Source organism: Cylindrospermopsis raciborskii Cr2010, assembly GCF_003367075.2.
In the GTDB taxonomy this organism is placed as follows: Bacteria; Cyanobacteriota; Cyanobacteriia; order Cyanobacteriales; family Nostocaceae; genus Raphidiopsis; species Raphidiopsis raciborskii.
In genome coordinates this window covers 3343543-3401213 of record NZ_CP065936.1, presented here as the reverse complement: position 1 = coordinate 3401213, position 57671 = coordinate 3343543, and the positions used below count along the sequence as shown (strand labels likewise).

The 57671-nt window shown below is 39.2% G+C and carries 43 protein-coding genes and 2 pseudogenes (1 of these 45 running past the window's edge); 23 read left to right on the top strand and 22 right to left on the bottom strand.

Translation table 11 applies throughout. From position 1 onward, the window contains the following. Positions 1–56: 56 nt before the first annotated feature. From C6N34_RS15355 to nagA, 6 genes are all read right to left on the bottom strand, one after another. Complete coding sequence (locus C6N34_RS15355; protein WP_236107216.1) at positions 57–422, bottom strand: hypothetical protein; 366 nt, start codon at positions 420–422, stop codon at positions 57–59. Between the two features lie 447 nt (positions 423–869). Then, the gene (locus C6N34_RS17160) at positions 870–1904 is read right to left on the bottom strand and encodes a Uma2 family endonuclease (RefSeq protein WP_329606417.1); all 1035 of its coding nucleotides are present in this window, start codon (positions 1902–1904) and stop codon (positions 870–872) included. A gap of 482 nt (positions 1905–2386) precedes the next feature. Next, positions 2387–3358 carry a Uma2 family endonuclease gene (locus C6N34_RS15345; protein WP_141303764.1) on the bottom strand — a complete coding sequence of 324 codons (972 nt, stop codon included), beginning with the start codon at positions 3356–3358 and terminating at the stop codon, positions 2387–2389. 622 nt (positions 3359–3980) lie between these two features. Continuing rightward, a complete protein-coding gene (locus C6N34_RS15340) occupies positions 3981–5210 on the bottom strand; it encodes a bifunctional sterol desaturase/short chain dehydrogenase (RefSeq protein WP_057176909.1) in 1230 nt (409 codons plus the stop codon). A 44-nt stretch (positions 5211–5254) separates the two neighbouring features. Then, the gene (locus C6N34_RS15335) at positions 5255–6808 is read right to left on the bottom strand and encodes an FAD-binding oxidoreductase (RefSeq protein WP_115538160.1); all 1554 of its coding nucleotides are present in this window, start codon (positions 6806–6808) and stop codon (positions 5255–5257) included. Further along, complete coding sequence (gene nagA, locus C6N34_RS15330; RefSeq protein WP_115538159.1) at positions 6805–7983, bottom strand: N-acetylglucosamine-6-phosphate deacetylase; 1179 nt, start codon at positions 7981–7983, stop codon at positions 6805–6807. The genes C6N34_RS15335 and nagA overlap by 4 nt, the downstream gene beginning before the upstream one ends. A 109-nt stretch (positions 7984–8092) precedes the next feature. Here nagA and purE point away from each other — a divergent pair, with 109 nt between their 5' ends. Then, positions 8093–8578, top strand: coding sequence for a 5-(carboxyamino)imidazole ribonucleotide mutase (gene purE / locus C6N34_RS15325; protein ID WP_096545158.1), 486 nt, complete (start codon positions 8093–8095; stop codon positions 8576–8578). Between the two features lie 158 nt (positions 8579–8736). On the opposite strand, the gene C6N34_RS15320 is transcribed toward purE, so the two are convergent. Both C6N34_RS15320 and hemB read right to left on the bottom strand, forming a co-directional pair. Next, positions 8737–9759, bottom strand: a complete 1023-nt coding sequence (locus tag C6N34_RS15320) for a CobW family GTP-binding protein (protein ID WP_115538158.1) — start codon at positions 9757–9759, stop codon at positions 8737–8739. Between the two features lie 75 nt (positions 9760–9834). Beyond that, complete coding sequence (hemB, locus tag C6N34_RS15315) at positions 9835–10779, bottom strand: porphobilinogen synthase (RefSeq protein ID WP_231922760.1); 945 nt, start codon at positions 10777–10779, stop codon at positions 9835–9837. A 192-nt stretch (positions 10780–10971) separates the two neighbouring features. Between hemB and hemC the strand changes: the two genes are divergently transcribed. The 3 genes from hemC to C6N34_RS15300 all read left to right on the top strand — a co-directional run bounded on the left by hemC (position 10972) and on the right by C6N34_RS15300 (position 15105). Further along, positions 10972–11940 carry a hydroxymethylbilane synthase gene (hemC, locus tag C6N34_RS15310; RefSeq protein ID WP_115538157.1) on the top strand — a complete coding sequence of 323 codons (969 nt, stop codon included), beginning with the start codon at positions 10972–10974 and terminating at the stop codon, positions 11938–11940. A 148-nt stretch (positions 11941–12088) separates the two neighbouring features. Further along, positions 12089–13492 (top strand): glycogen synthase GlgA, encoded by a 1404-nt coding sequence (gene glgA, locus C6N34_RS15305; protein ID WP_006278267.1) that lies wholly within the window; start codon positions 12089–12091, stop codon positions 13490–13492. Between the two features lie 128 nt (positions 13493–13620). Beyond that, positions 13621–15105, top strand: coding sequence for a site-2 protease family protein (locus tag C6N34_RS15300; RefSeq protein WP_115538156.1), 1485 nt, complete (start codon positions 13621–13623; stop codon positions 15103–15105). 7 nt (positions 15106–15112) lie between these two features. Here the strand turns inward: C6N34_RS15300 and C6N34_RS15295 are convergent, their stop codons facing one another. Continuing rightward, positions 15113–16288, bottom strand: a complete 1176-nt coding sequence (locus tag C6N34_RS15295) for a glycoside hydrolase family 10 protein (protein WP_236107214.1) — start codon at positions 16286–16288, stop codon at positions 15113–15115. 164 nt (positions 16289–16452) lie between these two features. Here C6N34_RS15295 and C6N34_RS15290 point away from each other — a divergent pair, with 164 nt between their 5' ends. The 5 genes from C6N34_RS15290 (at position 16453) to minE (ending at position 20807) form a co-directional block, all read left to right on the top strand. After that, positions 16453–16833, top strand: coding sequence for a hypothetical protein (locus tag C6N34_RS15290; RefSeq protein WP_006278270.1), 381 nt, complete (start codon positions 16453–16455; stop codon positions 16831–16833). A 391-nt stretch (positions 16834–17224) separates the two neighbouring features. Next, complete coding sequence (locus tag C6N34_RS15285) at positions 17225–18559, top strand: four-carbon acid sugar kinase family protein (protein ID WP_057179022.1); 1335 nt, start codon at positions 17225–17227, stop codon at positions 18557–18559. Positions 18560–18614: 55 nt separating this feature from the next. Further along, positions 18615–19496, top strand: a complete 882-nt coding sequence (minC, locus tag C6N34_RS15280) for a septum site-determining protein MinC (protein ID WP_057179021.1) — start codon at positions 18615–18617, stop codon at positions 19494–19496. Between the two features lie 71 nt (positions 19497–19567). Continuing rightward, positions 19568–20365 carry a septum site-determining protein MinD gene (minD, locus tag C6N34_RS15275; RefSeq protein ID WP_006278275.1) on the top strand — a complete coding sequence of 266 codons (798 nt, stop codon included), beginning with the start codon at positions 19568–19570 and terminating at the stop codon, positions 20363–20365. 142 nt (positions 20366–20507) lie between these two features. Next, positions 20508–20807, top strand: a complete 300-nt coding sequence (gene minE / locus C6N34_RS15270) for a cell division topological specificity factor MinE (protein WP_006278276.1) — start codon at positions 20508–20510, stop codon at positions 20805–20807. Positions 20808–20837: 30 nt separating this feature from the next. Here minE and C6N34_RS15265 read toward each other — a convergent pair whose 3' ends face one another. Continuing rightward, the gene (locus C6N34_RS15265) at positions 20838–21554 is read right to left on the bottom strand and encodes a biliverdin-producing heme oxygenase (RefSeq protein ID WP_057179019.1); all 717 of its coding nucleotides are present in this window, start codon (positions 21552–21554) and stop codon (positions 20838–20840) included. Between the two features lie 248 nt (positions 21555–21802). Here C6N34_RS15265 and glmM point away from each other — a divergent pair, with 248 nt between their 5' ends. The 3 genes from glmM to C6N34_RS15250 all read left to right on the top strand — a co-directional run bounded on the left by glmM (position 21803) and on the right by C6N34_RS15250 (position 24769). Further along, positions 21803–23248: a phosphoglucosamine mutase gene (gene glmM / locus C6N34_RS15260; protein ID WP_057179018.1), complete on the top strand. Its 1446-nt coding sequence runs from the start codon at positions 21803–21805 to the stop codon at positions 23246–23248. A 146-nt stretch (positions 23249–23394) separates the two neighbouring features. After that, entirely contained in the window at positions 23395–23892 is a 498-nt protein-coding gene (locus C6N34_RS15255; RefSeq protein ID WP_115538154.1) for a Spy/CpxP family protein refolding chaperone, read from the top strand. An 85-nt stretch (positions 23893–23977) separates the two neighbouring features. Further along, positions 23978–24769, top strand: a complete 792-nt coding sequence (locus C6N34_RS15250; protein WP_057179016.1) for an ion transporter — start codon at positions 23978–23980, stop codon at positions 24767–24769. A gap of 6 nt (positions 24770–24775) precedes the next feature. Here the strand turns inward: C6N34_RS15250 and C6N34_RS15245 are convergent, their stop codons facing one another. Beyond that, positions 24776–25666 (bottom strand): CoB--CoM heterodisulfide reductase iron-sulfur subunit B family protein, encoded by an 891-nt coding sequence (locus C6N34_RS15245; RefSeq protein ID WP_006278280.1) that lies wholly within the window; start codon positions 25664–25666, stop codon positions 24776–24778. Between the two features lie 180 nt (positions 25667–25846). On the opposite strand from C6N34_RS15245, the gene acpP reads away from it, so the two are divergent. The 6 genes and pseudogenes from acpP (at position 25847) to C6N34_RS15220 (ending at position 31593) form a co-directional block, all read left to right on the top strand. Continuing rightward, positions 25847–26113 (top strand): acyl carrier protein, encoded by a 267-nt coding sequence (gene acpP / locus C6N34_RS15240; protein ID WP_071242400.1) that lies wholly within the window; start codon positions 25847–25849, stop codon positions 26111–26113. 17 nt (positions 26114–26130) lie between these two features. Next, positions 26131–27378, top strand: coding sequence for a beta-ketoacyl-ACP synthase II (fabF, locus tag C6N34_RS15235; RefSeq protein WP_006278282.1), 1248 nt, complete (start codon positions 26131–26133; stop codon positions 27376–27378). 169 nt (positions 27379–27547) lie between these two features. Continuing rightward, positions 27548–29560: a transketolase gene (tkt, locus tag C6N34_RS15230; protein ID WP_115538153.1), complete on the top strand. Its 2013-nt coding sequence runs from the start codon at positions 27548–27550 to the stop codon at positions 29558–29560. 144 nt (positions 29561–29704) lie between these two features. Further along, positions 29705–30505: pseudogene (locus C6N34_RS17275) on the top strand (6-pyruvoyl trahydropterin synthase family protein); the annotation flags it as partial. Positions 30506–30547: 42 nt separating this feature from the next. Then, positions 30548–30967, top strand: coding sequence for a 6-pyruvoyl trahydropterin synthase family protein (locus tag C6N34_RS17270; RefSeq protein WP_407928748.1), 420 nt, complete (start codon positions 30548–30550; stop codon positions 30965–30967). A 113-nt stretch (positions 30968–31080) separates the two neighbouring features. Beyond that, complete coding sequence (locus C6N34_RS15220; RefSeq protein ID WP_057179012.1) at positions 31081–31593, top strand: L,D-transpeptidase; 513 nt, start codon at positions 31081–31083, stop codon at positions 31591–31593. Between the two features lie 85 nt (positions 31594–31678). On the opposite strand, the gene C6N34_RS15215 is transcribed toward C6N34_RS15220, so the two are convergent. The 6 genes from C6N34_RS15215 to C6N34_RS15190 all read right to left on the bottom strand — a co-directional run bounded on the left by C6N34_RS15215 (position 31679) and on the right by C6N34_RS15190 (position 46949). Further along, complete coding sequence (locus tag C6N34_RS15215; RefSeq protein WP_006278286.1) at positions 31679–33556, bottom strand: TubC N-terminal docking domain-related protein; 1878 nt, start codon at positions 33554–33556, stop codon at positions 31679–31681. Between the two features lie 134 nt (positions 33557–33690). After that, complete coding sequence (locus tag C6N34_RS15210) at positions 33691–33978, bottom strand: phosphopantetheine-binding protein (RefSeq protein ID WP_006278287.1); 288 nt, start codon at positions 33976–33978, stop codon at positions 33691–33693. A 39-nt stretch (positions 33979–34017) separates the two neighbouring features. Further along, positions 34018–35391: a phthiocerol/phthiodiolone dimycocerosyl transferase family protein gene (locus tag C6N34_RS15205; RefSeq protein ID WP_115538151.1), complete on the bottom strand. Its 1374-nt coding sequence runs from the start codon at positions 35389–35391 to the stop codon at positions 34018–34020. Then, on the bottom strand, positions 35357–37021 hold the full coding sequence (locus C6N34_RS15200) for a PfaD family polyunsaturated fatty acid/polyketide biosynthesis protein (protein WP_115538150.1): 1665 nt from the start codon (positions 37019–37021) through the stop codon (positions 35357–35359). The genes C6N34_RS15205 and C6N34_RS15200 overlap by 35 nt, the downstream gene beginning before the upstream one ends. A 109-nt stretch (positions 37022–37130) precedes the next feature. After that, on the bottom strand, positions 37131–39938 hold the full coding sequence (locus C6N34_RS15195; protein WP_115538149.1) for a PfaB family protein: 2808 nt from the start codon (positions 39936–39938) through the stop codon (positions 37131–37133). Between the two features lie 168 nt (positions 39939–40106). Further along, positions 40107–46949 carry a type I polyketide synthase gene (locus tag C6N34_RS15190; RefSeq protein WP_115538148.1) on the bottom strand — a complete coding sequence of 2281 codons (6843 nt, stop codon included), beginning with the start codon at positions 46947–46949 and terminating at the stop codon, positions 40107–40109. Positions 46950–47713: 764 nt separating this feature from the next. On the opposite strand from C6N34_RS15190, the gene C6N34_RS15185 reads away from it, so the two are divergent. The 4 genes from C6N34_RS15185 (at position 47714) to C6N34_RS15170 (ending at position 51456) form a co-directional block, all read left to right on the top strand. Beyond that, positions 47714–48037, top strand: a complete 324-nt coding sequence (locus tag C6N34_RS15185) for a hypothetical protein (protein WP_006278292.1) — start codon at positions 47714–47716, stop codon at positions 48035–48037. A gap of 244 nt (positions 48038–48281) precedes the next feature. Continuing rightward, complete coding sequence (locus C6N34_RS15180) at positions 48282–49481, top strand: ABC exporter membrane fusion protein (protein ID WP_115538163.1); 1200 nt, start codon at positions 48282–48284, stop codon at positions 49479–49481. A 55-nt stretch (positions 49482–49536) separates the two neighbouring features. Then, positions 49537–50709 (top strand): ABC transporter permease DevC, encoded by a 1173-nt coding sequence (gene devC, locus C6N34_RS15175; protein WP_006278294.1) that lies wholly within the window; start codon positions 49537–49539, stop codon positions 50707–50709. Between the two features lie 54 nt (positions 50710–50763). Continuing rightward, a complete protein-coding gene (locus tag C6N34_RS15170) occupies positions 50764–51456 on the top strand; it encodes a DevA family ABC transporter ATP-binding protein (RefSeq protein WP_057179004.1) in 693 nt (230 codons plus the stop codon). On the opposite strand, the pseudogene C6N34_RS15165 reads toward C6N34_RS15170, so the two are convergent. Next, positions 51453–51650 (bottom strand): annotated as a pseudogene (locus C6N34_RS15165) (glucosamine-6-phosphate deaminase); the annotation flags it as partial. The gene C6N34_RS15170 and the pseudogene C6N34_RS15165 sit on opposite strands and share 4 nt — an antisense overlap. A gap of 111 nt (positions 51651–51761) precedes the next feature. Here C6N34_RS15165 and C6N34_RS15160 point away from each other — a divergent pair. Next, the gene (locus C6N34_RS15160) at positions 51762–53312 is read left to right on the top strand and encodes a P-loop NTPase family protein (protein WP_115538147.1); all 1551 of its coding nucleotides are present in this window, start codon (positions 51762–51764) and stop codon (positions 53310–53312) included. Here C6N34_RS15160 and C6N34_RS15155 read toward each other — a convergent pair. From C6N34_RS15155 to glf, 4 genes are all read right to left on the bottom strand, one after another. Then, positions 53309–54265: a glycosyltransferase family 2 protein gene (locus tag C6N34_RS15155; protein WP_057179002.1), complete on the bottom strand. Its 957-nt coding sequence runs from the start codon at positions 54263–54265 to the stop codon at positions 53309–53311. The genes C6N34_RS15160 and C6N34_RS15155 overlap by 4 nt on opposite strands. Before the next feature lie 19 nt (positions 54266–54284). Continuing rightward, positions 54285–55676, bottom strand: a complete 1392-nt coding sequence (locus C6N34_RS15150) for a glycosyltransferase family 2 protein (protein ID WP_115538146.1) — start codon at positions 55674–55676, stop codon at positions 54285–54287. Positions 55677–55867: 191 nt separating this feature from the next. Continuing rightward, the gene (locus tag C6N34_RS15145; protein ID WP_115538145.1) at positions 55868–56638 is read right to left on the bottom strand and encodes a class I SAM-dependent methyltransferase; all 771 of its coding nucleotides are present in this window, start codon (positions 56636–56638) and stop codon (positions 55868–55870) included. Beyond that, on the bottom strand, positions 56628–57671 hold the 3' portion of the coding sequence (glf, locus tag C6N34_RS15140) for a UDP-galactopyranose mutase (RefSeq protein ID WP_057178999.1). Its footprint extends 105 nt past the window's final position; the window shows 1044 of its 1149 coding nt (coding positions 106–1149); its start codon lies off the right edge, out of view; its stop codon occupies positions 56628–56630. The genes C6N34_RS15145 and glf overlap by 11 nt, the downstream gene beginning before the upstream one ends.

Below are 57671 nucleotides of genomic sequence, written 5' to 3'. Positions count from 1 at the left end.
TAGTATAAACTCCAGTTTTTAAAAACCTCCCAGGTTATTCTGGTACAGGTAATAGTTTATTCGAGTGCAGTAATATCAATACCCTTAGCTTTTAATTGTGATAGCAAGGTTTGATACTTTATTTGTTCCTGCTCTTTGAGAAATCTTTCTTGTTCTTTAAGCAATTTTTCACGTTCTGCACGTTGAGTTTCCTGCTCTTTGAGAAGTCTTTCACGTTCTGTACGTTGAGTTTCCTGCTCTTTGAGAAGTCTTTCACGTTCTGCACGCTGAGTTTCCTGCTCTTTGAGAAGTCTTTCACGTTCTGCACGTTGGGTTTCTTGTTCTTTGAGAAGTCTTTCACGTTCTGCACGCTGAGTTTCCTGCTCTTTGAGAAGTCTTTCACGTTCTGCACGTTGGGTTTCTTGTTCTGCATAATTACTCAATTCTACAGGACTAAGAAACCTACCACCGTCTGGATAATAGATGACTAATTCATCATCACAAAACTAGTCGGTTTAAAACCGACTTTCGCTTTGAGATCCAGAATTGATTCCCGGTTCCCCCAACAGACAGTCTCCAGGTTGCTAGTCCTTTGCGAGCTCCCGTAGGGAGTGCTTCGCAATCGCATTTATATATGTCTATATATGTCCCGTTGGTTTGTTGGGTTTCGTTCCTCAACCCAACCTACGATACCCACGGCAAAACCAGTCGGTTTAAAACCGACTTTCGCTTTGAGACCCGGAATTGATTCCCCGGTCTCCCCCACAGACAGTCTCCAGGTTGCTAGTCTTTCGCGAGATCCCGTAGGGAGTGCTTCGCAATCGCTCTTCTCTTTATTATAAAATCCAGTTTTTAAAAACCTCCCAGGTTATTCTGGTACAGGTAATAGTTTATTCGAGTGCAGTAATATCAATACCCTTAGCTTTTAATTGTGATAGCAAGGTTTGATACTTTATTTGTTCCTGCTCTTTGAGAAATCTTTCTTGTTCTTTAAGCAATTTTTCACGTTCTGCACGTTGAGTTTCCTGCTCTTTGAGAAATCTTTCTTGTTCTTTAAGCAATTTTTCACGTTCTGCACGTTGAGTTTCCTGCTCTTTGAGAAGTCTTTCACGTTCTGTACGTTGAGTTTCCTGCTCTTTGAGAAGTCTTTCACGTTCTGCACGCTGAGTTTCCTGCTCTTTGAGAAGTCTTTCACGTTCTGCACGCTGAGTTTCCTGCTCTTTGAGAAGTCTTTCACGTTCTGCACGCTGAGTTTCCTGCTCTTTGAGAAGTCTTTCACGTTCTGCACGTTGGGTTTCTTGTTCTGCATAATTACTCAACTCTACAGGACTAAGAAACCTACCACCGTCTGGATAATAGATGACTAATTCATCTCCCGTCATATCAAACCGTACATCCAATCTTGGACTAGTCCAAACACTAAAATCCTTAATCTCTTTAAATGAATTATTTTCTCTAATAGATACTTCTAGACTAATCCTATCTGGGTCATACACATAATACTCTTCTACTCCATGTTTCAGATAAAACAGCTTTTTTTTGTCCATTTCATCTTGAGTATTCCCGGGAGATAAAATTTCAAAAACCACCTGGGGAGGAATATTATCCTCTTCCCACTGTCGATAAGACCCCCGGTGCCCCTTGGGTCTCCCAAACACTACCATGGTGTCAGGGGCTAGTTTAATTTTGTTACTACCCTCCACTGGATACCAAAATAAGTCCCCAGCCACAAACACATCTGCATTGGACTTAAATAGTATTTCTAAATTTTCCTTAATTTTGACAATCCATGTAAATTGTCTAGTGTTATCCGCCATAGGTTTATTATCACTTTCTGGGTAGACAATTTTAGGCGTCTCCACACCCTGACTAATGTTAGATTCTATCACCCCCAGTTGAGTTTTTGGTGCAATTTGCCTCACCATGTCTATACCTCCTACTTTGGTACTGACTTAATCGGTTTAATTTAATATAACATAGTTTGTTTAGGGATGTTGAGTTATTGAACTCAACTTACAATATCACAAAACTAGTCGGTTTTAAACCGACTTTCGCTTTGAGACCCAGAATTGATTCCCGGTTTCCCCAACAGACAGTCTCCAGGTTGCTAGTCCTTTGCGAGCTCCCGTAGGGAGTGCTTCGCAATCGCATTTATATATGTCCCGTTGGTTTGTTGGGTTTCGTTCCTCAACCCAACCTACGATACCCACGACAAAATTAGTCGGTTTTAAACCGATTTGAGCTTTGAGACCCAGAATTGATTCCCGGTTCCCCCACCCCAACAGACAGTCTCCAGGTTGCTAGTCCTTTGCGAGCTCCCGTAGGGAGTGCTTCGCAATCGCTCTTCTCTTTATTATAAAATCCAGTTTTTAAAAACCTCCCAGGTTATTCTGGTACAGGTAATAGTTTATTCGAGTGCAGTAATATCAATACCCTTAGCTTTTAATTGTGATAGCAAGGTTTGATACTTTATTTGTTCCTGCTCTTTGAGAAATCTTTCTTGTTCTTTAAGCAATTTTTCACGTTCTGCACGTTGAGTTTCCTGCTCTTTGAGAAGTTTTTCACGTTCTGTACGTTGAGTTTCCTGCTCTTTGAGAAGTCTTTCACGTTCTGCACGCTGAGTTTCCTGCTCTTTGAGAAGTCTTTCACGTTCTGCACGTTGGGTTTCTTGTTCTTTGAGAAGTCTTTCACGTTCTGCACGTTGAGTTTCCTGCTCTTTGAGAAGTCTTTCACGTTCTGCACGTTGGGTTTCTTGTTCTGCATAATTACTCAACTCTACAGGACTAAGAAACCTACCACCGTCTGGATAATAGATGACTAATTCATCTCCCGTCATATCAAACCGTACATCCAATCTTGGACTAGTCCAAACACTAAAATCCTTAATCTCTTTAAATGAATTATTTTCTCTAATAGATACTTCTAGACTAATCCTATCTGGGTCATACACATAATACTCTTCTACTCCATGTTCCAGATAAAAGAGCTTTTTTCTATCCATCTCAGTATTATTATTACTAGGAGATAAAATTTCAAACACCACCTGGGGAGGAATATTATCCTCCTCCCACTGTCGATAAGACCCCCGGTGCCCCTTGGGTCTCCCAAACACTACCATGGTGTCAGGGGCTAGTTTAATTTTGTTACTACCCTCCACTGGATACCAAAATAAGTCCCCAGCCACAAACACATCTGCATTGGACTTAAATAGTATTTCTAAATTTTCCTTAATTTTGACAATCCATGTAAATTGTCTAGTGTTATCCGCCATAGGTTTATTATCACTTTCTGGGTAGACAATTTTAGGCGTCTCCACACCATGACTAATGTTAGATTCTATCACCCCCAGTTGAGTTTTTGATGGAATTTGCCTCACCATGTCTATACCTCCCACTTTGGTACTGACTTAATCGGTTTAATTTAATATAACATAGTTTGTTTAGGGATGTTGAGTTATTGAACTCAACTTACAATATCACAAAACTAGTCGGTTTTAAACCGACTTTCGCTTTGAGACCCAGAATTGATTCCCGGTCTCCCCAACAGACAGTCTCCAGGTATGGATTAATTTAAACAATAACGGGTAATTGGCGATTTCCTGTATGGAGTGTTTTGCAATCGCATTTATATATATCCGGTTGGTTTGTTGGGTTTCGTTCCTCAACCCAACCTACGATTACCCACGACAAAACCAGTCGGTTTTAAACCGACTTTCGCTTTGAGACCCGGAATTGATTCCCCGGTCTCCCCCACACACAGTCTCCAGGTTGCTAGTCTTTCGCGAGCTCCTGTAGGGAGTGCAATGCAATCGCATTTATATATGTCCCGTTGGTTTGTTGGGTTTCGTTCCTCAACCCAACCTACGATACCCACGACAAAACTAGTCGGTTTTAAACCGATTTGAGCTTTGAGACCCGGAATTGATTCCCGGTCTCCCCCACAGACAGTCGCGTGGGTTGACTCAAACAATAACGGGTAATTCCATAACCATCAGGAGTGCTTTACAATCGCCTTAAACTATAGCTGTTTGTGAAAATTCTATAATATAACCATGTGGTAAACTCTTTGATGGGGAACAGTAGGTAGGTTAGGGGGTTGACTGTAACAATAATGTTTCTAAAGTCCCGTTGAGCTAAAAACACGATTCCCTTTGCTACTTGGGTTGATGACATGACCCCATAGGGATTAAGTTGACTTTTAAACGGACCTAGTATTAGTTTCCTAATTACACAGACTCCATTTAGGCGTTTTAGGGTGACTAAATCTCCTAATGCTCTCTTACTCAGTTCATAAAGAGGACTTAATGCAGGTGAAACTTCAGCTTCCGAGGTGTTCACCCAAATTTCCTTGGTTGCTTTAGCATGGGGTCCAGTAACAGTCTCCGAAAATATGTCTATTAACCGCAGTGCGGAAAATGTGTTAATTTCATAGGAATTATTCATAGCAGCTGAAGTGCGATCGCCATAAACATTAATGCCATGGTTGATAATTAAAATGTCAACTTTTTCTAAGTTGGCTTTTAGTTCTATTTCGTTGCCCAATTGCCAGGGGATGACTTTGATTCCAGAGTGGTTTGGGATATTTTCTGGGTTAGTTGTTAAGGCTACAACTTTGGCATTTTGTTTAGTTAATTGGGTGGTTAGTGCTTTTCCTAAACTTCCGGAAGCTCCGGTAATAGCAATGGTTTTACCTTTAAGAGAAAGTCCCGTTCCCAACACTTTATCTACTAGGGAAAATACTCCACTATAATAGGCGTTGACATCATCAAAATGGTGTCGCCAATGATAGGTTCTATTCACAAACCAAACGGAAGGAATTGTTGCTAATGGTCCGGGTAAATGATTATAATCTGTGTCTATTGTGCCTTGAAAGTAGCGCAAAGATGCACCGTATAAAAAGGTGATGGAATAGGCTACCCCTAACCACAAACCCCACTGTTTTGTCAAGAGAGTAACAAAGATTAATAAAACTACCAGGATGACAGATTCCACAATGTCATGATATAATTGGGAGTCTATGTAGGCTTTTTGAGAAGCAATGGTCAGGTCTCGACGATATGCTGCGTGGTGCTTATTATGCCATTTTGACAACCAGGTGACTTGATGACACAAAGCATGATAAATATCCCGGAGAATTTCAGCTAGTAATAGGGAGAAAACCCCCCAGGTGATAAACTGTAAACCGGTGTTTACTAATATCCAATCAATCTCTATGCTTTGAATCAAAATCATTTTCCTTTAGCACTTTACATTTATTTTTACATTATCCACAGATTCTATGGATTTAGGTGGTAATCTCTACCGGAACCAAATTTCCAACCATCTATCCACCGATGAATGTAATATTGTTGACTTTTTGGTAGGTTATTAATTATTTTGCCTAGTGCTGGTATGGAGCTGAAAGAAAATAAAAGGGTAAAAATCAGCAGGTTTATATAGTGACCTATCCAATCTATCAAACTGAAAAGACCAACTTGGGGAATAATCTTAGCTATTAATAAGGGATGGTTTATACCCGTTCTCCACAAGGTTTGACTCAAGGCTGAAAATTGCACTATATCTTGTAAAAAAGGTTTTAAAACCCGAGTGCCTAATTTTGCCATTTCCGTAAATACTACGGACAGTAGTTGGTTAATTTGATCCGGTGGGATTTGCTGATTTATTCTTACACTCATGGCTTTTTGAAACAACCAGGTCACACTTAAACTAGGTTGGTAGGGCTGTAGTAATTTTAAGGAGGAAGCCCATAATTCATTAGTTTGTAATGCTTCCTCAATCCCCATGGTTAATCGCTCTAAATGACGAATCATGGCACCAAATCCACCAAAACTTAGGGGTGACTGATTACCACTACTATCTCCCACGGGTAAAATGTAATTCCAAGGTGTTTGCAAGGGACTTTGACGGTAACTAGGAAAAAAACCAAATAACACCCTTTTAAAAGTTAATTTATCAATTTCTACTTTTTGATATTCTGGTAGTAAGCGAAAATATTCACCAATTAGTTCTTCTAGGCTTAACCGCTGGGATGCTGGGTCAATATAGGTAAATAAATAAGTGGTTCTACCATCCCGTGCGGGGAAGGCTTCCCAAAAGTATTGACACTGATTTTGTAGGGTAGTAAAGGATAGCAATAAATCCCCTGAGTCATTGCTGGTAAATCCTTCTGCACAACTTCCCACTACTAAACATATTGCATCTGGTTTTTTACCCCCGCGTGCTTGTTTACTAATGGGTGAAAGGTGTCCCATAGCGTCTAGTAGTAATCTACCTGAAAATTGGTTATTCACCATTACGCCATTGGAATGGACCACCGCGTTGTTAAATGGGGTGTTCTCTAGTAATGTTCCTCCTGCAAGCAGAAACCGGTTCTTGAGAGTTTTGAGTAGGCAAATCGGATCTACCCCAATATTGAGTACATCCTCTACCCACAGTTCCCCACCACTGGCAAAACCTACCCGCGCTGGGTTATAGGTGGTAACAATAGTTGTTGCTAACTCCTCCTGTGTCAATAGGTCTAATTTTATCAATACTGACAATTCCTGACGAGAAATATTCCATTCTTGTTCTCTTCCCTGTAAAACCCCTTTTTCCAATAATGCTACTCGCACTCCCCGCACTGCTAGGGCACTACCAATTAAAATTCCTAATGTCCCACCACAAATTATCACATCCCAATCTATAGATTCTAATGGGGTTGATTCCTGTTTCACTACTTCCGTAAAGGTTTGGTTATCGGTTTTTAGGGATGTTAAAGTTTTATCGCTGCGCCGTAGGTTCTCTAATATGTTTCCTGGCAGTTGGGAGAGAATTTTTTCTGTTATAGTCATGTCCTAGCAAGTTCTATTCTTTTCCAAGTCAATTCTCCTGTATTTTGATCCTCAAACCAACGGAGTAAATTGGCCTGTACACCCGCACCAATGGTGGGTAGATTAATTGCCTTTCTGGGCCCATCCGTAGCTAAAAAGATTCCAGTTTCAGTGTCGCAAATTTGCCACTGCACTAGCTTTTGTACTCCTTTTAGTAAGGAAAATGTGGTTCCCGATAAGGTTCCATCTGCTAATCTAGCTGTACCATTTTTTACTGTAATTTTTCGACTATCCCAGGGATATTCTCCATCTGGTAGTCCTAGTGGTGCTAAAGCATCACTGACTAGAAATAGTCCTTTGCTAGCACGTAATAAAATTTCTAACATGGGCGGCACAATGTGTTGTCCATCGGCGATAAAGCTACTCATCACATGGGGATGATTTATAGCAGCACCTAATAGACCTGGTTCTCGGTGGTGTAGAGGTGGCATGGCATTAAACGCATGGGTCACCATAGTAGCACCCGATCTAAAAGCTTCATCTGCTTGTGCTGCTGTAGCTAGAGAATGTCCTAAACTCACCGTTATTCCTAAAGATCTCAGATAGGGTATGACTTCCCCAGTGGGATCTAATTCAGGAGCTAGGGTGATGACCTTCACCAGGGAAGCATAATCCCCTAATACCCGATTAACCTCATTCATGGTTAAGGGGAGTAAATATTCTGCTGGATGTGCGCCCCGTTTACCATAATTTAAAAAGGGACCTTCTAAATGGACTCCTAGAATTTTTGCCCCGGATTTTTGCTCATAATTGGCTATGAGGTCTAGGGAACGATGTATATTTTCTATGGAGGTTGTCACTAAAGTGGGTAAATAAGCATCCACCCCCTGTTCCCACAAAAAATTTGATATTTCTTCCAGTCTGTGGATGTTTCTATCTGTCAAGTCGGGGAATGCTAAACCCAAACCCCCATTGATTTGCAGATCCACACCACCCAATGAGACCCAATCACCTGCTAAATCCAGAACCCGCAAGTTATCCCTGGTTTGTCTTTGACACAGCTGGGTCATGGGTAAGATTTCTTCGATGTTCCCCCGCTCGTTCACCCAGATCATCTGTAAACCTTGATAACCGGGTACTTTTGCATTGATAATATCGGTGTTGCAAATTATCCGCTCTGCTGTTGTTGTGGTCATCACCCTGTCCAGATAAATCTACTATCTCATTTTAGATGGAAATCTTGACAATTACTCCCCTAAGTCCCAGTTTCTAACCTAAATTTTCAGTCATTAATTTTTAGTTATTATGAGTCTTGAAGTTGGCATTATCATGGGTAGTGATTCTGATCTCCCTACCATGAAAGAGGCAATCGCCATTTGTGAGGAATTTTCCGTTAGCTACGAGGTAGCTATTGTTTCTGCCCATCGCACTCCTCGGCGTATGGTGGAATATGCTGAAACAGCTCATATCAGGGGATTAAAGGTAATTATTGCCGGAGCTGGTGGTGCGGCACATTTGCCAGGCATGGTAGCATCTTTAACTCCAATACCAGTAATTGGGGTTCCTGTGCCTACGCGTAATTTGCAGGGAGTAGATTCTTTATACTCTATAGTGCAAATGCCAGCGGGCATACCTGTAGCCACGGTAGCTATAGGTGGTGCCAAGAATGCTGGCCTTTTGGCAGTGCAGATTCTCGCTACTTATAAACCAGAGTTGTTAGTTAAGGTTCAAGCTTATCGTCAGTCTTTATCGGATATGGTTATGGAGAAACAAAATAGATTAAACTCATAATATCCAATATACTCAATTCTCAAATGCTTTAAACGCCATTTTTAAAAATGGCGTTTAGAGGAGTTTAAAGCGGATCAAAACTTCCATGATGTTGGATCAAATTCATAAATTTCTCACGGGCAATTTTCGATGTGAAGTAGATCTATTTCCATGTCCTATCATAACAAGCAATGACTGAGTTTTGTAACAATTTCCCTTTGATCTAATTTCCTCCCGATGAAAACTAATTCATTTTTGGGTGGTGTTCTCCAGTCATCCGCATTCAGGGTATATCGAGGTCCACTGAGTTGGAAAATATGTCGCATATCACTGTCACTAAACCATAATATCCCCTTAGCTCTAAAAACGTCTTGTGGCATCGCTTCAGCTAAAAAGTCCTCAAATCTATTCACATCAAATGGCTTATCTGATCTAAAGGCTATAGATACAAAACCATCATTTTCTAAATGATGGGAATGACTATGATGCTCGTGATCATGATGATGATGCTTGTGTTCACGACTATTTTGATAGTTGTCAGATATGTATTTATCCCTGGGCATAAGATTTACCCCTAAAAGTAATTCCAGAGGAACCTGACATTGTTGAGTCGGCAAAATTCTGGATCCCTGTTTTACCTTGGAGATGAAATCTTTGATTTCTTCCAATTTGCTTACGTTCACAAGATCTATCTTGTTTAATAGAATAAAATCACCGTAAGTGATCTGCTGCAAAGCTGCTTCACTATTAAAGTGGTTTTCATCAAATGTTTCAGCATCCACAACTGTGATAATCGAGTCCAAATTGGTTAAGTCTCTGAGCTCTGTGCCTAAAAAAGTTAAGATGATTGGTAGGGGATCCGCTACTCCTGTGGTTTCAATGACTAAATAATCAACCAGCTGCTCTCGCTCCAATATTCTATACACCGCATCCACTAAACCATCATTGATGGTACAGCATATACAACCGTTCGTCAGCTCTAGCATGTCTTGTTCCACAGTCACCAGTAATTGACTGTCAATGTCAATATCCCCAAATTCATTTACCAAAACCGCTATTTTTAAATCTTGCTTGTTTTGCAGAATTTGATTTAACAATGTGGTTTTACCACTACCTAAAAAACCAGTTATGATGCTGACTGGCATTCCTAATTTAGGAATTTCTACGTCTACGTTCTTTGATGTAAGCGGGATATTTTGCATAGTTTATAAATTGGATGTAAATAGTGTAACACCAAAATGAGCAAAAGCAATTCTAGTTTTAGCCTCTGGGTGTACTTAACTCAATATTAAAGCCACTTCTTTAGCAAAGTAGGTTAGAATTAAATCTGCACCAGCTCGCTTTATACTAGTTAAAGTTTCTAAAACTGTCTCTTTCTCGTCTATCCAACCATTTGCCGCTGCAGCTTTTATCATCGCATACTCACCGCTAACATTGTATGCTGCAACAGGTAAATTAGTATTGGTTTTAATCTGACTTATGATATCCAAATACGCCAAGGCAGGTTTAACCATAACTATATCTGCACCTTCAGCAATATCTAGTTGAACCTCTTTGAGAGCTTCTCGACTGTTACTCGGATCCATTTGATAGGTTTTCTTATCGCCGAATTTAGGAGCGGAGTCTAGAGCATCTCGGAAAGGTCCATAATAGGCAGAAGCGTATTTAGCTGAGTACGCTAAAATACCAACATTAATGTAACCCTCTTTGTCTAAAGCCTGACGAATCGCTCCTACCCTGCCATCCATCATATCAGAAGGAGCGACGAAGTCCGTGCCAACACGGGCATGGGAAATCGCCATTTTGACCAACACTTCTACCGTGGGGTCATTTAAAATTACCCCAGATTCATCAACCAATCCATCATGACCATGGGTAGTAAAAGGATCAAGGGCCACATCAGTCATAACTATTATTTGTGGGTAAGCCTGTTTAATAGCCTTAACCGTCATTTGTATCAGACCTGTTGGATTATAGCTTTCAGTACCCTGACTATCCTTTTGTTCCTCTGGAATTACCGGAAACAATGCGATCGCATGAATTCCCAATTGTGATAGCTGTTCAACCTCCGCAAGCAGAAGATCCAGGGAGTAGCGATAACAACCTGGCATGGAAGTAATTTCCACTTTTTGTTGTTCCCCACTAATAACAAACATTGGATAGATCAGGTCGTTCACCGTCAAAGTTGTCTCCTGAAACATTTTTTGCAAAGTCTGGTTCATGGGTAGACGACGAGAACCTAGGGATTGATTATGGTTTAGACTCCCAGACGACATAGTTTTAGGATAAAATGATAATCATTATTATATAGAAAACCGTAAAGGATGTCAACATGAGAATTGTGTCCGGTGGGTCACTTACTGAGGTAGTCTAGATAAATGTGAATTTATCACCTGGTTTGACAAATTATTTTTATGACCTCAGTTTCTAGCCCTTCACGCATCATTCGTATTGGTTCTCGCAAAAGTGAACTTGCTCTAGTGCAAACCTATTGGGTGCAAGAGCAACTACAGAAAAGCTATCCGGATATTGATTTTCAAGTTCATACCATGTCCACCCAGGGGGATAAGATCCTGGATGTAGCATTGGCCAAAATTGGTGATAAGGGTTTATTTACCAAAGAACTGGAACTGGGAATGATTAATCAGGAAATCGATTTTGCTGTTCACTCTCTCAAGGATTTGCCCACCAATTTGCCAGAAGGTTTGACCTTAGCAGCAATCACAGAACGGGAAAACCCAGCTGATGCAGTGGTATTCCACCAAAACCATCTGGGACAAACCCTGGACACCCTACCTCCAGGATCGGTAATTGGTACTTCCTCCCTGAGAAGACTGGCACAGTTGCGCCATAAATTCTCCTATTTCACCTTTAAGGATGTACGAGGTAATCTCAACACTCGTATGACCAAACTTGATGCAGGTGAATATGATGCTCTAATTCTAGCTGTTGCTGGTCTAGAAAGACTCAATATGCACCATCGTATTCATGAAATTTTACCCCCGGATATTTCCCTTCATGCGGTTGGTCAAGGCGCTTTGGGCATAGAATGTCGAGAAAATGACCTGGAACTAATTACCATTCTGAAAGCAATTGAACATCCACAAACACGCGATCGCTGTTTAGCTGAACGTTCTTTCTTGCGCTCTTTAGAAGGAGGTTGTCAAGTTCCCATTGGTGTAAACACAGAAATAGACGGAGAAACCCTCACCCTAACGGGAATTGTTGCCAGTGTGAATGGTGAAAACCTAGTAAAAAATACAATTACCGGTGCTGCTACTGATGCGGAAAAATTAGGTACCCAGTTAGCAAATATTCTCAGGGAACAGGGAGCAACGGAAATTCTGGAGGAAATATTCACTCAAATTCAACGTGGGTCTTAAAGACTGGTTGAGAACCTTTCATAGGAGAATAGAAACAGAGCTATAAATAGCCATTCCCTATCTATCGTTCCTGTTAAAATGAGAAAAAATGCTTACTTTTCTCTTATTAACCCTCCATGATTAAACAATCACCAATCACCAACTAATTATGCGAATTCTATTTGTAGCAGCAGAGGCTGCCCCCATTGCTAAAGCGGGAGGTATGGGAGACGTTGTAGGTGCATTACCAAAATTCCTTAGACAAATGGGACATGATGTACGGATCTTCCTACCTTACTACGGCTTTTTACCCGACAAGATGGAAATTCCCAAAGATCCTGTATGGAAGGGCTTTGCCATGTTTCAAGACTTTTCTGTTTATGAAACTCTTCTGCCAGGAACAGATGTTCCCTTATATCTATTTGGACATCCATCTTTTTTGCCTCGGCGTATTTATTCAGGGGAAGATGAAGACTGGAGGTTCACCCTATTTGCTAATGGAGCTGCGGAGTTTGCCTGGAATTACTGGAAACCGGAAATAATTCACTGTCATGATTGGCACACAGGCATGATTCCTGTGTGGATGCACCAAGATCCTGATATCACCACGGTTTTCACCATTCATAACCTAGCTTACCAGGGTCCATGGCGGTGGTATTTAGAGAAAATTACTTGGTGTCCTTGGTATATGGAAGGACATAATACCATGGCCGCAGCAGTTCAGTATGCTGATAGAGTTAATACGGTTTCGCCAACTTATGCAGAGCAAATCAAAACCGCTGCCTATGGTGAACAAATAGAGGGTTTGTTATCTTTTATCAGTGGTAAATTATCAGGGATTATCAATGGTATAGACACGGAACTGTATAATCCAGCCAGTGATAAATATATAACTCAAACCTTTAATGCCAATACCTTAGACAAACGCAAGGCTAATAAAATTGCCCTGCAAGAGGAAATGGGTTTGGAGGTCAACTCCAATGCCTTTTTAATGGGTATGGTCAGTAGACTGGTGGAGCAAAAGGGTTTAGATTTAATCATCCAAATGCTTGACCGGTTCCTAGCTTACACGGATGCTCAATTTATACTCTTAGGAACAGGCGATCGCTATTACGAAACTCAAATGTGGCAGTTAGCATCCCGCTATCCTGGACGTATAGCAACCTACTTGCTTTACAATGAAGCTCTTTCTCGTCGTATTTATGCAGGAACTGATACTTTTCTCATGCCCAGTCGTTTTGAGCCTTGTGGTATTAGTCAAATGATGGCTTTGCGCTATGGTTCAGTTCCCATTGTGCGGCGGACGGGAGGATTGGTTGACACTGTGACCCATCATGATCCCATAAATCAAGCAGGTACTGGGTATTGTTTTGACCGCTATGAACCCTTAGATCTGTTTACTTGTATGATTCGTGCTTGGGAAGGTTTTCGTTACAAACCTCAATGGCAAGAACTACAAAAACGCGGTATGAGTCAAAACTTTAGTTGGTATGAATCTGCCAAAAAGTATGAAGACCTATATCGTTCTATTTATGGATTACCACCACTGGAATTAGAACTGAAAGCAGCTTAGGCAAATTGAATAGAGATTGTTAACTTTTCCCAGCTCCGACTTTGGCACGGAAGTGCTTCCGTTTCAGCCAAATATACCGAAAGTAGGTTGTACAGTAGTTAATGTAGTTCAAAAACCAAGGTTTAGCGATGTTAACTTCATCAGAAACTCCTATAATTGCGGCTGTAATATTAGTCGCCTTAGGTATTTTGGCTTGGGGCTTTTACCGTTCCAGACCCTTTGGCAAACTAGGGATCCTGGCTTGGTTGCAATCTGTTGTCTTAATGGCTCCGTGGTTGGTGTTCTTTGGTCTGTTTGCAGTTGGAATTTATATCAATATAGCAGGTGTACTGTTACTACTGGTTATTTCAACAAGTATATATATCTTCTTAGGTTGGCAGTTACGGAAAGCTGGTCAAGATGTAATTCTCAAAACAAAGGCCACAGAAAGAATTGCCAAGGAAACTTCACCAACAGTAAGTCAGACAGAAAATGGCGGTCCACCAGTGGTCAAACTAGAGCCCATAACCATCCCAGAAGAAGATTTAAACACCATCAAGGGGATTTTTGGCATTGATACATTCTTTGCCACGGAAACCATTCCCTATCAGGAAGGAGTAGTTTTTAAAGGTAACCTACGGGGTGATGCACAAGAGGTTCATAAGCGACTGACTAAAAATTTAGCGGGACAATTAGGAGACAAATACCGTCTTTTTTTAGTAGAGAACACGGATGGTAAACCCGTAGTAATCATTTTACCCAGTCGCAGCGATCCACGACCCATGCAGTTAGGACAAAAGGTATTTGCCGTAATTTTATTACTGGCAACCATTGCTACCAGTTTAGAAACTGGGGGTTTGCTGTTGAATTTTGACTTATTTACCACCCCATCACGGATTACGGAAGCTCTACCCATAGCTCTAGGAATATTGGCAATTTTGGTAGCTCATGAACTGGGACATTGGTTATTTGCCAAAAAACATCAAGTTCAACTGACCTGGCCTTTTTTCTTACCAGCGGTGCAAATTGGCTCCTTTGGAGCAATTACTCGCTTTCAGTCCCTCCTACCTGACCGTAAGGCTTTATTTGACATTGCTTTAGCAGGTCCTGGTTTTGGTGGTCTAGTCTCCCTGGTGATGTTGGTGACCGGGTTATTACTTTCTCACCCTGGGAGTTTATTTCAAATACCTAATAAATTCTTCCAGGGTTCAATTCTAGTGGGTAGTTTAGCACGAGTGATTTTAGGATCCACCCTACAAGCACCCGTAGTTAATATTCATCCCCTAGTAATTATTGGTTGGTTAGGACTGGTCATCACAGCTTTAAATTTAATGCCAGCAGGACAACTGGATGGGGGGCGTATTGTTCAAGCAATTTATGGACGTAAAACCGCACGGACAACCACAATCGCCACCCTAGCGGTTTTAGCTTTGGTTTCTTTAGGTAATACCACGGCCTTTTATTGGGCAATTGTGATTTTCTTTTTGCAACGGGATGGGGAACGTCCCAGTTTAAATGAAATTACCGAACCTGATGATGCAAGAGCAGCTCTAGGTCTTTTGGCCTTGTTTTTAATGATTAGTACCCTCTTACCCCTTACCCCTGCTCTAGCTGGAAAATTGGGCATAGGTTAGTAATTTTTTAGGGTGACACCCGACTTGGAAGTCGGGTGTTCCTTTGAACAGTCCTGGGAAATAGTTTTTGAAAACTACCTTGTCGTTTAGCAACTGTTTCTTGACTCATGTTCCATAGGGTTTCATAAAAGAAGAAAGCAACCCCGGCAAAATTGCGATCGCGTGTTTTTTCTACCTGGGTTGCAATCTGCTCTATGGGAACAGAACGATTTTTTAAACCGGTTAAAATTCCTATGCTCACGGGTATATGTTTTTGGGCAGCTTTTACTTCTGGGTATTCTAATTCACTGATAAAAACCTTTAAATCATCCCTATACACTTGTAATACGAGTTCTTCTATTAGTCCCATCCGTTCCCATTTTTGCCAATCTGCTAAATAATATTCGTAGGAAAATCTTTGGGGATTGGGTGCAACAGAAACTAGACAGTTCTTTTTGTTGGCTTTAATGGCAAAAAACACTCGCTTCATCAAGTTAGTAATTTTATCTGCTCTCCACTTTACCCATTCTGGATCTTGGAAATTTTCAGACGGTGCTTTCCCTTGGTGCTCCTGTTTGTATAACCCTACAGTATAGGGATCATATCCCAGTTCCGAAGGCAATCCAAAATGATCGTCAAACTGAATACCGTCAATGTCATAATTTTTGACGATTTCTACAATTAAATTCTCCATGAATTTTTGCACCTCGGGATGAAATGGATTTAACCACACTCGGTCATGTATCCCTTCTTTTACGATTTTAGTACCGTCCCTGCGGGTAGTAATCCATTCTGGTCTTGCTTGGGCTAGTAGGGAATCAGCAGGAGCCATAAACCCAAATTCAAACCAAGGAATAACTGTTAGACCTTGTTTATGTCCTTGAGCAGTTATTTCCTTCAGTATATCTCGGTTTTTTAACCCCGGTGTAGGGTCTAAGGATTTACCAATTACCCGACTGGCTATTTGGCTGGGATAAAGTGTATAACCCCAATTCCAGACCGTGGGGTAAACCGTATTAAAGTTCAACTTTCTCAAGGTTTTGAGTGATTTTTTTAGCCGCTCCCTGGTAAATAAAACATCACTGTCAATATTGGTTAACCACACACCTCTTGACTCCGATATTCCCATTGTTCCCAATCTTTTTTCTTGGGAAACAACCACTTCCGCTCTCAAAGTTAAGGATGATATCAATACTATCATCATGGTGATGCTAAAGATCAGCACCAGTAAACCTGATTTTAGCTGCTTATTCACATTACACCTACTGAAAAATAAATAAATAAAATAATAGAGTAAAAAAATCAGTTAAATTTTCCGGATGAGCCAAAAATTCCAGGTTTATTGTTACACCTAATTATATAGGCGTTATGAATATCAAGCTCGACAAATATACCCCCAGCAGTGTGGCCTCTTTATTTATCCTTCTGATGGAAGGGGGAATAACACCAAATCAAATTATGTCTGGTATTATTCTTCTTGCCACCCAGAGCCATGAATTAGAAGGTACCATGTTTTCCACCGAGTGTTTACATTTTCTCATGAAAGCCATACCAGTGGATACAACAGCACCAGGTGTTACTGAATTTATCTTATCTTTAGCAAATGAGTCTACTAACATTGGTATGCTATTAGACGCTTTTGCTTTCGCTTGTCAAAAACAAGGTTCACGCAATATTGCCAGTTTAGTTAGTTTAACTTATCAGAGGTTAGAAGCTGATAGAGTTATCTCTCAATTAATCAATGATTAATGATCAAATATAGTGAATCCTTGAAAAACAATGCTAGTTCAAAAAACAAGTCACGGCTGTGCAGTATATGTTTGTTTTTATGCAAGCATATTCCCCAAGAGTTTGAGTTCCAGGGGTTGGGTACCATCCTTCCCCTAGAAGGCTAACCTTTTTTATTGGTTATATTTTCATTAGACCGGTGGCACGAAAATTTTGTGTGCCAATTTGCCAAAACCATGGAACCATTGGACTTAGGTTGAGGAAAGGTCTTGAGATTGCATAGGTTAAGGGGGTGTCAAGAAACGCCCCCATTCTTGCTCAATACTGGAAATTAGCAAGTTGGCGATGATATAATAGATAATATTTGTGGAACTTCTAAATATAAAATATTTGTTAGTATTAGCCAATCTCAATGAATAAAAGACTCAAGATAATTGTTTTAGATGATGATCCCACAGGTTCCCAAACGGTTCACAGTTGTCTACTGCTAATGCAATGGGATGTGGAAACTCTTCGTTTAGGTCTCCAGGATCATGCCCCTATTTTCTTTGTTTTGACCAACACGCGCTCCCTTACCCCAGAAGCAGCGGATAAAACCACTCGAGAAGTGTGTCATAACCTCAAAATTGCCCTAGCAGAAGAAAATGTGGCAGATTTTCTGGTAGTAAGTCGTTCTGACTCCACATTGCGTGGTCATTACCCCATAGAAACGGATGTGATAGCTGAGGAACTAGGACCCTTTGATGCCCATTTTTTGATTCCGGCATTTTTTGAAGGTGGTAGAATCACTCGTGATGCCATCCATTACCTAATTGTTGATGGTATTCCCACCCCCGTACATGAAACGGAATTTGCCCGTGATTCAGTATTTGGTTACAATTACAGTTATCTACCTAAATATGTTGAGGAAAAAACTCAAGGGCGCATACCGGAAAGTGCAGTCACCAAATTTACCCTGGAAGATATGCGTCAGGGGAGTTTGAGTAGATTATTAACACTACACAATAATCAGTGTGGAGTAGTTGATGGAGAAACCCAGGAAGACCTCAACATGTTTGCGAGGGACATATTGACCGCCGCTACTCAGGGTAAACGCTTTTTGTTCCGTTCTGCTGCTAGTATATTAACCGCTTTAGCCAATTTACCTCCCCAACCCATCGCCCCAGAAAATATGGCTAGGTACGTGCGCGGTGGTAAGCCAGGAGCAGTAATTGTAGGATCCCACGTGAAAAAAACCACCCAACAATTGGAGTCATTGTTAAAAATTCCTCAAACGGTGGGAATAGAAGTGAATGTGGCCAAACTCCTCTATGAATCGGTAAATGAATCTGGGGAACTTTTAAAAGAAATTCTGGAGCAGGTAGAACAGGTACATCATGCAGACAAAATACCAGTGGTCTTCACCAGTCGTCAAGAATTGACTTTTCCAGATGTTAAAACCAGGTTAGACTTTGGACTTAGGGTTTCAGCTTTGTTAATGGATATCGTCCGGGGACTACCCAGGGACATAGGATTTCTTATCAGTAAAGGAGGTATAACTTCTAACGATGTGTTGAGTACGGGACTTGCCCTGACCTCCGCTAGGTTATTGGGTCAAATCTTGCCCGGGTGCTCCATGGTCATTACCCCATCTGATCATCCTCATTTCCCTAATCTACCGCTGGTTTTATTTCCAGGTAATGTAGGTAATGTGGATGGATTAGCTACAATTTGTCAACGACTAACCATTACTAATCCAGCCAAGTAATTGGGAATTTGGGATGGATACTTGGTAGTTAGCAGTGCAAAAATCGGGAAAAACTATGAATTATCATGTTCGCAAGTCGGTAGCAAATTTGGAACTAGAGTCAGGTCATGTTATGAACAATATAGAGGTTAGTCCCCCAGAGAAGACTGAGTTGGATGAGAACGGTCTTCCATCGGACTCTCTTAACTACAGTATTAATCACAATATAAACCACAATGTTCAAGTCCAGATAAAAACAGAGGATGGTAAAATACTATTAATCTTGCCCACTGAATCCCAAGCACCAGCTACCACGTTTACCTGGTCAGAAATTTGGCAACAAATCCAACAGCGTCTTAAAGGGAGCGATCGCCTGCGTCAGCCCAATAGTGTATTACATTTGGTGGCAAAAGATCGCCTATTAGATAGTAGGCAGTTACAACAGCTGCAAGATACCTTAAATGACCTGCAACTGGAATTAAAACTAGTAATTACCAGCAGGAGACAAACTGCGATCGCAGCTTGTACAATAGGATGTTCCGTTGAGCAGACGAAAATACAAACATCCTTTGGTAATGACACCCAAGAAAATCCGAAAGCTCTAGCAGATGCTTTGTATTTAGAAACAACTATCAGATCTGGGGGGGAAATTCGCCATCCTGGAACGGTAGTTATTTTAGGAGACATCAATCCTGGTGGTATTGTGGTGGCAAAAGGGGACATTATGGTGTGGGGACGTTTACGAGGAGTGGCCCATGCTGGTGCAGGGGGAAACAGGGAATCTTTAATCATGGCCCTGCAAATGGAGCCAACTCAAATCAGAATTGCCGATGCTTTAGCCAGGTCTCCGGAAAAATCACTAACCAGCTTTTTTCCAGAGGTTGCGTATATCACTAATAATGGTATTCGTATTGCCAGAGCCACTAGCTTTTCTAGGAATCAGCTAAGTAAAATATAGCTTTAGCCAGAAAGTTAAGTGCTATTGATTGACTGCTGTTGCTGCCTAACTCAATTAAATCCGTTGCTATCATGAGTCGTATTATTGTAACTACCTCCGGTAAAGGAGGAGTGGGTAAAACCACAGTTTCCGCAAATCTAGGCATGGCCTTAGCCAAGACTGGGCGCAAGGTAGCCCTGGTGGATGCGGATTTTGGACTGAGAAATTTAGATCTGTTATTAGGACTAGAAAACCGCATAGTTTATACAGCACTGGAAGTTCTAGGGGGAGAATGTCGCCTAGAGCAAGCTTTAGTGAAGGATAAGCGACAACCAAATCTGGTGTTGCTCCCAGCAGCTCAAAATCGTACTAAAGATGCTGTTACACCAGAACAAATGAAATTGCTGGTAGATGAACTGGCGCGAAAATATGAGTATGTATTGATAGACAGTCCAGCAGGGATTGAAATGGGGTTCAAAAACGCTATTAATGCTGCTCGCGAAGCTCTTATTGTCACCACACCGGAGATTTCTTCTGTTCGTGATGCTGACCGAGTGGTGGGACTACTAGAAGCACAAGATATTAAAAAAATTCATTTAATAGTCAACCGGATTAGACCAGCAATGGTGAGAGCTAATGATATGATGTCAGTGGAGGACGTACAAGAAATTCTTGCTATTCCCCTAATCGGAGTCATTCCCGATGATGAACGTGTGATAGTCTCCACCAACAAGGGGGAACCACTGGTGTTGTCAGAAACACCTTCTATGGCCTCTGTAGCATTCGAAAACATTGCTCGCAGATTAGAAGGGGGAACTGTGGAATTTCTCGACCTTGATTCGAGTAATGACAACCTCCTACTGCGCTTGCGTAAATTGTTGTGGAAATAAACTCAACCAGGACACAAGAATATTTACCAACTTTTTAAATCAGGGGCTGAAAAACAAGACAATCCTTATAGTGTGTTTTCAATACTTTATCAGGTATCTTGTTACACATAACTTATTTTTCAATTCTCGGCAAGTACTAGCAATGATTGTTGAACTTTTAGAAAAACTTTTTGTCCGCACAACCGACACCAGTCGCAATCAGGTGAAGCGTAGACTGCAAGTGGTTATCGCCCATGACCGCGCTAGCATAGACCCCCAAACCCTGGATAAAATGCGTCAGGAAATTTTGGAGGTTGTCTGTAAGTATGTAGAAATTGACACTAATGGCTCCGAGTTTTCTTTAGAAAGTGACCAACGTACCACTGCTTTGATCGCCAACTTGCCCATTCGAAGAGTAAAGGGCGTTACATCGGAATTGGCTGATAGTTCTGCAGGGAGCTAGTGGCCACCTGCAATGGGAAGAAGTCAACTACTACTCAGCAATTACTAGTTCCGTGCTACCTTTTGACCGTTTCCGGGTTAAGGCATTGTAAACCATGATACCAATGGCCTTAATCAAATTCCCTTCCAATTCTTGGAACATTTTCATGTTCACACCAAAAGCTGCATTGGCTTCCTCTACAATGCGATCGCCTGTTTGATTATCAATGGGCATAGCGTCTAGATTTTGTCTATATTGAGTTTTAAATGACTTCTCATCGCTAATATCTGCAAATTCATAAAAACTAGTACCTTCACCTGCTGTGAGGTTCATTGCGGTTACGGCAATGTTTTTGAGAATTTGTCCACCGGAGAGATCTCCTAAATAACGGGTGTAGGAGTGTGCAACTAATAATTCTGGTGCTGTGGCGGAAATTTCCCGAATACGTTTTACGTATGCTTCACCAGCAGAGGATAATTGAATCTGCTCTCGCCAGTTATAACCATAGTAGTAGGCTAAATCCTGTTCTAAACTGCGCTTGCGGTTCAGTTCTGGAAAATAAATTTTGCCCACAACCGGGTGGGTTTTATGTTTTTCCATTTCCTCTTCCATTGCTGAGTAAATGAAATAAAAGTTAGCAACTAACTTGCGATATGAGTTTTTTTCTACAACTCCTTTGAGAAAACACTTGACAAAACCTACGTTTTCTGCCATGGTGTGTGCTTTTTTGGTTCCTACTCGTAACTTGGAGGCTAAATTACTGCTCATGTTAAATTTCTCTACTTTAAAAAGTCAACTGTTGGGGTTTTTACAACAAATTGTCAAAAATCCCACTAAAAAGTTACATTAGAACTTTATGATGAGAATTTATATTAAAATTCATTAAGTTGGGAATGCCGTAAAATAGTTTATACTCAGTACTTCTGGTAAGAGAAACAATTGTGGGATAAATATTAACGTGTTATAAGTGTAATCAAAATTCTGCTGATTTTTGGTGATGGTGTGGAGTGTTAAAAATGGTTTCTTCTATGAATCGGACTCAAAGCTTGGTGTCAAAAGAATTGAAAACAGAAAGTAGTTTTGCTCTGAACCTCATACCTTTACCTGCAACACCTTTATTTGGCACTGATGGTATTCGGGGCAAGGTAGGAGAGCTATTAAGCGCACCTCTGGCTTTACAAATAGGTTTTTGGGCGGGTATGGTTCTGCGGGATCACAGTGTGGATGATGGACCGATTATTCTGGGTCAAGATTCCAGAAATTCCAGTGATATGCTGGCCATGGCTTTGAGTGCAGGTTTAACTGCAGCGGGTTTAGAAGTGTGGTACTTGGGTTTATGCCCCACGCCTTGTGTAGCTTATCTGACTAGCATTACCTCCGCCATGGGTGGGGTAATGATTTCTGCGAGTCACAATCCACCGGAAGACAACGGTATTAAGATTTTCGGTTCCGAGGGTACAAAATTATCCAAGGAACTACAGGTCGCAATAGAATCGGGACTGCGTGGTAAAACTACACCTAGTAGTAGTCCTAAACAATGGGGTAAACACTACCTGAGAACAGACTTAATCGGAAATTACGGTAAAGCACTGCAACATCCATTACAAAATCAGGTAAATCTTTCAGGAATGAAGATAGTTTTAGATGTGGCCTGGGGAGCTGCTGTGGGAATAGCACCAACCATATTTACCCAGATGGGAGCTGACGTAATTTGTTTACATAACCAACCGGATGGCGATCGCATTAATGTGAATTGTGGTTCTACCCATTTGGACATTTTAGCGGATGCTGTAAAAGAATATGGAGCGCATATAGGATTCGCCTTTGATGGGGATGCGGATCGGGTATTGGCGGTGGATAATTTAGGTAGACAAGTTAATGGGGACTATATTTTGTACCTTTGGGGTTGTCAGTTGCAGGGGGAAAGAAAATTGCCAGACAACCTAATTATTTCCACAGTCATGGCCAACCTAGGATTTGAAAGAGCGTGGGAACAGCAAGGTGGTAAATTAATTCGCACAGCAGTTGGGGACCAATACGTGCAAGCAGAAATGCTAAAAACAGGGGGAATGTTAGGAGGGGAGCAGTCCGGACATATTCTTTGTCGTCATTATGGTATGACTGGAGATGGACTATTGACAGCATTGCATTTAGCCTCCATAGTCAAAATAGGGGGAGTTTCTCTAGCACAGATGGTAGATGAGAGTTTTCAAACCTATCCCCAAGTGTTACAAAATGTCCGCGTGGAAGATAGGGAACAACGCTTGGGATGGGAAAAATGTCAACCTATACAACAGGCGATCGCTCTTGCTGAAGTAGCAATGGGAGATAGTGGTAGAATATTGGTTCGTGCATCTGGTACAGAACCGGTTATTAGAGTAATGGTGGAAGCTAGGGATAGGGAATTGGTTAACTACTGGACTAGGGAAATAGTTTTACAAGTGCAGAAGCATTTGGGTTAAGACCAATCTAAGGGGGTTTAGGACTTAAACCCCCCAGCAGTTTCAAAATGACCGAAAAATATCCGCAAGGGTGGGAACCAATCTCTGGTTAACAGGGTCAACCTGGAAAGATAGAATAGAAATTGATTTTATTGAGGTGAAAAACGATGAGAGTTAACTCTAAAAAACTTTTTAGCTTTGGGCTGATCACTTTGTTAGTGGTGGGTGGAGTTTCTCAGAGTGCTTTTGCTAGTGAAAGGACACTATTAACAGGAACACCAGTTAATCAAACCAGAGAAAAACGAAATTCATTTCAAAGGTTGAATTTGACCTCAGAGCAACAAGCTAAAATACGAGATATCCGTCGTGATACCCATAGTAAAATTGAGGGTGTTCTCACACCGGAACAAAAGATTAAATTCCAAGCAGCAGTGAAACAACGTGAGACAGAATATCCCAACCCTAGTGAGTCAAAACCAAGATACTATGGAAGACGTGGTCACATGGGTGATGTTTTGCGTTCTTTGGGTTTAACAGATGGGCAAAAAAATCAAATTCGAGAAATCAGAGCATCATCCAGACAAAAAATACAGTCCGTATTAACTCCTGAACAAAGAGCACAATGGCAGCAATTCCAACAAAGGAATCGTCGTCAATATAGGTGATGGTAATAGGTAGCATTTTTGGTGGTACAATGGGGACATACCAAATCGACTTGCTTACCTTACTTACCTTAAATCATAATTTATTATGAACCTATTCAATAGGGAGAAAATCCAATTTTACTTAACAGATTTAACAACCCCTGTTGGCCAGATAGTTAATTTCGTAATAGCATTATTGGTCTTGTTGTCATCGGCAATATTTGTAGTAGAAACCTATAATATTTCTCCTGATGCTCGCACGGAACTGAGCATCTTAAACACCTGTATACTAGCCATATTTACCGGAGAGTACTTATTGCGTTTATGGAGCGCAAAGCAGAAAGGGAAATATTTTTTTAGTATTTATTCAATCATTGACCTGATGGCAATCATTCCATACTTTATTGGGTTTGTGGATATTAGATTTATTCGATTATTGAGATGGTTAAGAATTTTAAGATTACTGAGATTCATCGATAAAAAGTTCCTATTTTTTAGTATTAGTGAAGATAGTGTAATTTTTGCCCGGATATTATTTACCTTATTTGCCATCATTTTTGTGTATTCAGGTTTGATTTATCAGGTTGAACATCCGATTAACCATGAAAGGTTTAACACCTTTTTAGATGCTTTTTATTTCTCGGTAGTCACCATGACAACTGTAGGATTTGGGGATGTGACACCTGTTTCTGAGTGGGGACGGTTATTAACTGTGTTCATGATTTTAACCGGTGTGGCCTTGATTCCTTGGCAAGTGGGGGATTTGATTAAAAGATTTTTAAAAACCTCTAATCAGGTAGAGAACACTTGTTCAAGTTGTGGTTTAGCTTTTCATGATGGTGACGCTCTATTTTGTAAAAGGTGTGGTGCAAAATTACCGCAGGTTTCTCCGCAATAATAGTAATCAGATTCCTAATTTTTCCAAAACCGGTTTAGTGGAAACAATATGACGTTCCAAACCTAGTAATTGGGGACTAATTCCCAGACCTAGGGCAATTAATTGGGGTAAATGTAAAATAGGCAGTTGTAGTTTTTTCGATATCACTTTTTCTATTTCTGGTTGACGAGAATCTAGGTTCAAATGACAAAGGGGACAAGGTGTCACAATACAATCCGCACCTTGGGATATAGCTTCTTCAATGTGCATTCCTGCCATTTTAAAAGACTCATTTGTCCCGTAGCTGGAAAGGGGCCAACCACAACATTGATTTCTACCACGATAATATATTGGGGTAGCACCTAAAACCCTAAATATGTTTTCCATTCCTTCAGGGCGAAAGGGATCTTCATTAGGATGTTTTTCTGAACGCAGTAAATAACAACCATAAAATGCAGCACATTTAAGATTACTTAATTTACGAGTCAGACGCTGACCTATTTTCTCCAAACCATAGTCTTGAATCAGAGCATATAAAATGTGTTTTACTTCTGTGTTACCCTGGTAAGGGGAACAGTTTTCTTTTGTTAATAGTCCATTAACTTGGTTTAAATAGACCGGATTATTTTCTTGACAGTGTTTAAGTCGTTCATTTACACGACCGATCACACCCTGGCAAGTGCTACAGTGGGTTAACAAAGGTAGGTTTAATTCCTCTGCTAAAGCTATATTGCGAGCATTAACAGTGTCCTCTAACAATTGGGAATCTTCCTTAAAGGTTCCTGAACCGCAGCAGGCGGCCTTTTTAATTTCTACCAGTTCGATCCCTAAAGATTGGGTCAGAGCACGAGTGGAAATATCCAGCTCCCGACAAGCGCCCTGGGCTACACAACCAGGGTAGTAGGCGTATTTGAGCATGAGTGTAAGAAGCAATAAATAATTGGCGTTTCCCCAGGGGATTGCCTTATGCGAAATTATAGCACGTGGATAGTTGGAAAAATACTAGCTAGTTACCACCCTTTCCGATAAGATGTATATGCTCAGGAAAAATTGTCCACGGTGAGCAGATCTAGCAAGAAGTTAAGGAATGTTTGTTATATGAGCGCGAATGAAATTTTTGACAAAACTTTTCAGAGAGTAAAGAAAATTGTGGTTGACCAACTAAGTGTTGATGCTGAAACAGTTATCCCCGAGGCAAGTTTTGCCAATGACTTGTCGGCGGATTCTTTGGATACGGTGGAATTGGTAATGGCCCTGGAAGAGGAATTTGGGGTGGAAATTCCCGATGAAGCTGCTGAAAAAATTACTACAGTTCAGGAAGCAGTAGATTACATCATAAATAATGCTCCTGAGTCCGCATTATAGGTCTTGGATACTGAATCATGACAGACTATAAACGTAATCGCGTTGTTGTAACAGGTGTTGGCGCGATTACACCTATTGGTAAAACACCCTGGGAATATTGGGAAGGACTCTTAGACGGAAGGAATGGGATAGACTACATCACAGCATTTGATCCGTCCAAGCACGACTGCCGAATCGCGGGAGAGGTGAAGAAATTTGACCCCTGTGATTACATGGAGAAGAAGGAAGCTAAACGTACAGACCGGTTTGCTCAATTTGGCATTGGGGCGGCCAAACAAGCTCTTTCGGACGCGCAATTAGTTATCAATGACCTCAATGCCGAACATATAGGTGTCATGATCGGTTCGGGCGTGGGGGGAATTAAGGTGTTGGAGGATCAGCAGACTGTGTACCTGAATAAAGGTCCAGATCGCTGTAGTCCATTTATGATCCCAATGATGATTGCCAATATGGCCGCAGGGTTAACAGCAATCCATACGGGTGCTAAAGGTCCCAATTCCTGTGCGGTTACTGCCTGTGCTGCTGGGTCTAATGCTATTGGTGATGCTTTTCGGATTATTCAAAATGGATATGCCCAAGCAATGATTTGTGGGGGTACGGAGGCAGCAATTACACCTCTTTCTGTGGCTGGATTTGCTGCTGCTAGGGCTTTATCTACTAAAAATGATCCTGAAACGGCCTGTCGTCCATTTGATCGGGACAGGGATGGGTTTGTAATGGGGGAAGGTTCAGGAATTCTAATTCTGGAAGAGTTAGAACATGCTTTGACTAGGGGTGCGCGAATATATGGGGAAATGGTAGGCTATGGCATGACCTGTGATGCTTATCATATTACCTCTCCTGTACCAGGTGGTTTGGGTGCTGCTAAAGCTATGGAATTGGCCATGAGAGATGGTGAACTAACACCAGCTATGATTAGTTATATCAATGCTCATGGTACTAGCACCCCAGCTAATGATGTCACAGAAACGGCGGCTATTAAAAAAGCTTTGGGTGATTATGCTTATAATATCCCAATTAGTTCCACTAAATCTATGACCGGTCATCTATTGGGTGGTTCGGGAGGAATAGAAGCTGTGGCTACAATTCTGGCGATCGCCAATGATCGAGTCCCCCCTACAATACACTTGGATAATCCAGATCCGGGGTGTGATTTAGATTATGTGCCCCATAAAAGCCGTGAAGTAAGGGTAGAAGTGGCCCTATCTAACTCCTTTGGTTTTGGAGGTCATAATGTGACTATTGCCTTTAGGAAGTACCATTAGGAACCCAGCTCAGATTCATCACCAAGAACTACTAAAAACTCATCAGATCCCGCTTGTCCATCTACAGCCAAAATGGGATGATATAAGTGCTGGGATCATTAAATAATGTCCCCCAAGCAAAAAGCCAAGCTATCAAAAATTCCTCACCCATCCTTAAAAACAAGAGATTATGGCTGTTGTAACCCAATCCCTCGAAGAACTTTGTATTAACTCAATTCGTTTCTTAGCTGTTGATGCTATAGAAAAATCTAAGTCTGGACACCCTGGACTCCCCATGGGAGCAGCTCCTATGGCTTTTGTGCTGTGGGATAAGTTCATGCGCTACAACCCTAAAAATCCTCGCTGGTTTAATAGGGATCGTTTTGTCTTATCCGCTGGTCATGGTTGTATGTTGCAGTATGCTATGCTGTATCTTACAGGTTATGATAGCGTCACCATTGAGGATATTAAACAATTTCGTCAATGGGGTTCTAGAACTCCTGGACACCCAGAAAATTTTGAAACAGCTGGTGTAGAGGTAACTACTGGTCCTTTGGGTCAGGGAATTGCCAATGCAGTTGGTTTGGCTATGGCGGAAGCTCACCTAGCTGCTAAATTTAACAAACCCGGATCCACTATTGTAGACCACTACACTTATGTTATCCTTGGTGATGGATGTAATATGGAAGGTGTTTCCGGTGAAGCAGCTTCCTTGGCTGGTCACTACGGGTTAGGTAAGCTAATTGCTCTCTATGACGATAACCATATCTCCATCGATGGCTCCACAGATGTTGCTTTTACTGAGGATGTTTCCAAACGTTTTGAAGCTTATGGATGGCACGTCCTGCATGTGGAAAATGGTAATACCGACATAAATGCGATCGCAGCAGCTATAGAATCAGCAAAGTCGGTTAAGGACAAACCAACCATGATTAAGGTAACAACTACCATTGGTTATGGTTCTCCTAATAAGGCCAATACAGCGGGTGTTCATGGTGCGGCTTTGGGCGGTGATGAAGTAGCTTTAACCCGCAAAAACCTAGGTTGGGAATATGAACCTTTTGTGGTTCCCCAAGATGTAATTAGTCACCTAGGTAAAGCAGTAGGTCGTGGTGCTGATTATGAGAAGGAATGGAATAAGGCTTTTGCAGACTACAAAGCTAAATATCCCCAAGAAGCAGCAGAATTTGAACGTCTGGTCAGTGGTAAATTGCCCGATGGTTGGAATCAAGTTCTTCCCACCTACACAGCAGCAGACAAAGCATTACCCACCCGGAAGCATTCGGAAACCTGTCTGAATAAATTGGCTGGGGTTTTACCAGAGCTGATTGGTGGTTCTGCTGACCTCACCCACTCCAACCTAACGGAAATTAAGGGTGAAGGAGACTTCCAAAAGGGTCAATTCCAAAACCGTAATATTCACTTCGGGGTCAGAGAACATGCTATGGGTGCCATCTGTAATGGCATGGCTTTACATGGCTCAGGTTTAATTCCTTATGGTGCGACCTTCCTAATTTTCACTGACTATATGCGGGCTGCTATTCGCCTGTCTGCTTTGTCTGAAGCTGGAGTAATTTGGGTAATGACTCACGACTCCATTGGTCAGGGGGAAGATGGTCCAACCCACCAACCGATTGAAACCTTAGCTTCTCTTCGTGCGATTCCTAACCTGACAGTGATTCGTCCTGCTGATGGCAATGAATCTTCTGGAGCTTACACTGTAGCTATTACCAGAGCTAAACAAAATGCTCCTACCCTGTTGGCTTTCACTAGACAAAATGTTCCCAACTTAGCAGGTACATCTGTGGAAGGTGTGACCAAGGGTGGTTATATCATTTTAGATTCTCAAGGTACACCAGATATCATCCTTATTGGCACAGGTTCGGAATTAAGCCTGTGTGTAGGTGCTGCTGAAAAACTAACTGCTACAGGTAATAAGGTGCGCGTAGTTTCTATGCCTTCTACAGACTTGTTTGAAGAGCAAGATAGTTCCTATAAAGAGTCGGTGTTACCAAAGGCAGTAACCAAGCGTCTAGTTGTAGAAGCTGGAAGCAGTTTTGGCTGGCACAAATATATTGGAATTGAAGGTGATGCTGTTAGTATTGACAGATTTGGTGCTTCTGCGCCAGGTGGCATTTGTCTGGAGAAATTTGGATTTACCGTTGACAATGTGGTAGCTAAAGCTCAAGCATTGTTAGGTTAGTCACCTGAGATATTTAATGGTTATATGCAGGGTAGGAATAAAGTCCTACCCTTTTTCTTGGTAAGTTGTCAACCTGCAACAAATTAGACTACACTGAAAGCAGTCAAAGATAAAGAAATATTAAAATCCGTTCTTAGTGCAATCATGGAATGTATCATAAATAGGCGCGCCCAATTTTCGGCAAGTCGTCGGTATTGGTTGCCAGAACTTGGTGAAGCGCAAAATGTGGAAAAATTTGGTCTGTGTGCGAAATTTCCTGGACATGGACATAATTACGTGCTATTCATTTCCATGTCGGGTGAACTGGATGAATATGGAATGGTACTTAATCTATCTGATGTGAAACAGGTAATTAAGAGTGAAGTTACCAGCGAGCTGGACTTTTCTTACCTCAATGAGGTGTGGGAGGAATTTCAAGCCACCCTACCCACCACGGAGAATATTGCTAGGGTAATTTGGAACCGTCTGGCACCTCATTTACCCTTGGTGCGCGTGCAGCTATTTGAACATCCCCAACTGTGGACAGAATATGAAGGGGAAAAAAGTTCCTTAACCGTGAGAAGTCATTTCAGCGCTGCACATCGGTTAGCACCCAATCTAAGTGCAGAAAAATATGGCAAATGTACCCGTACCCATGGACATAATTATCATTTAGAAGTGACTGTGGAAGGAGAAATGGATGGACGCACGGGAATGATTGTGGACCTTGGCTGTTTACATGAAATTGTAGAACGGGAGATCCTGGAATTATTTGACCATTCCTGTATTAATGAAGATATTCCCTACTTTTCTACATCCCATATAGTTCCTACTACGGAAAATATTGCCCGATACATGAGTGATTTGCTGCAATTCCCCATTAGTCAACTGGGGGTGAAATTGTCCCGGGTAAAATTATTTGAAAGTGACCACTTGTGGGTAGAGTATGAAGGTAAGGACTCAGAAATATTTTTCAGTGTAGCTACGGGTTTTAGCGCAGCACACCGGTTGGCCGATCCTACCCTTAGTTTGGAGAAAAATCAGACTATTTATGGCAAATGCTCTCGCATTAATGGTCACGGACACAATTATTATTTGGAAGTGACGGTTCAAGGGGAGATAGATTCAGTCACGGGAATGAGTGTTGATTTGGTGGGATTAAATCAGATAATTCAACACTATGTCATTGAACCTATGGATCATAGTTTCTTAAATCAAGACCTCCCCTATTTTACCGAGGTTGTACCAACTGCAGAAAATATTGCTGTTTATATTACCAATGTAGTGCGATCGCCCATTGAAGAATTAGGAGCAAAACTGCACAAGGTTAAACTAATTGAAAGTCCCAACAATTCCTGCGAAATTTATGCTAGAGATATAGAAGAGAGCAAAGTTGATCGGATATACCGTGAACTAGCAGCAGTTTAACCTAGAAAGCATTAGTCTAGTATTAGCTTGGGGGGAATGGGGTTACAAGCAGTTTTCAAAAGGTTAACTCAAATATATGTAAAGCAGAATTCTACAAACTAGAGGACCATCCCATGAATAGGAACAAGTCCAAGCTACATGATCTCAATTGGGTAAATAGATTAAAGATCATACTATTGACCCTAACCATTGGTGTTCTTACTCCTTTACCAGATCAAACTCTGGTAAACAAACCATCTCAGAATATAGCTATAGCTATTCCTAAAAAATCTTCAGAGCGATGGATTCAGGTGGACCTATCACAGCAAAAGTTGACTGCTTGGGAAGGTAAAAGACGCGTCTACACATTTAAAGTTTCCTCTGGTAAAAAGTCAACTCCCACTCCTGTGGGTAGATTCAGGGTTCAAAGTAAACATAAAACTACTCGCATGCGGGGTAGGGGATATAATATTGGCAATGTGCCCTATACTCTATATTATCATGGTAGTTATGCTATTCATGGAGCATACTGGCATAAACGTTTTGGTACACCGGTAAGTCATGGTTGTATAAATCTCCCTCCTAACCGTGCTAAGTTAATATTTAACTGGGCTAGTGTAGGTACACCTGTAGTAGTTCAACAATAGCTTATACTATTTCTATTCTCCTAGTTGCTTATTGAATTGAGTACCCATCTATAGTCTTATACTTAGATGGGGTGCGTTGAGTTATTTATTGGATATTCCTGGTCAAATTAGTTCTTAAAGAAGCAAAATGCTGACCACCAAGTTCAATTTTATCAGCGATACAACCATGTTTCAACCTATCAATTAAATATTCTGTGTCTCGAGCAATTAAATTAGTACCATGGTCTGGTTCTATTAAACTGACTAGTTTGATATGTTTTGTTGGTTGAGCGGAGAAATTGGCAAGACCTAGAAAATTAAACACACCCGACTCATAAGTACCACAGGGTACAGAAGGATTATCAACACCAAAACAAAATTCATCCTCTTGAAACCAATCAAAAGCGGGATAACCATGAAAGTGAATGATGGGGGCTCCATTTTCAATTAGTTCTGGTGCGTATAAAGCAGCAGACAAACTAATTGCCAGCATGACATAAATATCGTAAGAAGGTTTAATGTCGGATTTGTGGGAATTATGTGCTGGAGGTAATTGGAGATGTAAATTATTGGTTAGTCCAATGCGAAGAACATCCTGTTCCAGACTCAGGTCTGTTTTATTGGAACCTGAGCGGGAACTAACTAACCAAATATCGGGAATTTGCTTAAATATATAATCTCCACCAATCCGTGTTTTTAAAAACCGTCTACCTGATTGATTTTTGCGCACTTCATCACTATTCAATCCAGGAATTGCCAATAAATCTTCCCATTGGGTGGCACTTATTTCCCTTTCTCCCACATAGGAAGGTGGTTCTATATAGGCTATAAAACCATAGGAAACCCCCGTTCTCCCATTAACGATAACATTAACTATATCCCTATGGGATTTTCTTTTAATCACCTCCGCCAATTTAAAACCTGGTGGAAACAAACCTGTTGAGGTCAGTTCCTTGCCTAACTTTGCTAATTTATGAGCATAGGGAGATAGATAGGGATTATAGACTCCCAGTTCAAATCTATTCATTAATAGGGGGGTAATGGGAACATAAATTTTAGGAATTAGGGATTTTAATATAAAATCATCAATTTCTGTCCTAGGAAAAATAGAATCAGATAAATTCATATTTAGGATAGAGATTTGTTCTTTAGACACCCCAATTACTATTTCAGAAAACGTTTGAATCAAGGTGTTAATCCCAATACTAATTTTCTCTTGATAGTGAGTTAATGGACTCACAAATTTATCATCGATGTCGCTAAGAATGATCACTTGAGTATTGGTGGGATCTTCAACGTATTTAGCAGCATGGTCTTCGGCCCAACTACTTAGTCTAGCAATTTGTACAACAGACATATTTTGTTTCTTGATTAACCAACGATAAAATAAAGTGTAAATACTTTCAGCGACAAATATACCCAACTTTCTCAACCATGAATTGGGCCTTGCTACATCTATTACTGCATCAATTTCTGACCTTACCCCCTTAATGGTAAAAGAATAATGCCAATTAACAATGGGAACATTAATTCTATAACAAAAGTCCCTAATAGAATCTTGCCAAGGAACCACAGCAACACCCAAATTTTTTAATTTAATGGCTAAGTCCTGACGGAATTTAATAATTCTATGATTATCATACCCATTGGGTAAGGGTCTAAAGGTGACACTGAGGTTTTTAGCCATAATGTGTGGGTTAATAATGGGGGGTTGATATTCTATAGGTAGTTCACTTGTGAAACCCCCAATCAATTTACCAATGGTTTGTATACTAATACCAGAAATGGGATTTTCTGGGGTAGAGTTGCTACAGATATCCATTTCTTGCAATAAGGCCAAAATATCTCCTTTGTGGCTAGCAATTTCCGCTTGCATTTCTGGTGTAATTATTCCTTTGGGAGAGCGGATATTTAGTTGGTGATTCTCGATCCAAAATTCCACACCTTGCTTAGTTAGAAGTGCTAAGATTTCCGATGCGTTCATGACTAAGTCTCCAATATGAAAAAAAGTGATTAATGATAAAAAGCTGAGAGAAAAAAAAGACACTTGGCTGAACGGATTGTATAGTCCTCCATTCAGTCCCAGTGTCAGTCTTAGAGGAGGAAAACTGGAAAATCTTAAATTTGCAATATTTCTGAGGAGGAATTTTCTAATTCTTGAGCTAATCGTTGTGCTAATTGTTGAATGGTGGGATAGTACCACAAGTACATCAGGGACAATTTAAACCCCAAAAGTTTTTCGGCTTTACTTGCTAAAATCATAGCTTGTTGTGAATCTAAACCGTAACTATCTAAAGGTTGTTTAATATCTATTTCTTCTGGATTTACTCCTAATATAAAAGCAATGTTGTTAACTAGCCATTGTTCAATATCCCCAGCACTATTTAGCTTAGTCATTTGACTCATCTATTTACCTCCAGTTTCTTAATCATTAAAATCTTGAATTCATGATACCTGAGATGGTAAATGGGAAATTTGTTCAATCATTTCCATAAATTCATTCACTAGTTTTTCCATAGTGTCTTGACTGAGGGAAGGTTGGGAAAAGACGAAATTTAATAACATCTTGCCTTGAAAAGTGGCAACATGAAGGATAAACATACCTGCATATAGTGCATGAGAACCCGCAAAACTGATTTCTTCTAGTTGTAATTCACCATATATTCCAGGGATGTTAACCTTACCAATGTTAGAAACGGAAACACTAGCAGCAATTTGATGAGGAAATAGAAAGCAAAAGTTAATCAGATGTTTAGCAAGAAATACCATTTTAAAAATATCCCCTCTGTGGATACTTGCTGCTAGGGTTTGTTTAATCCTCCTGGCCAGATCCCAAAAATAGGTGTTGGTTGTGACAGTGTGAAAACTCATCTGGGATGTGGCTAATAGACCAATATTCTGTTCATTGATGGGTGGTTGTAACCGTCTTCTTAAATCAAAGTAGGATAGACAATTTAATCGAATGGACTTACGCTGCTGGTTGAGAATTTTTTTAGCTACTGTCAATAGCATAGCAGCAGATAAGACGCTCTGCACCGTAGCATTTTCTGCTCGACATTGGGCAAAAAACTTTTCAGCTGTATCTGATAATATTTGTCTATGAATTATTTGGGAGTTCCTCTGGGAAATGGGAACATATTTTTCCACTTTTAAAGTTTGTGGAGGGTTAGTCAGTTTCTCCCAGGCGATCTTTAACAGTAATATCCATCCATTTAACTTTGCTCCTTGTAAATGACCCAATAGTTTTTCTGGTGGTGGTAATGGGGGTAAAGTACTAACCGGGTTTAACATATTACCGGAGGTGATTTGTTCATAATAGGTGAATATTTCCGAATGTAGATTAACACTTGATAACCCATCAGCAATTGCATGATGTAGGGTAGTCACTAGATAATTAACCTTTGGGTTTTCCCGATTAATAATTAGTACCACTCGCATCAGGTATCTACCACTATCAATTGGTTGATTCATTTCCTGATTAACAACTTCTTGCCATTGTTTCTCCTCCGAATTAATTACCATCCGTAAAGGTATTTCTTCTGTAGTACCTGTTTGCAAATAAAACCGATTTTGAAAATTATGCTGATGGGTAACAATATGAGAATTCAGAACTAAATGACCATACTGCAAAAGATCTAGAGCTTCTCTCAAAACTGGTTTTTGGATATGGCCTCGAATGCGACTAATAGTAACCAAATTCCAAGTTTTAGCGCGTTGGTTGAGAAGTTCCATAGTAGTTTCTAAACTACTCAATTGTCTTTTATTGACAGGATTAAAAAAATATTTAGAGTTTTTCTGGAATATATTGAGTATACTCATTGGGAATTTGTAATCCTTGAATTTTTAGGTTTTGGACACGATATAGAAATGCTGCTCCCGTCATAATATGGTTAGCAACTTCAACAACTTGACGTTTTTGAGTTTCAGCTAAATAAGAACCTCGCACCCAATCATTAAAGCTACCCATAGCTGGTCCGCACCAAATTTGATAATCAATTTCTCTACCCTTTTCTCCAGTATTAGACCAACGAGAAGAGAGTCCTAAATACCAACGGAAAATTAATGCCATTTTCAATTTAGGATTGTTTGCTGCTTTGGTTAACTTTTCTGGATTTCTTTGAGATAAATAATTAATTGTCTCTTGCCAAACTTCTTGCCAAGATTTTTTAAAAACTTGTTTTTCTAATTTATCTCTTTCTGAGTCGGGAATTTCCTCTATTGATTGATAGGTTTTGTATAACTCATATAATTTTTGAGCGCGGAGGGGAAAAAGAGTTCCTCGTTTGAGAACTTGTAATTTCACACCCATTTCAAACATATCAGCTGCTGGAGCCATCATCACATCAGCCATTTGAGCTTGGGCTAATAATTGCTTTGTGTGTGCAGAAGTTCCAGCTTCAATACAAGATTGATTTATGGAACCGGTAACAACATAAGCAGCACCCATAATAAAAGCAGCTAGAGCTGATTTAGGTGTGGAAATTCCCCCAGCTACGCCAATTCTTACTGGATGTTTATAATTGTATTGATTTTGAATTTCATTTCTTAGTTCCAAGATAGAAGGTAATAAACAAATTAGGGGACGATTATCCGTATGTCCTCCCGAATCAGCTTCTACCGTGATATCATCGGCCATAGGAATTTGACTGGCAAGATTAGCTTGTAGTTCACTAATTAAACCTTGTGCTACTAGTTGTTTGAGAATTTGAGTGGGAGCAGGATGTAAAAATTTTGCTGCTACCTCTTGACGGGAAATTTTAGCAATAACTTTATTTCGGATTTCAATTTCATTGGCTGAATTTAAACTCAATCCCGCAGCTCGATAATAAACTATGTTGTCAGTTAAATCTAAAAAGGCTGATGCTTCAACTACTTTCACATGGTGTTTTAGGTACAAATCTACGCTATGTCGTTCTATTGCTGGTTCACTAGGACTATGGAGTAAGTTAAAACCGTAAGGTTTTTTATTTAGGGAATGTTGAATTTTAGCAATGGCTTTTTCCACACGAGAGGGAGATAAACCACCTGCACCAAATACGCTTAAAATTCCCGCTCTCCCCAATGCAATTACCATTTCTTCTGATGCTATTCCCTGGGCCATTGCTCCAGTCATATAAGCATATTTTACACCATAAGACTTGAGAAAATTTTCATCCCCTAGTTGTGCAGTTGTTAGGGAAGGAACTGTCATTAACATTTCTAGCTGGGTGCTACCCCCAGATACACTTTCTTCATTGGTAATACCGATTTTATTTTCATGTCTGACTACATAACAAGGTTTTTCTAAGAGTCTCAACTTTGATTTGATTTCTTTTGCGTCGAATGCAACCGTATTAAAATCACCTTGCCATGGGCGATGGTTAATAAGATGATTAATAAATAAATTAGAAACTCTCAGATAATTATCTCGATTAATGTCTAGATTGATGATATTTTCTCTGACTAACATTGTGGAAAACCTTTGTTGTAAGTGATGTAAGTGATTGGGGAAACCTGCGAGCAGGAGAATATTGAGCTAATACTTCCCACCCACTCCTCCCCCTTGTTTGATATAGATCCTATTTAATTCTATTAGCTTGGTCAATTTTCCATTGATAAACCTCTATTTTTTGCCCAATCAAAGAACTCATTTGCTGGAATGCTACTTGCCGAGATTTTAATAAAAGGCTATGGGCTTGATTTATCATTGCATGATTCTGACTCAATTTTTTATACTGAGACTGCAAAGAATAGGGGAGAATAGACTTGAAGATTTTTGCCGACTTTGGTAAATTTACAGCATGATTCTTATCCCATTGGGTTGGTGAATAAGAATTGACCTGTTCTATATTAGTCAGACCATATAAAGGTGATAGGTCTAAGGAAACTTGATGACTAACTAATCTACCTAAAGCTCTCACAATTGAAGTGTGGTCTTCCACACCTCTTCTGTTTAAAGAGACAGCAAGATGTTCTTTTTCCTTCAGGGTTGAACTAATCCATCTTGAACAGTTACCACCAACCCCTACTTCGATAAATATTCTAATGTTGTCATCATAAACCCGGTTAATTAACCGAGGAAAATCCAGTTGGTAACAAAGATTTTTTGCTATGTTATTCCCAATAATTTCACTGTCTATGGTAAATGGTTCATAATTAGCACCAGAGTAAAAGGTTATCCCCGGAATATGTTGAATTGGCAAAGTGTTCATTTTCACTAGTTCTCCATACTGCGATCGCATGGGTGGACAATGAATGACATGATCAATGGGCGCAGGAAAAGCATCACACTGAAGTTTTTCAATCACCCTTTGACAGGCTTGTTTTTCTCCAGCAATGACTACTTCATCTGGTGTATTAATCAAAGTAATATAAACCCGATTTTCATCTTTGATTGCTTCTTTCACCTGAGAAACTGGACAAAGAACAATATAGTTACCCCAAAAATCTTGATTCTTGTTATTATCATCTAGGGGTAATGCCCAAGCTTGACGAACAGCATTTTTTGGTCCAGAAAGTTCGGTCTTAAATAGGGGGGAAGCATTTAAATAATCACTGGTTTTTTTAAAACTAGTCCAAATACCTTGCGCTAACATCATACTAGTTTCACCCAGACTATAACCAAAAGCACACTGAGGTTGGAGATGAAAATAGTTTTTAAAAATTGCGGTAATTAATCCAGCAAAGCCAACCTCCGATTCTAGCATGGCTACCGGGTCATCTATTAGTTGCTGTTCTATGGCTTCTAATTCTCTACTGGTCACCTTATTGATGGTGCGAGGATAAAGAATTTTTTCGATGTTAGCTACCCGTTCATACACATTATTAATTACTCGGTCATCGTAAATTTTAGGGAATAGTCGAAACAGACTTCTTCCTAATCCTATATAAGATGTAAATGAGCCAGAATAAACATAGGCTATTTTACCTTTTTTGGCCAGGGGATTAATTGTGAAATAACTACCTAGGGGAGTTTGCCAATCTTTTCCAGTAGCAAATGCACCTTTTATTCCTTCAATACCTCTGTCTATTTCTTGGATTAATTCTTCTAAATTTCTGCCGAGAATTGCGACAATATAGTTTTTTATGGCGTATGTATTTTGGGATCTTTGGTAATTTTGAAATTCTTGAAATGTTTGCCTTGCTAGGTGAGATAGAGAAGAATGATTTTGCTTTAGATAATCTTGCAATTTCATCATTTTTTCTAGCAGAGAGGACTGATTTTCACCACCTATGGGAAATAGATAATAAGGCATTTGGGCCAAATATTTACTACTCCGTTCTTGTTCACTGCTTGTTTCTGACAGAATTATATGTATATTCCTGTCAGTTTCTATGCTGTTAATAGCAGCTATTCTTTTAGAGGTGTTTATTTCTAAAAACCAGGGTTTGGATTGGGTGGCAAAATAAAAAGGAGTGTCATGCCAAATATCTAATTTCTTCACACCAGTCCATTGGGGAACAGCTGGGATATAACGATGATATAAACAAAGTGCAGTTTTAATCAAACTCATCATTCCTGATGCAATATGAGTGTCACCAATATTAGTCTTCACACTACCTAAAGCACAGGTTAAATTAGACTTTTGAGTTTTGTAAGCAGTGATTAAACCTTGAACTTCCGCATCATCTTGTTCCCCAATACTACTAGCATGAACTTCTATATAACCAATATCTTGAGCTGTAACTTCTGCTATCTCAAAAGCTGCTTGACAACAGCGGGTAACTGCTTGTGCTTGGTCTGGATACTGATCCACCATACTGACAGCATCAATTACTGCATAAATGTGAGAATTTTGTTGTTTGGCCGTTTCTTCCAGTTGCAAAATTATTGTTGCTATTCCTTCTCCTGACAAAGTCTTAGTAGCATTTTGGTCATAGCTGAGAGTCTGTTGACCTGTATGAGTCTCAAAATTTTCAGAATTTTTGTGATCCCAATCTATTGCTGCTATTAAAACAGCATTTACTTGATTTTTAGTGAGTAGTTTTTGTGCTAAATCTAATGCTGAAAAGACCGATTTTTCTTCAGCGAATGCTGGACTTGTTGCATTCCATAACTGGGAAATATAACTAGCCAATTTATTTTGGTGGTCACTTTGGAACCTACTCACCAATATCACTGCTATTTGAGTTTCTTGACTTAAGTTAGCAGTTTTGAGAGTATTCTCAGCCACCTTTAACATTAGTTTTTGTGGTGGTGATAAATTTTCTATCTGTGGTAAAGGAATTTTCCATGATGGCTCAAGATTATAGTTAATAGGTGTAAAATTCTGCTTTCCTTCATAAATACTACGTTCAAAACTATCTAGTTCCTGAGAACCACTCACTAGGCAATCTAACCCCACAATTGCCATTTTCTGAAATAGATTTTCTATTAACTCCTGCATGACAATTCTCCATTTTTAAATTTGACGAGTCTTACAAAGCCCAATTAAGTAGGGAGGCACAATTATTTGGTAGCGTAACCCGTGGTGTTGGGTTTCATACTTCAACCCAACCTACGTTCATCTTATATTTAATTCCACCCACCCACTTACCTTGACTGAATTTGCTTATTAGTAGCTATTGGGTAAGATTGTAGCTTTTGATGCCTTCATCTGATTATAAACTTGTCCTTTTTGATTGTGAGTAATTACATCAGCAACTACATAAGATTCGGTTTTGGATTTGATTTCACAAGTTACATAAAACGTTTCTCCAAAGGGAACGGGTGCAAATTGTTCAAAATTTTCAATTTCTGATGGTAAACAACCAACTTGATGAAAGTGTTGAGTCCAAATCCACAGAGAATGTATCTGCACATCTGCTATATAGGGGTTAAGAGTCTGTACTCTAAATTGTCCCTGTTGGTATAATGTGGGTTCGGGTAGTTCACATTTCATAGTCAGTTTACCGGGACTGATATTTAACACAGATTTTACCCCTTGAAAAGTATTACCATGAAATAAACTACCACCACCAGTTTGATATAGTAAGGAATTGCTCGCTAGGAATTGACCATCTTGGGTTAGGTTAAAAAGTTCATAGTTATCAGCTAAAGGAATTTGTCTTTTCAAAATTAGGTTGCTACTAAAATGATATCTGATTTTTCCATGGTTGGTAACACTACTAATTTTGCCCGCAAGCTGAATTTCTTGATTGTCAATTTTAGCAACTTCTTGAATTTCAAGAATATATTCATGGGGGGAATTTTGGTCAAAAACAATTCCTTTAAGGACTTTAAAGTTAGGACAGTGGAAAGTTTGGAAACCAGGATAGAGTTGTTCACAACTGCTAGATATCCAGGACAGTCCACAAGTTGCGGGAAGAACAGGATTACCCGCAATCACATGATCCTGTAAAAATGGGTTATAGTTTAACTTTAATTGACGGGTAATTTGATGGGTTTTTAGTTCACTAGACAAGGTAGAAGGAATATAGACTAAGGGACTACCAATTACTACTTGGGTCATAGTTGAATCACTATTTCTTAGTTGATCAACTAAGATACTACTACCCAGTTCTTGGGGAATGGTTTTAATTCCTCGTTGTGCAAATGCTGTCTGTAATTCTGGAGAAACCATACCACTATCCCAAGGACCCCAATTAATGGAAACTACATGACAATTAGGGTGTTTATGTTTAATTACATGAGCTGATTTGTTAAGAATTTCGTTGGCTATTGCATAGTCCGTCTGTCCAACATTACCATAAAATCCCACTACTGAAGAAAATAGGATTAAATATTCCAGTTGATTTGTTTCCACAATATTGAGTAGGTTTTGTAAACCCTGGACTTTGGCAGCATAAACTGTTTCAAAATCTTGAACCGTCTTTTTCTCAATTCTTTTATCTGCTAAGTTACCCGCACCATGAATGATTCCAGTAATAGTACCAAATTGGTCAATTATAGGTGTTAGCTTTTCTCTCAACATCATACCATCGGTGATATCAACACAGACATATTCTGCTTTTCCTCCTGCTTCAGTAATTGCTTTTAATGTATTGTGTATTTCTCTTTGGGAGGAAATAGTCTGATATTTTTTCTGCACCATTATGGGAGTGGGTTTTTCTCCCTTGGCGAGAAAATCTTCCATGATTTGCCGTTTCAGTTCATTTTCATCTTCATATCCTTCAGACCAAACAGGTTCAATTTCTGCACTAGAACGTCCTAAAAGAATAAACTTGCATTGGTATTCTTCAGCCAATTTGATTACACATTTGGCAGTAATTCCCTTAGCACCCCCACTAACTAAAAAAACCTGGTTTTTAGTAATATTTAATGAATCGGGAATGATGGATGATTTACCAGGTTCTGCTACTAAGGTAAACCTGTCTACTTTATTGTATCCTACCTCGGTAACTAATAAATTAGGATCTTGCAATTCAGCCAGAATATGTTTTACGGTTGTGTCCGCATCTAAATCAGGACTTAAATCCAGGGTACGACAAAATACTTCTGGCCATTCTTGATTTAAACTTTTAGTTAGTCCAAATAATCCTCCACTAATAGGACTAAAGTTGTGAGTTTTTGCCGTTCCTAATTCACCATCTAATCTCACAACTGCAAAAAAGCAAGCACGTTCTTTTTTAGCCAGTTGATTGAGATCTTCCTTCAGGTGTTTGGCAATTAAAAACACGTGCTGAACAATGGCTTTATCCATTCCCAAATTATTGTTGGAGTTAGGATGTAGATGAATAAAACCACCCACAGGACCAAACTTGGTGGTAAGTTCGGTCAAATGTTCTTGCAAAGTTTCTTCATGCCAATCGTTTAATCTGATTTGAGCAATCTCCTCCGATAGGTTTGACTCCAAGCATGGAAAGGTTAAAACAACAGTTTTACATCCTTTATCTGCGAGCTTAGCTACTAACCTATGGGTAACTTCTGAACCATCATTAGTAATTAAGACAAAGTGATTTTCTGGAATGGTTAAATCTAAACTGTCTGGTTGAGGAAGTGGTTTTAATTGCACTGGAAGGCGCAGGATTTTATCCCCTACTTCCGTGGTTGACATATCTGGTTTTTCTAATGGGGATAAATTCGACCTCTCCACAGTTTCAGCTTGATGGCGCATATACTCAGCAATTTCTCCCAGGGTCCGCAATTGTGCTAATTCTTCTGGGTTAGGTCTGGGTAGATCGGGGTAAAGTTCTAAAAGTCCTCCCAGAATTTCTACTCTTTTGATAGAGTCAATTCCTAAATCTGCTTCCATATCCATGGACAGGTCTAACATTTCTGCAGGATAACCTGTTTTATCACTCACAATAGTGAGCAAGATCTGACTTAAATTATCGGGAATGGTGATTGTTGGTTGATGGGATCTATCTAATGAATCTTCATGGGATAAAACCAAGAATTGTGGATGATTATCAAGTTCGGTAACAGGTGATGGGGTTTCTATGGTTGCTGTCTGTTCGTTGATTGCTTTTACAGGGATTTCTTGAGATAAGGGAGATTTTCCGCTCCCTACTGTCTCCTCTACGGGTTGATTTTCATACACCTGTGTAATTAAGTTGTTTATATACTCAGCAATTTGTTCCAGAGTTGCCAATTGCGCTAATTCTTCTGGGTTAGGTCTGGGTAGATCGGGGTAAAGTTCTAAAAGTCCTCCCAGAATTTCCACTCTTTTGATAGAGTCAATTCCTAAATCTGCTTCAATGTCCATTGACAAGTCCAACATTTCCACAGGATAACCCGTTTTATCACTGACAATATTGATCAGGGTGTCCCTCAGTTTTTCTTTATCAAGGTAGGTAGCTATGGGGAAACCAACTGTAATGTCAGGTAGATTATTCTGGGAATTATTTTCCGGTTCCAGAGGATAAATTAACTTTTGTGCTGGTGGGTCACTTTGTGCAACATGGGAAGATGGAAGATGAGGATACCCATTAGGAGATCCTACCTCGAACAAGCTATAGTGCTGCTCAAGTAATTGAAAGTAATTATTGGTATACTCCTGTTGATAATTGAGATATTTTTCATGAATACGAATAGTTTCAGCTTGATGGTCATGTAGTCGCATCATGCTACGTTCCGTACTAGAAATTGCTAACTGTTGTGTTTGGGCTTGATATTCATTAGTTTCTTCCTTAGCTAGGAACAAACACTGTTGCTGCATTAATTCGTAAAAGGTTTTATTGTACTCCATTTGATTTTGTAAAGACTGTTGATGTACCTGATTAATTTCACTTTGCTGTCGAGTAAATTCCGCTAATGATTGTTCTAAACTATCAAGAAGTCGATCATAGTTTTCCACGGGAATTTCCATCTTTGGTTCCACTATACTATGGTTTTTGACTTGAGAACTATTTTTTGAAGTGAGGATACTTGATGAGATTATTTCTGGATTTATCTGAGGATTTTTCTCCACTAATATTTTCTGTGGCTGAATTTGATAGTTATCTTCACTAACTGTTGACTTTTTGATAACTGGACCAGTTGCTAAAGCCTGGGCAAATGCTTTTTGTGATCTGTCATTGATATTGGTAGCATTCAATCTGATATTCAAAGTTTTTTGTTCATTTTTCTGGGAAGATGAAGAAATTTTAGCAGGAATCTGATAGGGATCTAAGTTTTTTAATGGTACACCAAAAACTCTCAATTTGGTAACAGCTTCCCGTAATAATAAATCACTATCCTGACGATAATTAGCATTTAATGCCACCGCAATATGAGGCTTGTCTATCAGGATTTCTTTAACTAAATTGGTAAGGACATTTTTCGGACCAACCTCAATAAAACAATTACCACCAGCCTGATATATATTCTCAATCTGCTGTTGAAATAACACCTGATTTAATAAATGTTCTTGGAGAATTTTTTGCATGGATGCAGGTTCATTAGGATATAATTTTCCTGTCACATTGCTATAAACCGGAATGCGAGGTGATTGAAAATTTACTTGTGCGATCGCATGGGCAAAGGGTTTTTGTGCATGGGAGACTAAGGGTGTGTGGAAAGCAGCGGAAACCCCTAATAAGAAACAGGAGAATCCCTTAGATTGCAGAACATTCTGTACTTGAGTAATTTCTGATTTATTCCCAGCTAGAACTATTTGCTGTTGGGAATTATAGTTAGCAATAGCAACTTGGGGAAAGTCTTTAATTAATTCCGTTACTTGGCTAATATTACCTTTTACTGCTAACATTCCTCCAGCATCCACTGCTGGGGGTGTGGACATTGCTTTTCCCCTAGCTTTGACCAGAAAGAAATAATCTTCTTCAGTTAATACACCTGCAGACCATAGAGCTGTTAACTCTCCAAAGCTATGTCCAGCAACAAAATCAACTTTCAATCCAGCTTGCTGCAATATTTTATATAATCCTGCACTTAATACTCCTATTGCTGGTTGTGCATATTCGGTTCTTTGCAGTTTTTCCAATTGTTCTTGTCGTTCCTGTGGAGTGAAAACTGGAGTGGGGAAGACCACTTGAGAAAGAGGTTCTAATCCCTCGCGGGAGAATAAATCATCCAGGTGAGAGTAGGTTTGTCGTAAACAAGGAAAGTTAATTACTAATTCTCTTCCCATTTCCAAATATTGGGAACCTTGTCCGGAAAATAAGGCCACTACTTTTCCGGTTGTTTCCATACCCTGTTGACGATAATAAATTCCTTTAGGATGTTCCCAGAACTCAACGGAAGGTTGATTTTTTAGCAAGTCAATAATGATAGCTAAATGGGCTATTGCTTGGCTTAAAGAGAGGATCGTGAATCCTACTCTAGCATGATCAGCAGGAATTATCAATTGTTCAGATTCGGCAATTATTCTTTGATAATGTTGTTCTTTATCTGTTGATTCCAACTGTTGATAAAGATGTTGACATTGGGATAATAATTCTGGTGTTGTGGGTGCGCTCAAGAAAATTGACTTAGCGCAATTATGTAATCTATATGATTGATGATGTTCCGATTCATATTCTTCCAAAACTACATGATAATTTGTACCTCCAAAACCAAAGGCGCTCACCCCAGCTCGTCTCGGTTGATTGCTAATCCATGGTCTAGTTTCCGTATTTAAATAAAAGGGAGAATTTTCAATATTCAGTTTGGGATGGGGTTGGGTAATGTTAATAGTTGGTGGTAACACCTTATGATGTAATGCCAAGGCGGTTTTAATTAAACTAGCAGCACCCGCAGCAGCTTTTGTGTGTCCAATTTGAGATTTAACCGTTCCTAAAGCTATGTGTTGTTTTAGAGAGTTATTATCACCAAACACCTGATTGATTGAAGTAAATTCCGTGGGGTCTCCTACCATAGTTCCCGTACCATGAGCTTCAATTAAACCCACAGTTTGGGGCGCAAAACCAGCATTTTCATAGGCCCGACGAATGGCTTTTACCTGTCCTTGGGAATGGGGAGCATAAATGCTTTTGTATTTACCATCACTGGAACTGCCAATACCCTTAACTACAGCATAAATGCGATCGCCATCTTTAACAGCATCTTCCAGACGTTTGAGTACCAACATTCCCACGCCCTCACCTAACATCATACCATCGGAATTCACATCGAATGGTCTAACTTTTTCACTGGGGGAAACTGCGGGAGTTTTACTAAAACACATATAGGCAAAAATGGAATTATCGGTATCAACCCCACCTGTAATCATCATATCAGCACGATGTGCAAGCAGTTCGCTGATTGCCATATTCAGTGCGCCCAGGGAACTGGCGCAAGCAGCATCAACTACACAATTAGTTCCGCCCAAATCAAGTCGGTTGGCAATTCTCCCGGAAATTACATTAGCCAACATTCCAGGGAACGCATTTTCCTCCCATTGTATGTAGGCACTTTTCAGTTTCTCAATTACTTTTTCAGTCTCATCATCAGAAAGTCCACAGTTTTTAAAAACTTTTTTCCAAACGGGATATTGTAATCGTGACCCCAAAGGTACTGCCAATTGTCTACCAATTGCCACACCTAATATTACCCCTGTGCGATCCCGATCAAACTGTTGAGACTCACCATAGCCAGCATCTTCCATAGCTGCTTTGGCGACGACTAAACCCAATAATTGAGAAATATCTGTCACTTCTAGAATATTTGGTGGTAAACCAAATTCCATAGGATTAAAATCAATATCGGGGATGAACCCACCTCTTTTACAGTAAGTTTTATCTGGTGCTTTAGGATTGGGATCATAATAGTCTTCCACGCTCCAACGGGAAGCAGGCACATCCGTAATGCAATCTATTTTATCCACTATTACCTGCCAATACTCCTGCAAGTTTTTTGACTGGGGAAATAGGGAAGCCATACCAATAATGGCAATTTGATTACTTTGATTACCACCATTATGATTTTGAGAATATTCCATGGTTTTTTTTCCTTTAATTAAGTTTAATAAATCCCGTTCACAATTGCTAACTTCATCCTGCAACTGTGCTAAATCTGACTCAAGTTTGGCGTGATTCATGGGGATATTTTGCTTTTTCAATTTACATGGGTTAAACTTACCCCAAACTTTAAAATCAAGTTTTTAGGATACAAGTAGTTCCTAATGTCAAGATAGATTATTTCTGAGTTTAATTTGGTAAAATGCTTTGCGGCCAAAGTGAGGATACATTCCAGAAACCCAAACAAAAAAATCCTATCCTCTTCCCTGTAACTTAGATAAATTAATTTGCCGCTGATTTATTCTGATATTAAACTTGCCAACAATATTTGACAACAGTTATGCAACTTAAATACAACTAAAAAAAGCAAAAGGGTTCTGACTCAAACTATAATTTTTGGATTAAGGTTTGGGATTGTGGAACAAAATAGTCAAGCGTTGCATCTATCTAAGGAAAGAGAATAATTTAAAATTTGTGATCAAACAAAGATCATCTAGATATTTGAGTAGTAAATAGTAATCAAAGTTAACTTGCCCACAAAACTTCACAAAATTAAGTATAGCATTTTGTTGCATAAGGCTTGAAATTGGACATTAATCAGTTTATTGTATTTGGTTGAATGATGTAAATGTAAATCCATCCCGTTGGTTTATCAGGTGGATAGATAGGGAACCAAGCGACCAGATAAATTCACACCAAATTGATCCCTAATCCAGGTTGCCAATTCGTCAGTTTATCCACCCTTAACTATGGAGGATTACAAATAAAAATCATGCAATTGTTGGTGTTTGTATATTGACAAATGCAAAATGCTAATTAAAATAAACTATAAGGGCTTGCTGGCATGAGACTATCTGAACTAGATCCACTCATACCGCTAAATGAGTTGAGAGAAGAACTGCTGAAATTACCAAAAGGCTACTCTTTTTACGAGGATGAATTGGTAGGATTTCTATCAAAACGTAGATGGCCTGACACGGAACGTCGAATTGATAGAACCACATTTTGGCGGTGGCGTAATGACAATGGAATTGAACATCAAAAGGTATTCAGTCGCTTGGATGTTCTCAAATTGTGTCAAATTTGTGATCACTATCGTGTTGACGGAACTCGCAATGAATACCTGGCAATTATGAAAAAGAAAAAGGAACTAATGCTCAACAAATAATTGGAACTGATTCAAATTCTAGGTGGATATAGCTAAGGAATAGATGAAAATACATCCTCCTAGCTATATCTTGAAACTCTATCTTGTTAAATAAAATTCACCATATCAATTGCAGTTATCAAAAGAATGCTATCTACCGCCGTATCATAAGTAGCTTGTCTCAAACCACAAGGTTAAAAGGTGCTCAATGGCCATTAAAAAACCTGATTTAAGGGATAGTAAACGGATAACTAAAGGCATAATTATGGTAGACAAAGAAAAGCATTTACTTGTCAATTTTAGAAGTTGGTTGTTAATTAGTTTAGCGACTACCACATTTATATCTACCCTACTCATATCTTTTCAAAGTATTTCAAATTTCCAGACTAAATCCCAATCCAAGGTGGCAATTCCTATTAATAGTCCCAGTCCAATAATTACTGGTGTTGCTGCTTTAGGAAGACTAGAACCCCAAGGGGAAATAATTCGGTTATCTGCTCCTAATTCCTTGGGAGGAGGTATAAGAATAGCAAAACTTCTAGTCAAAAAAGGCGATAAAATTCGCCAAGGTCAATTAATTGCCTTTTTAGACAGTTACAGTCCTAATCTTGCAGCTTTAGAAAAGGCTAACAGACAAGTAGAAGTAGCAAAAGCAAATCTAGAAAAAGTAGAAGCTGGAGCAAAACAGGGAGATATTTATGCCCAAAAAGCCACCATTGGGCGATTGGAAGCAGAATTGCGTGGTGAAACATCAGCACAAAAATCCATAATTGCTAGATTGCAAGCTGAATTAAATAATGCACAAAGAGAAAATCAGAGATATGAAGATTTATATGAAAATGGAGCAATTTCTGCTTCAAATGCAGAGAGTAAACGTCTAAGAAGAGACACTCTACAGCAACAAATAAATGAAGCAAAAGCAGCACTAAATAGAACTCAAGAAACTTTGCAAAAACAAATAAATGAAGCTCAAGCAAGACTCAACAGTATTGTAGAAATTCGTCCCACCGATATACAACTAGCAAAAGCAGATCTGGCGAGCGCAAAAGCTTCAGTTACCCAAGCTCAAGCAGAATTAGATTTAAGTATAATTCGTTCACCGATTGATGGACAAGTTTTAAAAATTAATGCTTGGCCAGGAGAAATAATTAGTAGTCAAGGTATTGCTGAATTAGGGAGAACCCAGCAAATGTATGTGGTAGCAGAAGTTTATGAAACTGATGTTAAAAAAGTAAAATTAGGACAATCTGTAGACATTACTGCTGATGCTTTTCCAGGGAAAATTCAAGGAACAGTTACAGATATTGGATTGCAAGTTAATCAGCAAAATATTTTTAATAATAGTCCTGGTGCTGATACAGACAACAAAATAGTTGATGTCAAAATTCGGATCAACAATCCTAAAGACAACCAAAGGGTTGCAGATTTAACTAACCTACAGGTTCAGGTATGGATCAACATGTAATAGTTAAAAGTTAGGAGTCAATTCACATAAAAACTTAAATTAAGAGGTCTTCAAAATGATCCTAAATATTCCTCTGGCTTGGCTACAACTGGCTAAACAAAAAGTTCGGTTTCTTGTAGCTCTAGCAGGAATTTCCTTTGTTGCTGTTTTAATGTTTATGCAAATTGGGTTTCAAGATGCACTGTATGCTAGTGCCACACAATTGCATAAGAATATCGAAGGAGATTTATTTTTGATTAGTGCTCAATATAAATCCTTAACTTCTAACCAAAGTTTTCCTCGCAGTCGTTTATATCAAACCCTGGGTTTTAAGGATGTAGAGTCAGTTGATCCCCTATATGTACAGTTTGCTAAGTTAAAAAATCCGGTAACTGGGCGGAAATATCCCATTTATGTGCTGGGATTTGATCCGGTTAAATCAATATTTAAGTTGCCAGAAATACAACAAGATTTTAAATTACTCCAAATACCAGATCAGGTATTTTTTGACCGTGCTGCTCGTCCTGAGTTTGGTCCAATTGCCCAACACTATAGCCAAAATAAACCTGTCAGCATGGAGATATTCAGTTATCTGGGGTTAATAGGTTATAAAGTTAGGGTAAGTGGTTTATTTAGTCTTGGTCCATCTTTTGGGGTTGATGGGAATTTAATTGTCAGCGATTCTACTTTCATGCGAGTTTTTCGAGAGCGCAATGCCAATCAAATAGATATAGGGTTAATTCATCTAAGACCTGGTGCTGATTCCCAAAGGGTATTAGGTGAACTATCAGCTAACTTACCCGAAGATGTGATGGTTATGAACCGTCATGACTTCATCGAATTTGAAAAAAATTATTGGACTTTAAGAACACCTATCGGTTTTGTATTTAACTTGATGGTAATTATGGGTTTTGTGGTTGGTGTCATAGTTGTTTACCAAATTCTTTATAGTAATATATCCAGCCATTTGATTGAATTTGCTACCCTCAAAGCCATGGGATTTAAAAACAAATATCTCCTCAGAGTTGTTTTTCAACAGGCTCTAATTTTAGCAGGTTTGGGATACATTCCTGGATTTGCTATCTCTTTAGGACTTTACGACATAGCCAAAAATGCTACCCAATTACCCATTGTCATGGATGGTGATAAAGCATTTATTGTATTTATCTCTGCTGTGGTTATGTGTTTAACTTCAGGTTTTTTCTCCACTAACAAACTACGAAAGTTAGATCCGGCTGATATTTTTTAAAAACATTAACATCTCTCACAGTTGTCTAAAGTTGTTTCCCAAGTCGGAGGAAATATGAAAAGTTCAAACCCCATCATAGAAATTGAGGGCTTAAATCAGTATTTTGGTAAACCCAAATTAAAGAACCAGATATTATTTGACATTAATTTAAGAATTGACGCTGGTGAAATTGTGATTATGACAGGTCCTTCCGGATCGGGAAAGACCACCCTACTAACCTTGATTGGTGGTTTACGTTCTGTTCAAGAAGGAAGTTTAAAATTTCTGGGAGAGGAATTATGTGGAGTTAGAAACGGGAAGTTAGTCCAAGTACGTCGTCAAATAGGTTATATTTTTCAAGGACATAATTTGTTAGACTTTTTAACAGCTAGAGAAAATGTACAAATGTCTTTGGAATTACAGACCCATATTCCTCAAGGTCAAGCTAGAATGCAATCCCAATCCATCCTTGAGTCCGTAAAATTAGGTAACAGGATTAATTATTATCCTGAGGATCTGTCGGGAGGACAAAAACAAAGAGTTGCTATTGCACGTGCTTTAGTTAGTCACCCTAAATTAGTTTTAGCAGACGAACCTACAGCAGCTTTAGATAGTAAATCCGGTCGAGATGTGGTCAATATCATGCAGGAATTAGCCAGAGAACAAAACTGTGCCATTTTAATTGTCACCCATGATAATCGTATTTTGGATATTGCCGATCGCATTATTCAAATGGAAGATGGTAAACTTACTCAGCTTGATAATTAGGTGTTGGAGGATTCAAGAGAGATTTCTCTAGCAGAGTTGAGATCTAAAAACAAGCTGGCCTGTGGTTGACGACGTAAGATTGAAGCTGGACATTTGGAAGAAATATCCCCATATAATACCTCTTTGACTATTTTGGCTTTGCGGGTTTCTGGTGCTAAACACATTATCTTTTTGGCTGTGCAAATCAGTGGAATTAAATATAAGATGAACGTAGGACAGGTTTCATAGTTCAACCCATCCTACAAGTAATTGTGCCTCCCTACTTATGCGATCGCACGAATGTCAAAGATATATAAAAATCAACTATGAATAAATGGTTCAACACAGCAGGTCCATGTAAATCAGATATTCACTACATGTTACCTCCTACGGAACGCCTTCCTAAAGTGCGTACTCTAATTGATAGACAAAATTACTTTGTTATTCATGCTCCTCGTCAGGTGGGTAAAACTACTGCTATGTTGGCCTTAGCCCAAGAATTAACCGAAGGTGGAAAATATACTGCTGTTATGCTTTCTGCTGAAGTAGGTGCTGCGTTCCCTCATGATCCTGTAGCAGCGCAGGTAGCTATTTTAACCGAATGGCAACAATCCATTTGTTTTCGTCTACCATCAGAACTACAACCCACCCGATGGCCTGCTGTTGATAACAGCTCACAATTAAGCATATTCTTAAGTAATTGGGCAGTAACCTCTCCTCGTCCCTTAGTGTTTTTTTTAGATGAAATCGATGCACTAAGCGATGAAACCTTAATTTCCATCCTCCGTCAACTGCGCTCAGGTTATCCTAACCGCCCTCAGGGATTTCCCCATTCTTTAGGTTTAATTGGTATGCGAGATATACGGGACTATAAAGTTAAATCCGGTGGGGGCGATCGCCTGAATACGGCAAGTCCTTTTAATATTAAGGTGGAGTCTTTAACTATGGGTAACTTCACTTTTACAGATGTAAAGACTCTTTATGAACAACATACAACAGCTACAGGACAGGTTTTCACACCAGAAGCTCTGGAATATTCCTTTTATTTAACCGATGGACAACCATGGTTGGTTAATGCTTTAGCTCGTCAAGCTACGGAAGATGTGGTGAAGGACATTAACCAACCCATTACCGTTGAAGTTATAGAAGAAGCCAAGGAAATTCTGATTCAGCGACAAGACACCCATTTGGATAGTCTTGCGGAAAGACTGCGGGAACCCAGAGTCAGAACTATTATAGAGCCAATTTTAGCTGGGGAGGAATTACCAGATGTTCCATCAGATGATATTCGCTACGTTCTGGATTTAGGACTTTGTCAGGATAAAAATGATCAGGGGTTAGAAATTGCCAATCCCATCTATCGGGAAGTTATTCCCAGAGTGCTAACATATACTACTCGTTCTTCCATAGGGGTGATAGAACCCAACTGGCTTAGTGATCAAGGCGAATTATTGCCTGATAAATTATTACAAGTATTTTTGGAATTTTGGCGACAACACGGAGAACCCTTACTGAAAAGCACCCCCTATCCAGAAATTGCTCCCCATTTAGTGCTAATGGCTTTTTTACACCGGGTGGTTAATGGTGGTGGTAGGTTAGAACGGGAATATGCTATTGGTTCGGGAAGAATGGATATTTGTTTACGTTATGGTAAAGTGGTAATGGGGATAGAACTGAAAGTTTGGCATCCAAAACGAAAAGACCCTCTCAGTCAAGGACTGAAACAATTGGATAAGTACCTTGCTGGACTAAACCTGGAAACTGGATGGCTAGTCATTTTCGATCGCCGTCCTAACCTACCTCCTATAGGCGATCGCACAACTACTCAAGAAGTAGTTAGTCCTGCTGGGAGGTGTATTACTGTCATTCGTGGTTAATTCGAGGAGTGAACAGACGTATTAACACCATAACTCCACCCCAGATATATACCTTTAATTGCCTGCTTAATATAATCTAATAGAATGTGATTATTCAGATTGTGACTGAATTTTAAGCGTAATATTCTGAGTAAACAGCGATAAATTAACAATGAACTCAAACGTAATATAAATATCCAGGATGGCATTTTATTATAGCCATGCTTTAAAGCGAAATAAGTCGTATTTTTTGCCAATGAGTACCAACAGGTCAGATGCTTTTGATCATAACGGTTATGGCTGGGTTGAGGATAATGATGTACAATTGTATCGCAGTAGTGAATTTCATAACCAGCTTGAATTAATCGTAAGCAAACATCAGTTTCATCCAAAAAATAGTCAAAAAACTCATCATAACCGTTGATTTTTTCCAGCAGTTCTTTACGGTAGGATGAATTTGTTCCCATCATTCCATTGTACCAAAAACCCTGGGATTGATTATGGTTGGGCACCTTTCCTAAACGAATGGGAATAGTATGACTCATAACATTAGTAATACCCTGATAATATTGCCAAGGAAGATCGGCTTTAGTCATATCTTTTACACTCCCACCGACTCCAGCACATTTATCGCCTTTTAAAGTATATGTAGTAAGTAACTTATCTAACCAATCTCTTTGGGGAATTGCGTCATCATCAATAAAAGCAACTATTTTGCCAGATGATTTTTGTGTGCCCATATTTCTAGAGACGCTGATGTTTTTGACAGAGGAGCGGAATATTTGAATGGGAAAATCCAAATCCATTTTCAGGTCATCCACCATTTTTCGGGTACTTTCATCATCAGAGGAGTCTATAATAATAACTTCAAAATATCGATAATTAATCTGATTTAACGACTTGAGAGTTTTTTCCAAAGAACAACAACGGTTGAGAGTGCAAATAACTATAGATACTAATTCTGGACTTGACATAATTATCCCTCATGACAGATTAACTATAAATAGTTGAAATTATCAACAACAATTTTTTTACCTTATTTACCCAAAAGGGGTGAAGTAGATTTGAGATAACCAGCTTATTAAAAGATTTGTCAGATTTTTTAAGCAAGTGAGTCATCCGTAGGTATATTTTTAAAAACCCATACACTACTCCGAGACTATCCAATATAATTTGGGTGAAACTAATTTGGGACATAACATAACCGTTACCAGTAAAGAAATAAAGCTTTCTAGACAGATGAAGATAATAAAAATTTGGTTTCCAGTAGCTGACAATTGCTAAGTCTACGGGTTTAGAAAAACAAGATATAAATGATAAATAAGCCCAAGCCCATAACTTATTATATTTGTTAGGTGGATACCAGAGAGTAAATTTTTGCTCTTGCTTAACATCTAAAAAATCGCAAATATGTTGATAGATAGAATCTTGTATTAATACCTGTCCATTATGAGGTAAAATTTCTCCTAAAGTAAAACTTGATAACAAATTGGGCATTTCACCTTGAATGAGGTTCAGGAAGTCCGTCATAGCTTGCAAATGAATTAATGCCCAAAAATGGCGTCCAGTTAAGGAATAATAAACCAACTTAGGAAATAATATTCTCAAGCGTCTTAATAAGAGATCTGGTCTGTGTTTGTGCCAACAATAGAGGAGATTGCGTTCATCATAATAACTAATCCAAGGACGCTGTTTAAAATCCGGTGAACAGTGCCAAATAATCGATGCGGGATGAGCAGCAATCACCCAACCAAATTGTTTAGCTCTCAAACACCATTCTACGTCATCAAAGTGTAAAAAATAGTTTTCAAAAACGCCTATTTGGTGAATAATTTCCCTTCTGAATAATAGTGAAGCAGCAGCACAAATATCTACAGTGAGATAATTCTTACTGTTTAAAATTTCTGCTGGAGATTGAACCGGTGAATTACCTAAATAGGTTTGCAAGTGAGCTTTGGGTTCGTGAATATAACTCCCTATTTCTTGAATAATATCTGGATTATCTAACTTCCTAATTTGAGATCCTACCAACCCCACTTCCGCATATCTGTTTAAAGTTTCCACTAAAGGGACTAAAGCATAAGGATCTAACCGTACATCATTATCAAGTAACCAAATGTATTGATAATCAAGGTTACTGACAAAATTCATCCCTTGAGAAAAACCACCAGAACCACCAAGGTTTTTTCCGGTTTGTAAAACTTTGATATGTGGATAATGGAGTTCAAGATAATTCTGGGTTCCATCCTGTGAAGCATTATCAACCACAAAAATATCCAAAGATATGTTCTGTAAATCTAGACTTTCTATGTCTTTAATTACCGCACAAACATCCTTACGTTTGTTCCATGTGACAATAATAGCAGCGACTTTAGTGATTTTCATAAATCATAGACTAAGGTAAGTTGGCGTTAAAAGACCAAACTATGTAAAGATAAATAGGATAAGTGGGTGAGTGGAATTAAACATGAACGTAGGTTGGGTTGAGGAACGAAACCCAACGCCCTCATGGGGATCCTACAAATAATTGTGCCTCCCTACTTAAATAACGGAATAAATTACAAATTTGCTCTTGATCATGTATTAAAATCTATAATTCCAATACCCATCCATTCTTCAGCAATATGACTAATTTCCCAAATAGAAGCTGAGTGACAATAGGATAATTTAAGATCATTCCAACATCGTCTTGTACCACCATCTAGGTAATCATATTCCGTAGCATTAATATCATGAAAAGCACAGAATTTAGCATGACGTCCCACATTCATAAAATCTCTTTTCATGCCATGATAGGAATGGTCTCCATCGATATAAACCAGATCAAATTTCTTGCCAATAAAGTCAGCAGATGTAGCAGGAATAGCTTTTTCTAGGGGTAAAATAGATGAAAAATATTGCCAATCTCTAAAGTTATCCTCTATATCAACACAGATATAATGAAAATCTTTGTTGAATTTAGACAACACAGCGCAGCATAAAACAGAGAATCCTCCATACATCACTCCCACTTCTAAAAATGATTGGGGTTGTTTTTGAATAGAGAAAATTAAAAAGTCAGCTAATTCTGTAGGAATTTGTAATGGTCCATAATCAGAAGCATTAAGATATTGTTGATAAGGAGCGTAAAGATTCCATCCTTGGTATGCACAACCATAATCTCTGATTTTATCTAATAAAAAACCTCGGTTGTTTACTTCTGTTTTATCAGCTAATAAAATAGAATTAATAACCATTCTACCCTTATTAAAATCATATTCAATTGCTTGTTTACGCATGATATCTATGAGAGTGGCACCATCCCATAAATTCTGGCTTTGTATTTGAGCGTTAATTCTAGTTTCCATGAGAGATTTTACCTGTAATAAGAGGATAATAAGAAAGTTGACTAATGCGGTTTTCAAAAACTGTGAGAGCAGCAGCAACCACCTGATCCATGTTGTAATATTGGTACTGTGCTAACCTACCAACAAAAGTTACTGATGCCAGTTTATCTGCAGCAGTTTTATATTGTTCAAATAAATCACGATTTTCTGGACGAGGTATGGGATAATATGGGTCTCCCTCCGATTGGGGATATTCATAATAAATGGTGGTTTTCGGGTGTTTTTGTCCCGTGATATGTTTAGATTCTACTATTCTTGTAAAGTCATAATCATTGGGATAATTGACAACAGCAACAGGTTGAAAATATTCAACATCGTGAGTTTCAAATTCAAAGCGTAAGGAACGATAGGGAAGTTGACCAAATTTGTAATCGAAAAACTGATCAATTGGTCCTGTATAAATTAAATGGTCAAATTTTAACCACTTTTCCACATCTTGAAAGCTTGTATTGAGCATAATCTTAATATTGGGATGTGCCAACATATTTTCAAACATTTTTGTATAACCATGTAGTGGCATTAACTGATATTTATCGCCAAAATAACGGTTATCTTTATTTGTTCTCACGGGGATACGAGCGCACACAGAAGCATCTAATTGGTGAGGCCATAAATTCCATTGTTTATAAGTATAGTTTTTAAAAAACTTCTCATATAAATCATTTCCGACCTTACTGATTACAGCTTGTTCTGAATTTTCAATTCTGTCATATTTTTGCTTAATTTGTTCATAAAAATCTGCAACTTCTTCATTATTAAGATTTAAACCATACATTTTGTTGATTGTATTTAAGTTAATAGGAATTGGATATAAATCACCATCAACTCTGGCTAAAACTTGATGTTGATAAACTCGCCATTGAGTAAATTGGGAAAGGTAATCAATGATTTTTTTACTATTGGTATGAAAAATATGCGCTCCATATTTATGAATTAATACCCCCGCATTATCATAACAATCAAAAGCATTACCACCAATATGATGACGAGTATC

Bases quoted from the DNA above. Each gene is read 5' to 3' on its own strand.
- C6N34_RS15290 (WP_006278270.1), top strand. From the start codon at position 16,453: ATGAATATCAAGCTCGACAAATATACCCCCAGCAGTGTGGCCTCTTTA.
- C6N34_RS15150 (WP_115538146.1), bottom strand. From the start codon at position 55,676: ATGAAAATCACTAAAGTCGCTGCTATTATTGTCACATGGAACAAACGT.
- C6N34_RS15190 (WP_115538148.1), bottom strand. From the start codon at position 46,949: ATGAATCACGCCAAACTTGAGTCAGATTTAGCACAGTTGCAGGATGAA.
- minE (WP_006278276.1), top strand. From the start codon at position 20,508: ATGATTGTTGAACTTTTAGAAAAACTTTTTGTCCGCACAACCGACACC.
- minC (WP_057179021.1), top strand. From the start codon at position 18,615: ATGAATTATCATGTTCGCAAGTCGGTAGCAAATTTGGAACTAGAGTCA.
- C6N34_RS15245 (WP_006278280.1), bottom strand. From the start codon at position 25,666: ATGCTCAAATACGCCTACTACCCTGGTTGTGTAGCCCAGGGCGCTTGT.
- glmM (WP_057179018.1), top strand. From the start codon at position 21,803: ATGGTTTCTTCTATGAATCGGACTCAAAGCTTGGTGTCAAAAGAATTG.
- C6N34_RS15200 (WP_115538150.1), bottom strand. From the start codon at position 37,021: ATGTTAGTCAGAGAAAATATCATCAATCTAGACATTAATCGAGATAAT.
- C6N34_RS15155 (WP_057179002.1), bottom strand. From the start codon at position 54,265: ATGTCAAGTCCAGAATTAGTATCTATAGTTATTTGCACTCTCAACCGT.
- C6N34_RS15195 (WP_115538149.1), bottom strand. From the start codon at position 39,938: ATGCAGGAGTTAATAGAAAATCTATTTCAGAAAATGGCAATTGTGGGG.
- C6N34_RS15255 (WP_115538154.1), top strand. From the start codon at position 23,395: ATGAGAGTTAACTCTAAAAAACTTTTTAGCTTTGGGCTGATCACTTTG.
- C6N34_RS15160 (WP_115538147.1), top strand. From the start codon at position 51,762: ATGAATAAATGGTTCAACACAGCAGGTCCATGTAAATCAGATATTCAC.
- C6N34_RS15250 (WP_057179016.1), top strand. From the start codon at position 23,978: ATGAACCTATTCAATAGGGAGAAAATCCAATTTTACTTAACAGATTTA.
- acpP (WP_071242400.1), top strand. From the start codon at position 25,847: ATGAGCGCGAATGAAATTTTTGACAAAACTTTTCAGAGAGTAAAGAAA.
- glgA (WP_006278267.1), top strand. From the start codon at position 12,089: ATGCGAATTCTATTTGTAGCAGCAGAGGCTGCCCCCATTGCTAAAGCG.
- purE (WP_096545158.1), top strand. From the start codon at position 8,093: ATGAGTCTTGAAGTTGGCATTATCATGGGTAGTGATTCTGATCTCCCT.
- hemB (WP_231922760.1), bottom strand. From the start codon at position 10,779: ATGAACCAGACTTTGCAAAAAATGTTTCAGGAGACAACTTTGACGGTG.
- C6N34_RS15145 (WP_115538145.1), bottom strand. From the start codon at position 56,638: ATGGAAACTAGAATTAACGCTCAAATACAAAGCCAGAATTTATGGGAT.
- C6N34_RS15220 (WP_057179012.1), top strand. From the start codon at position 31,081: ATGAATAGGAACAAGTCCAAGCTACATGATCTCAATTGGGTAAATAGA.
- hemC (WP_115538157.1), top strand. From the start codon at position 10,972: ATGACCTCAGTTTCTAGCCCTTCACGCATCATTCGTATTGGTTCTCGC.
- C6N34_RS15285 (WP_057179022.1), top strand. From the start codon at position 17,225: ATGAATAAAAGACTCAAGATAATTGTTTTAGATGATGATCCCACAGGT.
- C6N34_RS15180 (WP_115538163.1), top strand. From the start codon at position 48,282: ATGGTAGACAAAGAAAAGCATTTACTTGTCAATTTTAGAAGTTGGTTG.
- C6N34_RS15265 (WP_057179019.1), bottom strand. From the start codon at position 21,554: ATGAGCAGTAATTTAGCCTCCAAGTTACGAGTAGGAACCAAAAAAGCA.
- C6N34_RS15210 (WP_006278287.1), bottom strand. From the start codon at position 33,978: ATGAGTCAAATGACTAAGCTAAATAGTGCTGGGGATATTGAACAATGG.
- devC (WP_006278294.1), top strand. From the start codon at position 49,537: ATGATCCTAAATATTCCTCTGGCTTGGCTACAACTGGCTAAACAAAAA.
- C6N34_RS15170 (WP_057179004.1), top strand. From the start codon at position 50,764: ATGAAAAGTTCAAACCCCATCATAGAAATTGAGGGCTTAAATCAGTAT.
- C6N34_RS15345 (WP_141303764.1), bottom strand. From the start codon at position 3,358: ATGGTGAGGCAAATTCCATCAAAAACTCAACTGGGGGTGATAGAATCT.
- C6N34_RS15185 (WP_006278292.1), top strand. From the start codon at position 47,714: ATGAGACTATCTGAACTAGATCCACTCATACCGCTAAATGAGTTGAGA.
- minD (WP_006278275.1), top strand. From the start codon at position 19,568: ATGAGTCGTATTATTGTAACTACCTCCGGTAAAGGAGGAGTGGGTAAA.
- tkt (WP_115538153.1), top strand. From the start codon at position 27,548: ATGGCTGTTGTAACCCAATCCCTCGAAGAACTTTGTATTAACTCAATT.
- C6N34_RS15340 (WP_057176909.1), bottom strand. From the start codon at position 5,210: ATGATTTTGATTCAAAGCATAGAGATTGATTGGATATTAGTAAACACC.
- fabF (WP_006278282.1), top strand. From the start codon at position 26,131: ATGACAGACTATAAACGTAATCGCGTTGTTGTAACAGGTGTTGGCGCG.
- C6N34_RS15300 (WP_115538156.1), top strand. From the start codon at position 13,621: ATGTTAACTTCATCAGAAACTCCTATAATTGCGGCTGTAATATTAGTC.
- C6N34_RS15215 (WP_006278286.1), bottom strand. From the start codon at position 33,556: ATGAACGCATCGGAAATCTTAGCACTTCTAACTAAGCAAGGTGTGGAA.
- C6N34_RS15335 (WP_115538160.1), bottom strand. From the start codon at position 6,808: ATGACTATAACAGAAAAAATTCTCTCCCAACTGCCAGGAAACATATTA.
- C6N34_RS15295 (WP_236107214.1), bottom strand. From the start codon at position 16,288: ATGATGATAGTATTGATATCATCCTTAACTTTGAGAGCGGAAGTGGTT.
- C6N34_RS15205 (WP_115538151.1), bottom strand. From the start codon at position 35,391: ATGAGTATACTCAATATATTCCAGAAAAACTCTAAATATTTTTTTAAT.
- nagA (WP_115538159.1), bottom strand. From the start codon at position 7,983: ATGACCACAACAACAGCAGAGCGGATAATTTGCAACACCGATATTATC.
- C6N34_RS15320 (WP_115538158.1), bottom strand. From the start codon at position 9,759: ATGCAAAATATCCCGCTTACATCAAAGAACGTAGACGTAGAAATTCCT.
- C6N34_RS17160 (WP_329606417.1), bottom strand. From the start codon at position 1,904: ATGGTGAGGCAAATTGCACCAAAAACTCAACTGGGGGTGATAGAATCT.